This window comes from Pseudomonas borbori, assembly GCF_900115555.1.
GTDB classification, from domain to species: domain Bacteria; phylum Pseudomonadota; class Gammaproteobacteria; order Pseudomonadales; family Pseudomonadaceae; genus Aquipseudomonas; species Aquipseudomonas borbori.
The window spans coordinates 57,672-105,693 of the sequence record NZ_FOWX01000018.1; the positions used below are offsets into that span (position 1 = coordinate 57,672).

43 protein-coding genes and 1 pseudogene (1 of these 44 running past the window's edge) are annotated in these 48,022 nt (G+C 64.6%); 19 read left to right on the forward strand and 25 right to left on the reverse strand.

Annotation, left to right across the window (positions count from 1 at the left end; all coding sequences use genetic code 11):
* On the reverse strand, positions 1–408 hold the 5' end (the start) of the coding sequence (ribF, locus tag BM315_RS14455; RefSeq protein ID WP_090502162.1) for a bifunctional riboflavin kinase/FAD synthetase. The gene continues 552 nt to the left of window position 1, outside the view; the window shows 408 of its 960 coding nt (coding positions 1–408); the start codon lies at positions 406–408; its stop codon lies off the left edge, out of view.
* Positions 409–490: 82 nt separating this feature from the next.
* Positions 491–2,035 (reverse strand): murein biosynthesis integral membrane protein MurJ, encoded by a 1,545-nt coding sequence (murJ, locus tag BM315_RS14460; protein ID WP_090502164.1) that lies wholly within the window; start codon positions 2,033–2,035, stop codon positions 491–493.
* 201 nt (positions 2,036–2,236) lie between these two features.
* Between murJ and rpsT the strand changes: the two genes are divergently transcribed.
* Positions 2,237–2,515, forward strand: a complete 279-nt coding sequence (rpsT, locus tag BM315_RS14465; protein WP_090502167.1) for a 30S ribosomal protein S20 — start codon at positions 2,237–2,239, stop codon at positions 2,513–2,515.
* Between the two features lie 273 nt (positions 2,516–2,788).
* Here the strand turns inward: rpsT and BM315_RS14470 are convergent, their stop codons facing one another.
* Positions 2,789–4,285 (reverse strand): CoA-acylating methylmalonate-semialdehyde dehydrogenase, encoded by a 1,497-nt coding sequence (locus tag BM315_RS14470; protein ID WP_090502171.1) that lies wholly within the window; start codon positions 4,283–4,285, stop codon positions 2,789–2,791.
* 157 nt (positions 4,286–4,442) lie between these two features.
* A complete protein-coding gene (gene aptA / locus BM315_RS14475; protein WP_090502173.1) occupies positions 4,443–5,789 on the reverse strand; it encodes an omega-aminotransferase AptA in 1,347 nt (448 codons plus the stop codon).
* A gap of 176 nt (positions 5,790–5,965) precedes the next feature.
* Here aptA and BM315_RS14480 point away from each other — a divergent pair, with 176 nt between their 5' ends.
* A complete protein-coding gene (locus BM315_RS14480; RefSeq protein ID WP_090502175.1) occupies positions 5,966–6,886 on the forward strand; it encodes a LysR family transcriptional regulator in 921 nt (306 codons plus the stop codon).
* A gap of 108 nt (positions 6,887–6,994) precedes the next feature.
* Here BM315_RS14480 and BM315_RS14485 read toward each other — a convergent pair whose 3' ends face one another.
* On the reverse strand, positions 6,995–7,636 hold the full coding sequence (locus tag BM315_RS14485) for a TetR family transcriptional regulator (RefSeq protein ID WP_090502177.1): 642 nt from the start codon (positions 7,634–7,636) through the stop codon (positions 6,995–6,997).
* A 326-nt stretch (positions 7,637–7,962) separates the two neighbouring features.
* Here BM315_RS14485 and BM315_RS14490 point away from each other — a divergent pair, with 326 nt between their 5' ends.
* The 3 genes from BM315_RS14490 (at position 7,963) to BM315_RS14500 (ending at position 13,577) form a co-directional block, all read left to right on the forward strand.
* Positions 7,963–9,123: an efflux RND transporter periplasmic adaptor subunit gene (locus BM315_RS14490; protein ID WP_090502179.1), complete on the forward strand. Its 1,161-nt coding sequence runs from the start codon at positions 7,963–7,965 to the stop codon at positions 9,121–9,123.
* Positions 9,124–9,134: 11 nt separating this feature from the next.
* Positions 9,135–12,263: an efflux RND transporter permease subunit gene (locus BM315_RS14495; RefSeq protein WP_090502181.1), complete on the forward strand. Its 3,129-nt coding sequence runs from the start codon at positions 9,135–9,137 to the stop codon at positions 12,261–12,263.
* Between the two features lie 123 nt (positions 12,264–12,386).
* A complete protein-coding gene (locus BM315_RS14500) occupies positions 12,387–13,577 on the forward strand; it encodes a Bcr/CflA family multidrug efflux MFS transporter (protein ID WP_090502183.1) in 1,191 nt (396 codons plus the stop codon).
* A 227-nt stretch (positions 13,578–13,804) separates the two neighbouring features.
* Here BM315_RS14500 and BM315_RS14505 read toward each other — a convergent pair whose 3' ends face one another.
* The 3 genes from BM315_RS14505 to BM315_RS14515 all read right to left on the reverse strand — a co-directional run bounded on the left by BM315_RS14505 (position 13,805) and on the right by BM315_RS14515 (position 16,454).
* Positions 13,805–13,984, reverse strand: a complete 180-nt coding sequence (locus tag BM315_RS14505; protein ID WP_090502185.1) for a hypothetical protein — start codon at positions 13,982–13,984, stop codon at positions 13,805–13,807.
* Positions 13,985–14,091: 107 nt separating this feature from the next.
* A complete protein-coding gene (locus tag BM315_RS14510) occupies positions 14,092–15,924 on the reverse strand; it encodes a PAS domain S-box protein (protein WP_090502187.1) in 1,833 nt (610 codons plus the stop codon).
* Positions 15,925–16,184: 260 nt separating this feature from the next.
* Positions 16,185–16,454 (reverse strand): DUF2790 domain-containing protein, encoded by a 270-nt coding sequence (locus BM315_RS14515; RefSeq protein WP_090502189.1) that lies wholly within the window; start codon positions 16,452–16,454, stop codon positions 16,185–16,187.
* A 176-nt stretch (positions 16,455–16,630) separates the two neighbouring features.
* Between BM315_RS14515 and BM315_RS14520 the strand changes: the two genes are divergently transcribed.
* The gene (locus BM315_RS14520) at positions 16,631–17,014 is read left to right on the forward strand and encodes a DUF2946 domain-containing protein (RefSeq protein WP_090502191.1); all 384 of its coding nucleotides are present in this window, start codon (positions 16,631–16,633) and stop codon (positions 17,012–17,014) included.
* Between the two features lie 160 nt (positions 17,015–17,174).
* On the forward strand, positions 17,175–17,657 hold the full coding sequence (locus BM315_RS14525) for a copper chaperone PCu(A)C (RefSeq protein ID WP_090502193.1): 483 nt from the start codon (positions 17,175–17,177) through the stop codon (positions 17,655–17,657).
* A gap of 137 nt (positions 17,658–17,794) precedes the next feature.
* Here BM315_RS14525 and BM315_RS14530 read toward each other — a convergent pair whose 3' ends face one another.
* The 5 genes from BM315_RS14530 to BM315_RS14550 form a co-directional block, all read right to left on the reverse strand.
* On the reverse strand, positions 17,795–18,742 hold the full coding sequence (locus tag BM315_RS14530) for an adenosine deaminase (RefSeq protein WP_090502197.1): 948 nt from the start codon (positions 18,740–18,742) through the stop codon (positions 17,795–17,797).
* A gap of 170 nt (positions 18,743–18,912) precedes the next feature.
* Positions 18,913–20,268 (reverse strand): 8-oxoguanine deaminase, encoded by a 1,356-nt coding sequence (locus BM315_RS14535; RefSeq protein ID WP_090502199.1) that lies wholly within the window; start codon positions 20,266–20,268, stop codon positions 18,913–18,915.
* Between the two features lie 205 nt (positions 20,269–20,473).
* Positions 20,474–21,058: an IMPACT family protein gene (locus tag BM315_RS14540; RefSeq protein WP_090502201.1), complete on the reverse strand. Its 585-nt coding sequence runs from the start codon at positions 21,056–21,058 to the stop codon at positions 20,474–20,476.
* 4 nt (positions 21,059–21,062) lie between these two features.
* Positions 21,063–21,728 carry a TetR/AcrR family transcriptional regulator gene (locus BM315_RS14545; protein ID WP_090502203.1) on the reverse strand — a complete coding sequence of 222 codons (666 nt, stop codon included), beginning with the start codon at positions 21,726–21,728 and terminating at the stop codon, positions 21,063–21,065.
* 105 nt (positions 21,729–21,833) lie between these two features.
* Entirely contained in the window at positions 21,834–22,688 is an 855-nt protein-coding gene (locus BM315_RS14550; RefSeq protein ID WP_090502253.1) for a LysR family transcriptional regulator, read from the reverse strand.
* A gap of 96 nt (positions 22,689–22,784) precedes the next feature.
* Here BM315_RS14550 and BM315_RS14555 point away from each other — a divergent pair, with 96 nt between their 5' ends.
* A complete protein-coding gene (locus tag BM315_RS14555; protein WP_090502205.1) occupies positions 22,785–23,252 on the forward strand; it encodes a multidrug/biocide efflux PACE transporter in 468 nt (155 codons plus the stop codon).
* A gap of 180 nt (positions 23,253–23,432) precedes the next feature.
* On the opposite strand, the gene BM315_RS14560 is transcribed toward BM315_RS14555, so the two are convergent.
* The 3 genes from BM315_RS14560 to BM315_RS14570 form a co-directional block, all read right to left on the reverse strand.
* Complete coding sequence (locus BM315_RS14560) at positions 23,433–24,734, reverse strand: NTP/NDP exchange transporter (protein ID WP_090502207.1); 1,302 nt, start codon at positions 24,732–24,734, stop codon at positions 23,433–23,435.
* A 209-nt stretch (positions 24,735–24,943) separates the two neighbouring features.
* Positions 24,944–25,864 (reverse strand): aldo/keto reductase, encoded by a 921-nt coding sequence (locus BM315_RS14565; RefSeq protein ID WP_090502209.1) that lies wholly within the window; start codon positions 25,862–25,864, stop codon positions 24,944–24,946.
* Positions 25,865–26,273: 409 nt separating this feature from the next.
* Positions 26,274–26,471: a heavy-metal-associated domain-containing protein gene (locus tag BM315_RS14570; RefSeq protein ID WP_090502256.1), complete on the reverse strand. Its 198-nt coding sequence runs from the start codon at positions 26,469–26,471 to the stop codon at positions 26,274–26,276.
* Positions 26,472–26,637: 166 nt separating this feature from the next.
* Between BM315_RS14570 and BM315_RS14575 the strand changes: the two genes are divergently transcribed.
* On the forward strand, positions 26,638–29,025 hold the full coding sequence (locus BM315_RS14575) for a heavy metal translocating P-type ATPase (protein ID WP_090502211.1): 2,388 nt from the start codon (positions 26,638–26,640) through the stop codon (positions 29,023–29,025).
* 120 nt (positions 29,026–29,145) lie between these two features.
* Positions 29,146–29,550, forward strand: coding sequence for a Cu(I)-responsive transcriptional regulator (gene cueR / locus BM315_RS14580; protein ID WP_090502213.1), 405 nt, complete (start codon positions 29,146–29,148; stop codon positions 29,548–29,550).
* Positions 29,551–29,676: 126 nt separating this feature from the next.
* Here cueR and BM315_RS14585 read toward each other — a convergent pair whose 3' ends face one another.
* Genes BM315_RS14585 through BM315_RS14595 form a run of 3 tightly spaced genes read right to left on the reverse strand, consistent with a single transcriptional unit; the run spans position 29,677 to position 32,752 of the window.
* A complete protein-coding gene (locus tag BM315_RS14585; RefSeq protein WP_090502215.1) occupies positions 29,677–30,264 on the reverse strand; it encodes an HAD family hydrolase in 588 nt (195 codons plus the stop codon).
* Entirely contained in the window at positions 30,261–31,130 is an 870-nt protein-coding gene (tesB, locus tag BM315_RS14590) for an acyl-CoA thioesterase II (RefSeq protein WP_090502217.1), read from the reverse strand. The genes BM315_RS14585 and tesB overlap by 4 nt, the downstream gene beginning before the upstream one ends.
* Entirely contained in the window at positions 31,127–32,752 is a 1,626-nt protein-coding gene (locus tag BM315_RS14595; protein ID WP_090502219.1) for a SagB/ThcOx family dehydrogenase, read from the reverse strand. The genes tesB and BM315_RS14595 overlap by 4 nt, the downstream gene beginning before the upstream one ends.
* 69 nt (positions 32,753–32,821) lie before the next feature.
* Between BM315_RS14595 and BM315_RS14600 the strand changes: the two genes are divergently transcribed.
* Positions 32,822–33,751 carry a histone deacetylase family protein gene (locus BM315_RS14600; RefSeq protein ID WP_090502220.1) on the forward strand — a complete coding sequence of 310 codons (930 nt, stop codon included), beginning with the start codon at positions 32,822–32,824 and terminating at the stop codon, positions 33,749–33,751.
* Between the two features lie 112 nt (positions 33,752–33,863).
* On the opposite strand, the gene BM315_RS14605 is transcribed toward BM315_RS14600, so the two are convergent.
* Positions 33,864–34,796 carry a LysR family transcriptional regulator gene (locus BM315_RS14605; protein ID WP_090502222.1) on the reverse strand — a complete coding sequence of 311 codons (933 nt, stop codon included), beginning with the start codon at positions 34,794–34,796 and terminating at the stop codon, positions 33,864–33,866.
* A 222-nt stretch (positions 34,797–35,018) separates the two neighbouring features.
* Here BM315_RS14605 and BM315_RS14610 point away from each other — a divergent pair, with 222 nt between their 5' ends.
* From BM315_RS14610 to BM315_RS14640, 7 genes are all read left to right on the forward strand, one after another.
* Positions 35,019–36,086 carry a 4-oxalomesaconate tautomerase gene (locus BM315_RS14610; protein ID WP_090502224.1) on the forward strand — a complete coding sequence of 356 codons (1,068 nt, stop codon included), beginning with the start codon at positions 35,019–35,021 and terminating at the stop codon, positions 36,084–36,086.
* 96 nt (positions 36,087–36,182) lie between these two features.
* Positions 36,183–37,508 (forward strand): OprD family outer membrane porin, encoded by a 1,326-nt coding sequence (locus BM315_RS14615; RefSeq protein WP_090502226.1) that lies wholly within the window; start codon positions 36,183–36,185, stop codon positions 37,506–37,508.
* Positions 37,509–37,637: 129 nt separating this feature from the next.
* Positions 37,638–38,621, forward strand: a complete 984-nt coding sequence (locus tag BM315_RS14620; RefSeq protein ID WP_090502228.1) for a Bug family tripartite tricarboxylate transporter substrate binding protein — start codon at positions 37,638–37,640, stop codon at positions 38,619–38,621.
* A gap of 53 nt (positions 38,622–38,674) precedes the next feature.
* Positions 38,675–39,130 carry a tripartite tricarboxylate transporter TctB family protein gene (locus BM315_RS14625; RefSeq protein ID WP_090502230.1) on the forward strand — a complete coding sequence of 152 codons (456 nt, stop codon included), beginning with the start codon at positions 38,675–38,677 and terminating at the stop codon, positions 39,128–39,130.
* A gap of 3 nt (positions 39,131–39,133) precedes the next feature.
* On the forward strand, positions 39,134–40,645 hold the full coding sequence (locus BM315_RS14630; protein ID WP_090502231.1) for a tripartite tricarboxylate transporter permease: 1,512 nt from the start codon (positions 39,134–39,136) through the stop codon (positions 40,643–40,645).
* A gap of 51 nt (positions 40,646–40,696) precedes the next feature.
* Positions 40,697–41,683, forward strand: coding sequence for a D-2-hydroxyacid dehydrogenase family protein (locus BM315_RS14635; RefSeq protein WP_090502233.1), 987 nt, complete (start codon positions 40,697–40,699; stop codon positions 41,681–41,683).
* Between the two features lie 264 nt (positions 41,684–41,947).
* Positions 41,948–42,433, forward strand: coding sequence for an adenosine-specific kinase (locus BM315_RS14640; protein WP_090502235.1), 486 nt, complete (start codon positions 41,948–41,950; stop codon positions 42,431–42,433).
* A gap of 19 nt (positions 42,434–42,452) precedes the next feature.
* Here BM315_RS14640 and BM315_RS14645 read toward each other — a convergent pair whose 3' ends face one another.
* From BM315_RS14645 to BM315_RS14665, 5 genes and pseudogenes are all read right to left on the reverse strand, one after another.
* Entirely contained in the window at positions 42,453–44,441 is a 1,989-nt protein-coding gene (locus tag BM315_RS14645) for a DEAD/DEAH box helicase (RefSeq protein WP_090502237.1), read from the reverse strand.
* A gap of 290 nt (positions 44,442–44,731) precedes the next feature.
* Positions 44,732–45,533, reverse strand: a pseudogene (locus BM315_RS14650) (SIR2 family protein).
* Positions 45,530–46,090: a non-canonical purine NTP pyrophosphatase gene (locus BM315_RS14655; RefSeq protein ID WP_090502239.1), complete on the reverse strand. Its 561-nt coding sequence runs from the start codon at positions 46,088–46,090 to the stop codon at positions 45,530–45,532. Before BM315_RS14655 ends, BM315_RS14650 begins: the two are co-directional and overlap by 4 nt.
* A complete protein-coding gene (locus tag BM315_RS14660) occupies positions 46,087–47,136 on the reverse strand; it encodes an adenosine deaminase family protein (protein WP_244527306.1) in 1,050 nt (349 codons plus the stop codon). The genes BM315_RS14655 and BM315_RS14660 overlap by 4 nt, the downstream gene beginning before the upstream one ends.
* 168 nt (positions 47,137–47,304) lie before the next feature.
* A complete protein-coding gene (locus BM315_RS14665) occupies positions 47,305–47,688 on the reverse strand; it encodes a hypothetical protein (RefSeq protein ID WP_212632961.1) in 384 nt (127 codons plus the stop codon).
* An 81-nt stretch (positions 47,689–47,769) separates the two neighbouring features.
* Here BM315_RS14665 and BM315_RS14670 point away from each other — a divergent pair.
* On the forward strand, positions 47,770–48,022 hold a 253-nt coding region (locus tag BM315_RS14670), incomplete at its 3' end, for a transposase (RefSeq protein ID WP_141123951.1).

Sequence of the window (48,022 nt, forward strand, 5' to 3'; positions counted from 1 at the left end):
GAAGTCGCCGACCCGGTCGCAGCCGAAGCGGAAGTCGTCACCGACCTCCAGATGGCGCACATCCAGACCCTCGACCAGAACTGCCCGCACGAACTCGGCGGCGCTCAGCTCGCGCAAATGCGGGTTGAAGCTCAGGCACAGCACCCGATCGACGCCTTCGGCGGCGAGTAACGCGAGCTTGTCGCGCAGACGCGTCAGACGCGCCGGTGCCGTCTCGGGGCCAAAGAACTCGCGCGGCTGCGGCTCGAAAATCACCACGCAACTGGGCAGCGCCAACTCGGCCGCGCGCTCACGCAAACGCGCCAGAATGGCCTGATGGCCACGATGGACGCCGTCGAAATTGCCAATAGTGGCGACACAGCCCCGATGCTGGGGCCGCAGGTTGTGTAGGCCTCGAACCAGCTGCATAACGCGCTTCTTGCTCATAAAGTGGCCGATTATACCTGTAGCGAGCGGCAAGCTACAGGCAAAAGCACAGCAGTAAACGCACTCAATGGCGCAGATGACGCATGCGCAGCCCCAGCGCCAGCAAGGCGCCGACAAACGCCAGCAGCCCGCCGCCGACCAGCAGGCCCAGCCAGAGTACGCGCTGCTGCCAGCCCCAGACGAACCACTCGCTCGGCGCCACATTCAACCACCAGACCAGCGCCACCATGGCCGCACAGGCGCCGAGCAGGCGCAGGCCGTACAGACCCCAGCCCGGCGCCGGCCGATACACGCCGATCTTGTACAGGCCCCAGAACAGCAGCGCGGTATTGAGCAGCGACGACAGCGAGGTTGCCAGCGCCAGGCCGACGTGCTTCAAGGGCCAGATCAGGATCAGATTGAACACCATGTTCGCCACCATGCAGATGATCGCGATGCGTACCGGGGTTTTCAGGTCCTGACGGGCGAAGAAGGCCGGCGCCAGCACCTTGATCAGCATGAAAGCCAGCACCCCGAGCGAATAGGCGCGCAGCGCGGCAGCCGACTGCAGCACGTCACGCTCGGTCATCGCGCCGTAGTGGAACAAGGTGGCGATCAACGGCTCGGCGAGGATCGCCAGGGCCAGCGCCGCCGGCACCCCGACCAGCAACACCATGCGCAGGGCCCAGTCGATGGTGGCCGAAAACGCCTTGGGATCGTCGCCGGCGTGCTGGCGCGACAGGCTCGGCAGGATCACCGTGCCGATGGCGATGCCGAACGCGCCCAGGGGCAACTCGGACAGGCGGTCGGCGTAATACAGCCAGGACACGCTGCCGGTCTGCAGCAGCGAAGCGAGCACGGTATCGAGCAGCAGATTGATCTGGCTGACCGAGACGCCGAACAACGCCGGCACCATCAGCAGCATGATCCGCCGCACGCCCTCGTCGCGCCGCACCCTGGGCGTGGGCAGCAACCTGAGCCGCGCCAGGAACGGCAACTGGAACAGCAACTGGGCCACCCCGGCGATCAGCACGCCCCAGGCCAGGGCCATGATCGGCTGCTCGAAATACGGGGTCAGGTAGATGGCCGCGCCGATCATGCAGACATTCAGCAGCACCGGGGTAAACGAGGGCACGGCGAAACGCCCGTAGGCGTTGAGGATGCCGCCACAGAAGGCCGTCAGCGAGATCAGCAGCAGGTAGGGAAAGGTGATCTGCAGCAGCTCACCCGCCAGCGCCATCTTCGCCGGGTCGCTGTGAAAGCCGGGGGCGAACAGCATGATCAGGTAGGGCGAGCCGACCACGCCGAGGGCGGTCAGGGCGGTCAGGGTCAAGCCCAGGTAGCCCGCGGTGCGGTCGACCAGCTGCTTGACCTCGGCCAGGCTGCGCTGCGTGCGGTATTCCGACAGGACCGGGACGAACGCCTGGGCGAAGGCGCCCTCGGCAAACAGGCGGCGCAGAAAGTTGGGAATCTTGAAGGCGATGAAGAATGCGTCGGCCGCCGGCCCCGAACCGAAATAGGCGGCCACCACCATATCGCGTACCATGCCCAGCACACGCGACAACAGGGTCATTACACTGACCACCGCGCTGGAACGTAACAAGCCGCCCTTCCCTGCTCGCTCGGACATAGGTAACCCCTTGGAAAAGGTCGCCGAGTTTACCGACCCGCATGGATACTGGGTAGGGCGAGCAGCATGTCGCCGCTTGCCGACAATGGGCAGACGGACAGCAGCTAGAACCAAGCCAACGGGCTTGACAATGAACGCCGGCCTCGGCATGATTCGCGGCCTTATTTGTTTGTATCCCCCCAGATTTCGAGGAGCTTGACGGTGGCCAATACACCTTCTGCCAAAAAACGCGCAAAACAGGCTGAGAAGCGTCGTAGCCAAAACGCCAGCCAGCGCTCCATGGTCCGTACCTACATCAAGAACGTGGTCAAGGCTATCGAAGCCAAAGATCTTGAAGTAGCCAAAACCGCTTACACCCTGGCTGTGCCGATCATCGACCGCATGGCCGACAAAGGCATCATCCACAAGAACAAAGCAGCGCGTCATAAAAGCCGCCTGAATGGCCACATCAAGGCCCTCAGCGAAGCTGCAGCCGCTTAATAAGCGACTCACGCTTTACTGCTGCCAGTTGTTAAAAAACCGACCTCAGGGTCGGTTTTTTATTGCCTGCTCGCACCACGAGCCGGTCAACCTCACGGACGCGACGCCTGGGAACCCCGGACAAGCGTCAGCGCCAGACCTCTGCGGATCCGATTGGGCTAAAAAAAATGCCGCCCACCTGGTTTAAGTGAGCGGCATCATGAGGGTGTGAAAAAATTCCCGCCTGCAGCGACCGCCCCAAACGCCCGCCGCGGCGTTTACCGCCCTACCCGCTTAGCCGTTGCTGGGGAAGGCGAACTGCGCCGCCTCGTGGCTGGCGCGCTGCGGCCAGCGCTGGGTGATGGCCTTCTTGCGGGTGTAGAAGCGCACGCCGTCCGGACCATAGGCGTGCAGGTCGCCGAACAGCGAGCGCTTCCAGCCGCCGAAGCTGTGGTAGCTCACCGGCACCGGCAGGGGCACGTTGACCCCAACCATGCCGACTTCGATCTCATCGCAGAACAGCCGCGCCGCTTCACCGTCGCGGGTGAAGATGCAGGTGCCGTTACCGTATTCGTGATCGTTGATCAACTGCATGGCCGCTTCCAGGCTGCCGACGCGGACGATGCACAGCACCGGGCCGAAGATTTCGTCGCTGTAGATGCTCATCTCCGGGGTCACCTTGTCGAACAGGGTGCCGCCGACGAAGTAGCCGTTCTCATGACCGGCCACCACCAGGTCGCGGCCGTCGACCACCAGGCTCGCGCCCTGGGCAACGCCGGCGTCGATATAGCCCTTGACCTTGTCCCGCGCCGCTGCGGTAACCAGCGGCCCCATGTCGAGGCCGCAGACCGTGCCGGCACCGATTTTCAGGCCCTGGATCTGCGGCACCAGCTTCTCGACCAGGGCATCGGCGATCTGCTCGCCCACGCACACGGCCACCGAGATGGCCATACAGCGCTCGCCGCAGGAACCGTAGGCGGCGCCCATCAGCGCGCTGACCGCGTTGTCCAGGTCGGCGTCGGGCATCAGCACGGCGTGGTTCTTCGCCCCGCCGAGAGCCTGCACGCGCTTACCGCGCTTGGTGCCTTCGCTGTAGATGTATTCGGCAATCGGCGTCGAGCCAACGAAGCTCAGGGCCTTGACTTCCGGGGCTTCGATCAGCGCATCCACCGCAGCCTTGTCGCCGTGGACCACACTCATCACGCCCTTGGGCAGGCCGGCTTCGATCAGCAGTTCGGCGATATACAGGGTGGAACTCGGGTCGCGCTCGGACGGCTTCAAGATGAAGCAGTTGCCGCAGACGATGGCCAGCGGGTACATCCACAGCGGCACCATGGCCGGGAAGTTGAACGGGGTGATGCCTGCCACCACACCGATAGGCTGCAGGTCGCTCCAGGCGTCGATGTTCGGGCCGACGTTGCGGTTGTACTCACCCTTGAGAATCTGCGGCGCGCCACAGGCGAACTCGACGTTCTCGATGCCGCGCTTGAGTTCGCCGGTGGCGTCCTCGAGGGTCTTGCCGTGCTCCTGGCTGATCAGTTGGGCGATGGCGCCTTCGTGCTGTTCGAGCAGTTGCTTGAAGCGGAACATGATCTGTGCGCGCTTGGCCGGCGGGGTGTTGCGCCAGGCCGGGAAGGCGGTCTTGGCGGCGTCGATGGCCTGCTGCACGGTGGCGCGGTCGGCCAGGGCGACCTGGTGGATCACCTCGCCGGTGGCGGGGTTGAACACGTCGGCGGTGCGGCCGGTGCCGGCAATGCGCTGGCCGTTGATCAGGTGCGGGATATGGCTCATGAAAATCTCCGTAATCGAATTCTGTAGGGTGGATGAAGGTTGCGGCATCCAGCCAAATAGTTGTGCTGTTGTAGGAGCGGAGGGGGACGCCCAGCCCCATGCCCGCGAATCGCGGTGTTCGCGGGCATGGCCCGCTCCTACAGGGGTTGTCGTTGCCTCAGTCCAGGCGGTTCAGGGCGTCGCCGACGGCGCCGAACATGCGCTCGAGGTCTTCCATCTTGGCGTTGAAGGTCGGGCCGAACTGCAGGGTGTCGCCGCCGAAGCGCACGTAGAAGCCGGCCTGCCACAGGGCCATGCCGGCCTCGAACGGGCGGATCACCGGGTCGCCGTCGCGCGGGGCGATCTGGATCGCGCCGGCCAGGCCGCAGTTGCGGATGTCGATAACATGCTTGCTGCCCTTGAGGCCGTGCAAGGCGGCGGCGAACTTGGGCGCCAGCTCGGCGGACTGCTGCAGCAGGTTCTCCCGCTTGAGCAGCTCCAGCGAAGCCAGGCCGGCGGCGCAGGCCACCGGGTGGGCCGAGTAAGTGTAGCCGTGGGTGAACTCGACCATGTGCTCGGGCGTGGCCTGCTGCATGAAGGTGTTGTAGATCTCGCTGCTGGCGATCACCGCGCCCAGGGGGATGGCGCCGTTGGTGATCTGCTTGGCGGCGTTGATGATGTCCGGGGTTACGCCGAAGTACTCGGCGCCGCTCCACTTGCCCAAACGGCCGAAGGCGGTGATCACCTCGTCGAAGATCAGCAGGATGTTGTGCTGCGTACAGATTTCGCGCAGACGCTGCAGGTAACCGGTGGGCGGCACCAGCACCCCGGCCGAGCCGGACATAGGCTCGACTATCACCGCGGCGATGTTCGAGGCGTCGTGCAGTTCGATCAGCTTGAGCAATTCGTTGGCCAGTTCGACACCGCCGGTCGCGGCCATGCCCTGGGTGAAGGCCATGCCCGGCTGCAGGGTGTGCGGCAGGTGGTCGACGTCCATCAACTGGCCGTACATCTTGCGGTTGCCGCCGATGCCGCCGAGGCTGGTGCCGGCGATGTTGACGCCGTGGTAACCACGGGCGCGGCCGATGAACCTGGTCTTGGCCGGCTGGCCCTTCAGGCGCCAGTAGGCCTTGGCCATCTTCACTGCGGTATCGGCGCATTCGGAGCCGGAACCGGTGAAGAACACGTGATTGAGCTCGCCCGGCATCAGATCGGCGATCTGCTCGGCCAGTTGGAAGGACAAGGCATGGCCGTACTGAAAGCCCGGCGAGTAGTCGAGGGTGCCGAGCTGCCTGGCCACCGCTTCCTGGATTTCCTGGCGCGAGTGACCGGCGCCGCAGGTCCACAGACCGGACAGGCTGTCGTAAACCTGGCGGCCCTGATCGTCGGTCAGCCAGCTGCCTTGCGCGCCGACGATCAGGCGTGGGTCGCGCTGGAACTGGCGGTTGGCGGTAAACGGCATCCAGTGGGCGTCCAGCTTGAGCTGGCTGGCCAGTGACGGGGTGGTGGTCTGTGGCAGGTTCATGGCGGCCTCGCAAGGAAGGGCGGTATTTTTCTCTCCGTAGGAGCGGGCCATGCCCGCGAAAGACACGGGTCGCGGGCATGGCCCGCTCCTACGGAGTCATTGCCAGCCAAGGTGCCACGGGCATACAGTCCGTAAAACCATACTCTTCTTATCTTTAGTTAACTGGTTACTAAACAATGAGTACACGCCGCCCCGATCCCCTGGCCCAGGTCAGCGACTTCGATATCCGCCTGCTCAAGCTGTTTCGCAGCGTGGTCGAATGCGGCGGTTTTTCCGCCGCCGAGAGCGTGCTGGGGATCGGCCGTTCCGCGATCAGCCAGCAGATGAGCGACCTCGAACAGCGCCTCGGCCTGCGCCTGTGCCAGCGCGGTCGCGCCGGCTTCGCCCTGACCGCGGAAGGCCGCGAGGTGTACCAGTCGACCCAGCAACTGCTGGCTGCGCTGGAGAGCTTTCGCACCGAGGTCAACGGCCTCCATCGGCACCTGCGCGGCGAGCTGAACATCGGCCTCACCGACAACCTGGTGACGGTGCCGCACATGCGCATCACCAATGCCCTGGCGCGGCTCAAGGAGCGCGGCCCGGACGTGCGCATCCATATCCGCATGACCCCGCCGAGCGAGGTCGAGCAAGGCGTGCTCGACGGCCGCCTGCATATCGGCGTGGTGCCGCAGACCGGCGCCCTGTCCGGGCTGGACTACCAGGCGCTGTACGACGAGCGCTCGCTGCTGTACTGCGCGGTTGGCCATCCGCTGTTCTATGTCGACGACCAGCAGCTTGAGGATCAGCGGCTGAATGCTCAGGACGCCATCGCGCCGACCTTCCGCCTGCCGCCCGAGGTGCAGAGCCACTACCAGGCGCTCAACTGCAGCGCCAGCGCCTCGGACCGCGAGGGCATGGCCTTCCTGATCCTCACCGGACGCTTCATCGGCTACCTGCCCGACCACTATGCCGCCGCCTGGGTACAGCAGGGCCGCCTGCGCGCGCTCAAGGCGGACTCGCGCTTCTACGACCTCAGCCTGGCCGCGGTGACGCGCAAGGGGCGCCGCCCGCACCTGGTGCTGGAGAGTTTTCTCGAGGGCCTGGCGGCGAGCGCCTGAGCGGCGCCTGCCGGCCTCGCCGATTCGGAGCAGCGGCCGGGCGGCGTTGCGCTTCAGCCGCGCATGCGGTCGTCCCGGCGAACAGGGGCGCATCCGGGCGAGCAAGCGTCATCCATCCGCTGCCGATCCCTGCCGCCAGTCGCGCACCAGGCCGCGAAAGCAGGCATCGATCATGGGTGCGGCGTCGCTCAAGGGCTCGAACAGCGTCGGGTCGCGTAGCCAGTCGTGGAACAGACCGACGATCAGCGCGTGCAGGGTGCGGGCGGCGAGACGTGGACTCATGCCCGGCTGCAGACGCGGCCTGACGCCAGGCTGGTCGAACTGCTGTTCGCCCAGGGCGATGAATTGAGTGATGAAGGCGGCGTGGCGCTGCTCCGCCTCGCGCAGCTCGTCGGTGAATTCGCAGCGGCGCAGGAGGATGGTGAAGATGCGCTGCTTCTGCTGGTTGCGGGCCAGGTTTTCGATCGCTTCGATACACAGCTCGCGCAGCGCCAGCAAGGGATCGCGCCCGGCACAGGCGCTCAAACGCTCGGCCATTTGCTCGGGCGGCAGGCGCACCTGGCTGAGCAACTCGTGAAACAGGTGGGCCTTGTTCTCGAAGTGCCAATACACCGCGCCACGGGTGACCCCGGCGTGGCGGGCGATATGTTCCAGGCTGGTGTGGGCCACGCCTTTTTCCAGAAACAATGCCTCGGCGGCGGTCAGGATGGCGCAGCGGGTTTGTTCGGCTTGTTCTTTGGTTCGGCGCATAGCGGTAAAGGGGATGCTTTCCAGGTTCCGGTTTGGGCCGCAGAGTCTAATGACTTTAACCGCAAGGTTCTATTTACAAACAGTGTTGGATGTAACTAGCATCGTCGCCTCAGAGGTTGTGAAAATATCGAGCACCGTAGCGAGACCGTCTCCAGGCGTTCGCGGCAAGGCGCGCTACGTGAAAAGTAGGGGAGTTTAGTGAGCTAAATGACCCTGCTTTTCACGTAGCGCAACGCCGCAGCGGACGTTTGGAGGCGGTCGCAGTAGGCGAGAGTTTTTTCACAAGCTCCCAATGCTGCGCGCATGCCGTTGTTCCGGAGAATCCTATGTTTTTTGTCCGTCACCTCCCTCTCGTCCTGGGGCTTCTGGCCTATGCCGCACTGACGCCGGTGCTGCAGGCCGCCGATGCGCGCCCCGTACCCGAAGTGCTGGTGGAGACCGCCAGCGCGGCAGCGCTGCCGCTGGTATTCGAGTATTCCGGACGCACCGCGGGTTTTCGCGAGGTGCAGGTGCGTGCCCAGGTCAGTGGCATCCTGCGGGAGCGCACCTACCTGGAAGGCAGCCGGGTCAGCAAAGGTCAGGTGATGTTCCACATCGACTCGCGCACCTATCAGGCCGCCCTGGCCCGTGCCAAGGGCGCGCTGGCCCAGGAGCAGGCACGCTACCGGCAGACCGAACGCGACCTCAAACGCATCCGCGAGCTGCAGAAGAAGGGCTTCGCCAGCGAGAGCGAGCTGGATAACGCGATCTCCAATTTCGAGCAGAGCAAGGCCAATATCCAGGCCGCCGAGGCCGACGTGCAGTCCAGGCAGATCGACCTCGACTACTGCACGGTGACGGCGCCGATTTCCGGCATGACCAGCAAGGAAACCGTGTCCGAAGGCAGCCTGATGGTGGCCGGCGACCCGAACGCCAGCCTGCTGACCCATATCACCCAGCTCGATCCGATCTACGTCAACTTCGCCTACCCGGACACCGAGGCCGAACGTCTGCGCCAGGGCGTGCAGGCTGGCCGCATGCTGTTGCCGGAAGGCGGCAAGCTGAATGTCGAGATCAGGTTCGGCAATGGCGACAGTTACCCCTTGGCGGGCGACGTGGATTTCACCGACAGCCTGATCGACCGGGGTACCGGCACCATCAGCGCCCGCGCCGTGGTGCCCAACCCCGGGCAGGAATTGTTGCCCGGGCAGTTCGTGCGGGTGCTGGTCAAGGGCATCAGCCTGCCCAACGCCATTACCGTGCCTGAGCGCGCGGTGGCCCAGGGGCCGCGCGGCACCTTCGTCTATGTGGTGGACGAGGACGGTATCGCGCGCATGCGTCAGATCAGTACCGGGCACACGGTCGATGGTCGCTGGGTGGTCGAGTCGGGCATCGGTGTCGGCGACCGGGTGATCGTCGAAGGGCTGGCCAAGGTACGCCCGGATACGCCGGTGAAAGTTGCCGAAGCAGCCGCGCCCGTTAGCCCATCAGCGACCAAGCAACCCTAGGAGCGGCGCCGGTGATCTCACGCTTCTTTATCGACCGCCCGGTGTTCGCCGCGGTCATCTCCATCGTCATCATTCTCGCCGGCCTGATGGCCATGCGTGCGCTGCCGATCGCCCAGTACCCGCAGATCCTGCCGCCGCAGGTATCGGTCAGCGCCACTTACTCCGGCGCCAGTGCCCAGGTCATCGCCGAAACCGTGGCGGCACCGCTGGAACAGTCGATCAATGGCGTCGAGGGGATGATCTACCAGCAGTCCAACTCCGGCGGCAACGCCATGAGCCTGTCGATCTACTTCCAGGTCGGCACCGACCCGGACCAGGCCACCATCGACGTCAACAACCGGGTCCAGGCCGCCCTGGCCAAGTTGCCGGAGGAGGTGCGCCGGCAGGGGGTGAGGGTGGAGAAGAAATCCTCCGACATCCTCCAGGTGGTCACGTTGTTTTCCCCGGACGGCTCGCGCGATCCGGTGTATATCAGCAACTACGCGCTGATCAACGTGATCGACGAGCTCAAGCGCCTGCCCGGCGTCGGCGATGCCCGCCAGTTCGGCTCCAAGGACTATTCCATGCGCATCTGGCTGCGCCCGGACAAGCTGGCGCAGTACAACCTCACGCCAACCGACGTGGTCAGCGCGATCCGCGAGCAGAACTCGCAGTTCGCCGCCGGCAGCTTCGGCCAGCAACCGCTGCAGCAGGAGCAGGATTTCACCTACACGGTGACCACCCAGGGCCGTTTCACCGATCCGGCGGAGTTCGAGAACGTCATTCTGCGCAGCGACGCGACCGGTGCCAGCCTGTTGCTCAAGGATGTGGCGCGGATCGAACTGGGCGCCCAGGACTACTCGCTGATGACCTCGCTCAACGGCCAGCAGAATGCCGCCTTCGGCATCTACCTGCAGCCGGGGGCCAATGCCCTGGACACCGCCGATGCCGTGAGCAGTACCCTGGCGCGCCTGTCGCAGCGCTTTCCCGAGGGCATGACCTACAAGATTCCCTACGACACCACCAAGTTCGTCCGGGTGTCGATCGAGGAGGTGATCCACACCTTCTTCGAGGCCCTGGTGCTGGTGGTACTGGTGGTCTTCCTGTTCCTGCAGAACTGGCGCGCCACCCTGATCCCGCTGCTGGCGATTCCGGTGTCGTTGATCGGCACCTTCGCCGGCATGTACCTGCTCGGTTTCTCGATCAATCTGCTGACCCTGTTCGGCATGGTGCTGGCCATCGGCATCGTGGTCGACGACGCCATTGTGGTGATCGAGAACGTCGAACGGGTGATGAACAGCGACAAGATCGGCCCGCGCGAGGCGACCATCAAGGCCATGCAAGAGGTCACCGGGCCGATCGTCGCCATCGTCCTGGTGCTCTGCGCGGTGTTCGTGCCGGTGGGCTTCCTCGGCGGCCTGGCCGGGGAGATGTACAAACAGTTCGCCATCACCATCGCCGTGTCGGTGGTGATCTCCGGCATAGTCGCGCTGACCCTGAGCCCGGCGTTGTGCGCCCTGCTGCTCAAGCCCGGCCATCACGAGCCGGCCGCGCCGTTCCGCTGGTTCAACCGCCTGTTCGACCGGCTGACCGCCGGCTACACCAGCGGCGTGCGCTTCTTCCTCAAGCGCTCGGCGGTGGGCCTGCTGCTGTTCGGCCTGATGATCGCGCTGCTGGCCGTGCTGTTCGGCCGAGTGCCCAGCTCGCTGGTGCCCAACGAAGATCAGGGCTACGTGATCAATGCCTACTTCCTGCCGCCGGCTGCCTCGCTGACCCGTACCGAGAAGCTCACCAGCGAGGTGACCCGGCAGCTGATGGCGCACCCGGCGGTCGAGGACGTGGTGACCTTCGCCGGCTTCGACGTGCTTACCTTCGGTACCCGCAGCAATGCCGGGGTGTCCTTCGTGCCGCTCAAGGACTGGAGCGAGCGGACCACGGCGGAACTGGATGCGCGCAACCTGACCCGCGAATTCATGGCCATGGGCGCGCAGCAGAAGGACGGCCTGGTGATGACCTTCAACCCGCCACCGATCACCGGCATGAGTACCACCGGCGGCTTCGAGGGCTATATCCAGGACCGCAGCGGCGCCGGCACCCGGGAATTGGCGGCCAGAGTCGCGGACTTCCTCGAGGCCGCGGGCCAGCGCCCGGAACTGGCCGGGGTGCAGAGCACCTTCAGCGCCAACGTGCCGCAGTACTACATCGACCTCGACCGCACCAAGGCCCGCGCCCTCGGCGTGTCGGTCAGCGACGTGTTCACCGCCATGCAGGCGACCTTCGGCAGCTACTACGTCAACGACTTCAGCCTGTACGGGCGCACCTTCCAGGTCAGCCTGCAATCGGAGTCGGAGTTCAGGCGCAAGCCGGAAGACCTGTCCCAGGTCTATGTGCGCTCGGCCGGCGGCGAGCTGGTGCCCTTGTCGACCCTGGTCAAGGTCGAGCGCATCCTCGGCCCGGACAGCTATGCGCGCTTCAACGTCTATCCGGCGGCGAAGATCCTCGGCGGCCCGGCCCCCGGCTACAGTTCCGGCCAGGCCCTGACGGCGGTGCAGGAGGTGGCCGACGAGGTGCTCGGCAGCGACTACAGCATCGGCTGGACCGGCTCCGCGTTCCAGGAAATGGCCACCCAGGGCTCCGGCGGCACGGCCTTCGTCTTCGGCCTGATCATGGTGTTCCTGATTCTCGCCGCCCAGTACGAGCGCTGGACCCTGCCGCTGGTGGTGGTCACCGCGGTGCCCTTCGCGGTGTTCGGCGCGATCCTCGCGGTGTGGTTGCGCGGCATCGAGAACGATGTCTACTTCCAGGTCGGTCTGATCACCCTGATCGGCCTGGCGGCGAAGAACGCCATCCTCATCGTCGAGTTCGCCGTGCTCTGCCGGGCCCAGGGCATGAGCATCTTCGACTCGGCCCTGCAAGCCTCGCGCCTGCGCTTCCGCCCGATCATCATGACCTCGCTGGCCTTCATCCTCGGCGTGGTGCCGCTGGCCATCAGCAGCGGCGCCGGCTCGGCCAGTCGCCATTCGATCGGCACCGGGGTGATCGGCGGCATGCTCGCGGCGACCGTGCTGGCGATTTTCCTGATCCCGATGTTCTACCTGCTGGTGGAATCCTGGGCGGAAAAGCTCGGCAAGGGGCGCAAGAAGGTCGTCACACCGGTTTGATTCCCGGAGCCGTGCAGAGCGTAGTCCGGATGCAATCCGGGAGCGGTTTAGCGGACGCCGGATTTCCCCGGATTGCATCCGGGCTACAACGGCCCCTGCGTGCCCTTCCTTATCTGGAGTCCCATGCCGCTACGCCTTCTGCTGATCCTCGGCGCCTTGAGCGCCTTCGGCCCCCTGGCCATCGACTTCTACCTGCCGAGTTTCCCGACCCTGGCGCGGGTCTTCGCCACCGACGTCGAGCATGTGCAGTTGTCGTTGGCCGCCTACTTCATCGGCCTGGCGCTGGGGCAACTGGTCTACGGGCCGTTGGCCGACCGTTTCGGCCGGCGCAAGCCGCTGCTCGCCGGGGTGCTGCTGTTCAGTCTGGCCTCGCTGGCCTGCGCCCTGGCACCGAGCCTGGAATGGCTGATAGTCGCGCGTTTCGTCCAGGCCCTCGGCGGCTGCGCCGGCATGGTGGTGAATCGCGCCGTGGTGCGCGACCTGTGCGATCCGATCGCCTCGGCCAAGGTATTTTCCCAGCTGATGCTGATCATGGGCCTGGCGCCGATCCTCGCGCCGCTGGCCGGTGGCGCGCTCCTGGGCTGGCTCGGCTGGCAGTCGATCTTCGCCTGCCTGTTCGCCTTCGGCGTGCTCAGTTGGCTCGGTGTGGCGCTGTGGCTGCCGGAAACCCTGGCGGCCGACTCGCCCAACGCGCCCTTGCGCGGCGCGCTGGGCGAATACCGGCGGCTGCTCGGCGATTGGCCGTTTCTCGGTCATGCGCTGACCGGCGGCCTGGCCGTCGCCGGGATGTTCGCCTACATCGCCGGCTCGCCCTTCGTCTTCATCGAGTTGTACGGCGTACCGGCCGAGCACTACGGCTGGCTGTTCGGCAGCAATGCCCTGGGTTTCATCCTGGTGGCGCAACTCAATGCCTGGCTGGTGGCGCGGCATGGGCCGGGCTACTGGTTGCGCCGTACGGTGTGGTTCTACCTGGCCTGCGGCCTGTTGTTACTGGCGATCGCGACCGCGCGCCCGGCGCACCTGTGGCCGCTGCTGATCCCCCTGTTCGGCTGCATCGCCTGCCTCGGCATTCTCCTGCCCAACGCCTCGGCCTGCGCCATGGCTGGCCAGGGCACGCACGCCGGCAGCGCCTCGGCCCTGCTCGGCAGCCTGCAGTTCGGCATAGCCGCCGGCGCCGCGGCGCTGGTCGCGGCCCTGCACGACGGCAGTGCCTGGCCGATGGCTCTGGTGATCTGCGCTTGCGCGGCGCTGGCCGTACTCTGCTCGCGCCTCACGCGCTGGGCGGAACGGCGTAGCGGGCACCCGGGTTGGTAGGCGGTTGTGAAAAAACTCCCGTCGCCTAGTGTCGCGTCACAGATCATTTGTCGTGGAGTCTCATGCGCCCTTAGCCATCGGATTGTAGGAGCGGCTGGGCGGCACTCCGCCATGCCGGCGATTCGCACGCAAGGCGTGCTCCTACACCTTTGCGACATTTGAACCGTGTCATGACCCTGGCTCGTGGGTGCGACACATATCCGGGCTGTCGCTTCGCGCCGAACGGATCAACTGGCGGCGCGCTGCGCCTGACTCGGCCATTGATGGGGGGCTTGCAGGCGCGCTTCGAGGGTGGCGACGAACTGGCGGGCCTCGGCTTCGCTGCGGAAAGTCACGCTATGGCTGGCGAAACGTACTTGCCAGCAGGCGCCTTCGGCTTTGTGCAGTGGCTCAATGCTGATGTTCATGCGCGACACCTCCGCTGGTTAGGCAGACCAGTCTAGTCCTGGCAAATGGACTTTTCCTGACATGGATCATGCGCACGACTGGCGGTCGTCGGCGCGCGTGCCGTTCATCATTGTTGCAGCTGTTGCACGGCCAGGCTGGCCAGGCGAGTGAACTCGCTGACCATGGCGATATCGGCCTGACTCGGCCGTCTGGGCTGGTCGTAGTAGATGCCGAAGGTGCCGAGTACCCGGGCATTGTCGTCCTTGAACGGCAGCGACCAGCAGGCATGCAGGCCGGCGTCCAGGGCCTGGGTGCGAAACGCCTGCCAGTAGGGGTGGGTAGCGAGGTTTTCGGCGATCACCAGTTCGCCACTGCACGCGGCGTGGCCACACGAACCGAGCTCGAGCTGCGCCTGCAGGCCGTCGATGGCCTGCAGATAAGGCTCGGGCAGGCTCGGCGCGGCGGCCAGATGCAAGCACTGCTGCGCATCCAGCAGCATGATCGACACCTGCATGTGCGGGTTGAGGTCCTGCAAATGCCGGCTGATGTTGTCGAGAATCTGCGCCAAGGGGCGACGGGCGAGCAGATCATCGAGTAGCGCATTGCGCGCTTGCTGCAGTTGCTGGCCCTGATGGCGTTCATGGATGTCATGCAGGCTGCCGGTAAGCATGTCGTTCGACGGGCTGCGGTTCAGTTGAATGTCCACCCAGCGCAGTTGACCCTGGCGGGTGAGCAGGCGAAATTCGCCGCGCACGCCGGTTTGCTGGCCCTTGCCGACGGCACTGATCTGCTGGATGAAGCGCGCCGCGTCGGCGCTGTCGAGAAACTGCGTCAGTGGTCGACCGAGGCATTCATAACAGGCATAGCCGCTGAGTCTTTCCCAGGCCGGGTTGAGAAAACCCAAGTGACCGCTGGCGTCCGTCAGCACGATGACATCGTTCAACTGCTCGACCAATTCGCGATAACGCGCCTCGCTGGCCTGCAGCTCGAGGTTGATCTGTTTCTGTTCGCTGAGATCGATGTCGATGCAGTACAGCTCCGGCTGATCGCGGCTGTCGTGCAGCATCGAATGGGTCGAGTAGACCCACACCTGACTGCCGTCCTTGCGCTGCAACGGCAGCTCTGCGGCGGCAATCGCCGGACCGCCGAGCAGCCAGTGATTGATCGCACTGATCACCTGGGTGCGCGCGGCCGGCGGGATGATCAGCTCTTCCAGGCGCCGGCCCATGGCCTCCTGCAGGCTATAGCCATAGAGCTGGACGCTGGCCTGGTTCCAATAGATCACCCGGCGTTCGCGGTCGTAACCCTGCACGGCGATCCGCGGGGTTTGCTCGAACAGGTGGCGGAAGCGCTGCTCGCTTTCGCGCAGGGCGTTTTCGTCGCGCTTCTGGCTGCTGATGTCCTGCACGGTGCCGAGGATCTGGCCGTTGGCGTCCGCCTCGCCGCGCAGCATCAGCCAGGTAGCCTGTTGCTGCTGCGGTTGATGCAGGCGCGCACTGATCGCCATCGGCTTGCGTTGTTCGAGCAGGGCCTGCCAGGCGCGCTGCAGGGCTGGTCGCTCGGCGGGGTAGAGCCAGCTGAGCAATTGTTCGGCGTTACTGCATTCACTGCCGGGGTCGCGGCCGAGCAATTGCAGGGCCTCGGGGCTCCAGTGCAGGCGCCCGTCATACTCCCAGATGCCGAGGGCGGCGGTGCGCTGGGCTTGTTGCAGCAGGCGGGCGTTGTGCGTCAGGGCGTCGAGCAGCTCGCGCTGGGCGCGGCGGTCACGGTAGTTGAGGGAGAAGATCAGCAGGCTGCTGAGCAGTACGAAGAGCATGCCCTTGACGGTTTGCAGCCGGTCGATCAGGCCTCTGTCGTTGACCACGGCCAGCAGCAGGGAGTCGCTGGCAAAAATCCACAGGCTGCTGAACAGGATGTAGGCGCCGGCCAGGCGCAACGGGACTGTCAGATCGGAACGCATCCTTACCTCCGATGATTCGCGGGTTCGCTAGAGGCCGCGGAGCACACCGCAGCCTGCGGGGCATGCCCTGAGAGGGTGCGAAAAGACCCTCGCCTGCTGCGTCGCTTGATTCTTTCACAAGCTCCGAGCGTAGTTGCAGTCTAGTCGGCTGCCGGCCGCTTGTAGGGGAAATGGCTGCCAGACAACGCTGGCAGCCCATATGAAGCCCGGCAACAGGCGCCTGCACTGCTCTGCCAGGCGCCAGGGGGGGAATCGCGGGTTCAGTCACCGCTGTCGTAGCGACCCAGTTCCAGGTAGTTGACCTTGTGCAACTTGCCGTTGCTATCGAGGAAGATGATGGTCGCCGGTACCACGCCGACCTTGTCCGAGTTGTCGGTGATATGGATGACTTTCTGCACATCCAGGGACATGCCGTAGTGATAGTCCACCGCTTGCACTTCTTCAGCTTCTTGGCTGGGATACGATTGTGCCCAGGCTGTGCCCGCGATGCCAAGGGTCGCGGCGAGCGTGAGGGGAATGAGACGTTTCATGATGCTGACCTCGTAAGGATGCGTCACCTCTCAATAGACCGATCAACCGCCATGAGGTTACGCCCACGACCTACCGTTGATCGGCGCACGACGGCGACTATTTTCCCAACCGCTGATTGTGCACCCGTCTAAACTGCGCTAATCGACCACGGGGCGTGGCCTCCTAGAATCGTCCGATGAAACTGACCCGCACCGACCGCTCGTTGCTCGCCTGGACGCTCTATTGCTGCGTCCTGTTCACTGCGTTCGCCTGCAGCATCGGCCATGGCCAGATGGCCGGCTTGCAGCTCAGCGGTGTCGATGGGTTGTACTGCTCGGCCGCGGGCAATCCTGATCCGACTGCCGACTTTGCCGTTTCGCCCACGCTCAACCCAGCCAGCGGTTTCGCTTGTGCGCTGTGTTCAACCTTCCCGGGCTTGACCTTGGCGGCCCTCTTCGGTCTGTTGGGCTGGCTGTCCCGGCGCCAGGCGACACCAGGCAGTTTGCCTGCCTTGCTGGGCCGGCCCGTCCGCTACCTGTGGCCATCGGCCAATCCCCGCGCCTCGCCGCTGCTTGCCTGACTCCTGCAAACCTCACACTTGAATGCTGCACCGCGCGGCCATTCAAGCCGTTTCAGCCTGTTGGCGCCGAGCCTTCGAGCTGCAGGCCAATCGACGAATGCGTTATCGTGTGCCGCCGCAGATGGCTGGGCGCCACACCCCGACGAGTTGGAGAATCCGCATGTTGAACAAATCCCTGCTCATGGCCGCACTGCTGGGTACCAGCCTGCTTGCCGGCGCGCACGACTACACAGTGGGCGAGTTACAGATCGAACACCCCTGGTCGCGTGCAATGCCGCCGGTGGCGCCGACCGCCGCCGCCTACTTCGTGGTGCACAACCAGGGCCAGGAGGCCGACCGCCTGCTCGGCGTACAGACCCCACATGCCGGCAAGGCCGAACTGCATGAACACGTGCACGCCGATGGCGTGATGAAGATGCAGCAGGTGCAGGACGTTGTCGTGCCTGCCGGTGGCGAGGTCAGGTTCGAGCCCATGGGCTACCACGTCATGCTGTTCAACGTGCCGCAGCAGGCCAAGGACGGCGAGCGCTTCCCCCTGACCCTGACCTTCGAGAAGGCCGGCGCTATCGAGGTGGAGGTCGCGGTGCAAAGCGAGGCGCCGGTGACCGATGCAGGCCATGGCCCCGAGCATCACGAGCGCTGAGCCTGTGGGGGCTCGGCCGCGTAGCGGACAGTCCCCCCGGATCAGCACTCTGGCTACTGCGCCATGTCGCGGCTAAAGCCCCTCCCACAGCACTCGGAACCTTTGTCGGAGGGGCTTTAGCCGCGACGCTTTGGGTCTCAAACCAGGCGCGCCTCCAGGCTGTTCTGCGCCAGGCGCCGGGCCTGCGCCTCGGTCATGCCCAAGCTGTCGTGCAGGGCGGCGAAGTTCTCGCTGACGTAACCACCGAAGTAAGCCGGATCGTCCGAGTTGACCGTGACCTTCACCCCGCGCTCGAGCATCTGCAGGATGTTGTGCTGGCGCATGTCATCGAACACCCGCAGCTTGATGTTGGACAGCGGGCAGACGGTCAGCGGGATCTGTTCGTCGATGATCCGCTGCATCAGCCGCTCGTCCTCGATGGCGCGCACGCCGTGGTCGATGCGCTCGATCTTGAGCAGGTCCAGGGCCTGCCAGATGTACTCGGGCGGGCCTTCCTCGCCGGCGTGGGCGACGCATCGCAGGCCCTCGCTGCGCGCCTTGGCGAACACCCGCTGGAACTTGCTAGGCGGGTGACCCAGCTCCGAGCTGTCCAGGCCGACGGCGATGAAGGCGTCGCGAAACGGCATGGCCTGCTCCAGGGTCTCGAACGCCTGCTCCTCGGACAGGTGACGCAGGAAGCTGAGGATCAGGCCGTGGCTGATGCCCAGCTGCTTCTCGCCATCGACCAGCGCCTGCCTGATCCCGCGCAGCACCACCTCGAAGGGGATGCCGCGGTCGGTGTGGGTCTGCGGGTCGAAGAAGGGTTCGGTGTGGATGACGTTCTGCGCCTGGCACTTGAGCAGGTAGGCCCAGGTCAGGTCGTAGAAGTCCTGCTCGGTGCGCAGCACGTCGGCGCCCTGGTAATAGAGGTCGAGGAACTCCTGCAGGTTGTTGAAGGCGTAGGCGCCGCGCAGTGCCTCGACGTCGTTCCAGGGCAGCTTGATTTTGTTGCGCTCGGCCAGGGCGAACAGCAGCTCGGGTTCCAGCGAACCCTCCAGGTGCAGGTGCAGTTCGGCCTTGGGCAGGGCGTTGAGCCAGTCGTACATGGTCGGGTCTCGCTATCGGGCTTGGTCGCTGATGAGTTTAACCCCGTAGGGCGGGTGAAACCCGCCGGAGTCGTAGGATGGGTTGAGCACAGCGATACCCATCAAGATCGAGGAAAGCGATGGGTATCGCAGGCTCAACCCATCCTACGGTCTGCTATCTGCGCTAATGCCTATCCGCCAATCAATTCCCTGGCCGCCTGACGGTGATCGGCGATCAGTTGGGCCACATCCAGGCCCTCGACCTGGCCGTCGATCACCCGCCAGGTGCCGCCGATCATCATCCGGTCGGCGCGGTCGGCGCCGCACAGCAACAGGGCCGAGAGCGGGTCGTGGCTGCCGGAGAAGCGCAGTTCGTCGAGTTTGAACAGCGCGAGATCCGCCTGCTTGCCGACCGCCAGCTCGCCGATGTCCGTGCGTCCGAGCAGGCGCGCCGAGCCCTGGGTGGCCCAGCCCAGCACCAGCTCGGGGGTGATTTTTTCGGCGCCGTAGCGCAGACGTTGCAGGTACAGGGCCTGGCGCGCCTCGAGGATCAGGTTGGAGGCGTCGTTGGAGGCCGAGCCGTCCACGCCCAGGCCGATCGGCGCGCCGGCCGCAGCAAGGTCCAGGGTCGGGCAGATGCCCGAGGCCAGGCGCATGTTCGAGCTGGGGCAGTGGCAGATGCCGGTGCCGGCGGCGCCGAGGCGGGCGATCTCATCCGGATTGAAGTGGATGCCGTGGGCCAGCCAGGTGCGCGGCCCGAGCCAGCCGACGCTGTCCAGGTAGTCCACGGTGCGCAGGCCGAAGCGCTGCAGACAGAAATCTTCTTCGTCCAGGGTCTCGGCCAGGTGGGTGTGCAGGCGCACGTCCAGCGCCTCGGCCAGCTCGGCACTCTGGCGCATGATCTCCTGGGTCACCGAGAACGGCGAACAGGGCGCCAGGGCGATCTGGATCTGCGCGCCCGCGCCACGCTCATGGTACTGCTCGATCAGGCGCCGGCTGTCGGCCAGGATCACCTCGCCCTGCTGCACCGTCTGCTGCGGCGGCAGGCCGCCGTCGGCCTGGCCCAGGCTCATGGAACCGCGGGTGAGCATGGCGCGCATGCCCAGCTCGCGCACCGCCTCGACCTGCACGTCGATGGCCTGCTCCAGGCCGCCGGGGAACAGGTAGTGGTGATCCGCCGCGGTGCTGCAGCCGGACAGCAGCAGCTCGGCCAGGGCCACCTTGCTCGCCAGGGCGAGTTTCTCCGGCGTCAGGCGCGCCCACACCGGGTACAGGGTGGTCAGCCAGGGGAACAGCGGCTGGTTGACCACCGGCGCCCAGGCGCGGGTCAGGGTCTGGTAGAAGTGGTGGTGAGTGTTGATCAGCCCCGGCAGCAGCACGTGCTCGCGGGCGTCGAAGACCTGGTCGCAGGGCCGCGAGGGCTGCTGGCCGGCGCCGAGCAGTTCCTCGATGCGGCCGTCCTCGATGACCAGGCCGCCGGCGGCGTCCAACTCGCCCCCGGTGAAAACGGCCAGGGGGTTCTTGATCCAGATACGGGTAGCTGCCATGAGCAGGCTCCTCTGAGGGTGAGTTCAGGTTAGCCAGCTCAGTGTTGACCCTGTCTGCTGATCCAGGTGCGCCGAATGGCGTGGGCCGAAAGATACCTGTCTTGGTGGTCAGGAGCAACGGCAGTCGCTGCTAAAGCCCCTCCCATGAGGTTCCAGTGACTCTGTGGGAGGGGCCGGGCGGCGATCCGTTTTAGCCGCGACGGAGTTAGCGCTTCTTCAACTCGCTCCGCCCGCGGCTGATATCCGCCAGCAGCCGCTGCAGTTCGGCGAAACGTGCTTCGGGCACTGCCAGCTGCAGTTCGGCGCCGCTGGCATCGAAGGTCTCGCTGTCCAGCACGGCGTCCAGTTCGGCCAGGCGCGCCTTGAGCAGCGGCAGTTCGGCGAAAAGGCAATGGCAGCAGTAATGCTCGCGGGTCACTAGCTCGGTGCGCTGACCGCCCTGCAAACACTTGCTGGCGCTGCCGCCGTAGGCGCGGGCCAGGCCGCCGGTGCCGAGCTGGATGCCGCCGTACCAGCGGATCACCAGCAGCGCCACCTGGTCGCAGTCCTGAGCCTCGATGGCGGCCAGGATCGGCCGGCCGGCGGTGCCGCCCGGTTCGCCGTCGTCGCTGAAACGGTACTGCTGGCCGACCTTCCAGGCCCAGCAGTTGTGCGAGGCGCCGGGGTCGCTGGCGGCGGCGATAAACGCCTGCGCCTCGGCCGCGCTGGCGACCGGCACGGCGCGGGCGAGAAAGCGGCTCTTGCGGATCTCCTCGCGGTACTCGCAAGGGCCGAGCAGGGTGAAGGGCATGGGTTCAGGAGGCCGGCGGAGTCAGGCCGCAGCCCTTGAGGATGATGCGCACCAGGTTGTCGCCGGCCGCCTCGAAATCCGCCTTGGTCAGGCGCGTGCGGCCGGTGACCCGGCAGATCTGCGAGGCGAAGTCGGCGTAATGCTGGGTGCTGCCCCACAGCAGGAAGATCAGGTGCATCGGGTCGACCGGGTCCATCTTGCCGGCGGCGATCCAGGCCTGGAATACCGCGGCGCGGCCGCGGAACCAGCTCTGGTAGTCCTGGTTGAAGAACTCCGACAGGCATTCGCCGCCGCTGATCACCTCCATGGCGAAGATCCGCGAGGCCTTGGGGTAGCGCCGCGAGAACTCCAGCTTGGCACGGATGTAGCGGGCCAGCGCCTCGGCCGGGTCGTCGTCGACGCTCAGGGTGTTGAAGGTGCTGTCCCAGAGTTCGAGGATGTCGCCCAGCACCGCCAGGTACAGGCCCAGCTTGTTGCTGAAGTAGTAGTGCAGGTTGGCCTTGGGCAGGCCGACGGTCTGGGCGATGGTGTTCATGCTGGTGCCCTTGAAGCCGTGGCGGGCGAATTCCTCCTCGGCGGCGGCAAGGATCGCTTCTTCGTTTTTCTGGCGTATGCGCCCGGCCGGTTTGCCGGCGGCGTGGGCGCTGTGCGCGGGGACTTCGACGGTCATGGGGCGGTTCCGCAGTGGTCAGGTTTTCAGACGCCTGCACTGATAACCCACTGTCGCCGGGGTGACAAGTGCGGACTGCATAAAGCCACTGGCGCTGGCGGCTCGCTAACCGAGCATCTTCTCCAGGAACCAGCTGCCGGCCGGGCCCAGCGGGCGGAATCTGCACCAGACCGCATCGACGACTATCTGTCTGGGCCAACCGTGCACCTTGAGCTCGTGCAGCGCGGCGGAGCCGAAGCGGCTCACCAGGCTGCGGGGGATAGGCGCCCAGCCGAATCCGCGTTCGGCCATCTCCAGCAACATCAGGTAACTCGGGGCTGACCAGGAGCGCCCGCGCACGCTGGCACCGGCGCTGTTGAGCACGGTGCCCAGGCGCAGCTGGCGGTGCGCTTGTAGGGCCTCCTCGCTGACGTGGCCGAGGGCGGCGAGTGGGTGGCTATTGCAGACGAACAGTCCCATTTCAGAGGGTTCGGCGACCGCGGCAACGCTGATTTCGGGTGGGTAGAGCGCTTGCGACTCGACGAAGCCCATGTGCGCCCGACCTTGCTGAACCACGGCGAGCAGGTCGTCGCACTCGGCGATCAAACACTCGAACTCCAGATCCGGGTAACGTTGCTGGAATTCGCCGAGTACCTCCTCGAAGCGCTCGGACTGATAGGTATCCGACAGCACTATGCTCAGCCTGGACTCCAGTCCCTGCGCCAGCTCCTGCGCGGTGCGGGCTAACTGGCTATTGGCCGCCAACACCGCTTCGGCCCGATGCAGAAGCACTCGGCCGTGTTCGGTCAGGCTCGGTTTGCGGCTGCTGCGATCGAACAGTATCAGGCCCAGATCCGCTTCTAGGTTGGCGATTGCCGCACTGATGGTCGACTGGCTCTTGCCCAGCCGGCGTGCCGCCGCTGAGAAGGAGCCTTGGGACGCGGCCTGGACGAAAGCCTGCAAGGTCTCGGAGGAGGGCATCATCTATCGTCTTTGTCGATGGTAACTAGCTTTGAAGTATCCGGAGCTTCGGTGAAGATGACAACCGCCTCGTCAGTAACAGGAATGAAGTCAGTCATGAGCGCCGAGAAAAACCTGAATGAGCGAATCTTCCAGGCCCTGGGTTTTGAAATCCTGGCAATTGTCCTGTGCACTCCCCTACTAGCCTGGCTGATGGAGGCTGATTGGCAAACCATGGGCGTCGTCACCCTGGCCAACTGCTTGATCGCCTTGGCCTGGAACGTGCTGTTCAACCGGCTGTTCGACCGTCTGCGACGGCGCCGGGGGATCGCGCTGAGTGTGCCGGTGCGAATAACCCACGCCATGCTGTTCGAAGGGGGCTTGCTCGTGCTCTGCGTGCCCTTTGCTGCCTGGTGGCTGGGAATCGGGCTGTTTGCCGCCTTCATGCTGGATGTCGGGCTGCTGCTGTTCTTCCTACCCTACACTTACCTCTATCACTGGGCCTATGACGCCCTGCGCGAACCGGCGCAGCGTTGGTATGGCCGTCGTCGCTCGCGACGCTGGCCAAGTAGCAAGGGCTGCTGACTCCGCGCGAACTTGTTAGCCGGTGGCGTCCGGCGCCTCGGAGAAAATCATCTCGGAGAAAATGCTCTCCAGCGCCGCCGTTGCAGGGTTACGACTGGCTCCCGAAACCCTGATCGTGCTGGCAGCCTGCCGCATCCGCGCTGTCATTGCCTTGGATTGCATCCGGGTAGGGCTGCGGCCTCAGCCATGCAGCTTGGTAGCAGCCGGTGGCGTGTTCTGCTCCTGGCGCCCGCCCAGGTACCAGCCCAGCGCACCCCACGCGGCGGCCAAGGCGGCGCCGACCAGGGCGGCGAGCAATACGCCCTGACTGAGCATGTCGAGCAGGGCCTTGGCCCAGGCGCTGACGGCGTCGCCGCCGCGGTAGACCAGGGTGTCGATGAAGTTCTTGGCCTTGTACTTGGTCAGGGCATCGAGCGGGGCGAAGAGCATTTCCCGACCGGGGCGGACGAAGGCGTACTCGCCGACCCGGCGCACTATCATCAGCGCCGCGAGCATGGCGAAGGTCGGCGCCAGGGCCAGACCGAGAAAGCCCAGGCAGACCAGCAGCGGCACCCCGGCCAGCAGCGCGCGCAGGCCGAATTTCTCCGCCACCCGCCCGGTGACGAACAGCTGGGCCAGCAGCGACAGGGCCTGCACGCTAAAGTCGATCAGGCCGAACACGCGGATCTGCTGGTTGCGTTCCGGGAAGGTCAGCGCCACCAGGCGTGCCTGTTCGAAGTAGAGGAAGGTGCTGGCGGTGGCCAGGAGGATGACGAAGGCGCTGATGCCCAGCAGGTAGGGCGAGGCCAGCACCCGGCTGATGCCGCTGAACGGATTGCCCGTCACCGGCTCGCGCGGGTGCTCGCTGGGCGGTGCGCCGGGCCGGCCGGCGCCGCCGCGGGCGCGCCAGGCCATCAGGTAGTGCTTGGCCAGCACCGCCACGCCAAGCAGCAGGGCGGCGCAGAGGATCAGGCCGCTCTGGCCGATGGCACCGACCAGCAGCGCGCCCAGCGCCGGCCCGGCCAAACCGCCGCAACTGGCGCCGGCGGCGATAAAGGCGAACAAGCGCTTGGCCTGGGTCGCATCGAACACGTCGGCCATCAGGCTCCAGGCCACCGAGACCACGAACAGGTTGTAGACCGAGATCCACACGTAGAACACCCGCGCCGCCCAGATATCGTCCGCGGCCTGCTGGAACAGCGCGGCGAAGGCCAGCAGGTTGAGGATGAAGAAGCCGTACACCCAGTCGATATAGCGCGCCCGCGGCACCCGCGAATTGAGCCAGGCGAACAGCGGCACGGCGGCGAGCATGACCAGAAAGGTCGCGCTGAACAGCCATTGCAGGTTCTCCACGCCGCCGCGAATGCCCATCGCCTCGCGGATCGGCCGCAGCATGAAATAGCCGCTGAACAGGCAGAGAAACAGGCCGAAGCCGCACAGCGCGGCGAGCAGTTCGGCCGGTCTGGCGTTGATCGCCGTGGCCAGGCGTTCGACTGGAGTCATCGATCTTTCCTTTCTGCGGCCCGGATGGACGAGTCAGGCCGCACCTCTACAGATGATCCGCCATCTTGTAGCAGCGGATTCGGCCGTGGTAGCGATGAACTCGCGGCTAAAGCCCCTCCCCCATTTTCCTGCGTACGCGGGAGGGGCTTTAGCCGCGAGCTTGTGCGGTGCATCGAAGATTCACGGCGCGAAACCGCGCTCCAGGCGAGTCAGCCGAACGCCCGCACGATCCGCTGGCGCAGCGCCGCATCCGGCAGGCGGCCATGGCCGGCCATGAGGTTGTCGGCCATGTAGCGCGCCTTGGAAGTGGCCGGGATCACCACGGTCACCGCCGGGTGGGCGAGGATGAACTTGAGCAGCAACTGCGCCCAGGAGGTGGCGTCGACCTCGATCGCCCAGTCCGGCAGCGGCTTGTCCCTGACCCGGCTGAACAACTGGCCGCGCTGGAACGGCCGGTTGATCAGGGTGGCGATGCCGCGGTCGGCGCAGTAAGGCAGCAGGCGCTGCTCGGCGTTGCGCTCGGCCACCGAATAGTTGAACTGGACGAAGTCCACCGGCTCCTTGGCCAGCACCGCGAGCAGGTCGTCGTGGGCCGAGTCGCGGTAATGGGTGATGCCGATGTAGCGCACCCTGCCCTGCTCCTTCAGCTCGCGCAGCAAAGCCAGCTGGGTGCGGGTGTCCTGCAGGTTGTGCACCTGCAGCAGATCGAGCCGGTCGGTTTGCAGGGCGCGCAGGCTGGCTTCGACCTGGGCCATGCCGCGCTCGCGGCCGCTGGCGGACACCTTGGTGGCGAGAAACGCCTTATCCCGGGTACTGGTGCGCCTGAGCAACTCGCCGCTGACCGCCTCGGCGTTACCATAGCTGGGCGCGGTGTCGATCAGGGTGCCGCCGCCGTTGATGAAGGTGCGCATCACCTCGTCCAGCGGGCCGAGGCTGGCATCGTCGAGGCTGACGTGGAAGGTGCGTGAGGTGCCCAGGCCGATCACCGGCAGAAGTTCGTCGCTGCCGGGAATGCGCCGCTGCAGCAGTTGTCCGGGGTCCAGGGCGAAGGCACGACGCGCCGGCCAGGGCACGGCTGCGAGGCCGAGCAGGGTGGCGCTGCGCTGAATGAAGTGACGACGGCTAGGCATGAAATCCTCCGTGGTGGCACTGCATGGGTATCGAGCATAGTTGTGTGACCGCCACGCACGCCACCTGCGCCCGCCCAGTTGTTACCTGGTATGTCGCGAGCGCGGTGGGCTAGCAGGCTGTTGAAAAACTACCTGCGTTGCCATCGCTGCGTTAAAAACAGGCTCAAAATGCTCATTTACAACACGTAAACTCCGCTTTTTCGCCTGTTTTTGCCTTGCGCTGGCTGCCTCGCCTACGTTTTTCAACGGCCTGCTAGTGGCCTGCAGAATTAACCGCTGAGGATGACGCCTGTTTCATCCGCCCTGCTCGCAGGGCCGGATGCCCCCCCGGAAAAGGGCAAGGCCGAAGCGACTGCCCCGGATTGCCCTTGCTGCAGTCGGCCATTGCGGCGATGCACGGAAGCAATAGTTACGCCAGACCCACCCCGTAGCCCGCCTCGGCAATCGCGATGATCAGTTCGTCGCTCGACAGGCTGCTGCTCACCCGCACTTCGCCTCCTTGCAACTTCACCTTCACATCGGCCGCCGGATCGCGCGCCAGCAGGGCTTCTCTAACCGTTTTGACGCAATGCTCGCAGGTCATGCCTTCGACCCTGAATGTGTGAATCTTTGTCGTCTGCATCTGCAACCTCCTGATTGAATGTCGGCCCCTTTTTACGGGAGGCACACAGTGTCAGGCTTGCCCCATGGGTAAGGTCAAGGCATAAAACAGCACTTGACCTTACCCATGGGTCAAGGTTGATCCTGTAGCGGAACTCAACGGAGGCTCCTGCATGTCCGATCTGACCACTTTCGACCTGCCGATCAATGGCATGACCTGCGCCAGTTGCGCCGGCCGGGTCGAGCGCGCCTTGCGCAAAGTGCCCAACGTCGCCAGCGCCACGGTCAACCTGGCCAGCGAACAGGCGCGCATCGAAGCGCCGTCGGACAGCCTGGAGCAGTTGCTCGCCGCCGTTGCCGGCGCCGGCTATCAGGTGCCCAGCGAACGCCTGGAACTGGCCATCGCCGGCATGACCTGCGCCAGTTGCGTCGGCCGCGTCGAGCGCGCCCTGGCGCAGCTGCCGGGCGTGCTCAGGGTCAGCGTCAACCTGGCCACCGAACAGGCGCTGCTGCAGGTCACCCCGGGTCTCGACGTGCAAGGCCTGCTGCAGGCGGTCGCCAAGGCCGGTTACACGGCCACCCCGGTGGATCTCGAAAAGCCCGCCCAGCCGGCCGCCGAGCGTCACTTGCAACGCGAACGCCGGGCCCTGACGCTGGCCCTGCTGCTCACCGCGCCGCTGCTGATCCCGATGCTGGCGCAACCCTTCGGCGCGCACTGGATGCTGCCGGCCTGGCTGCAGTTCGCCCTGGCCACGCCGGTGCAGTTCGTCTTCGGTGCGCGCTTCTACCGCGCCGCCTGGCTGGCCCTGCGCGCCGGTGCCGGCAACATGGATCAACTGGTCGCCCTGGGCACCAGCGCCGCCTATGGCCTGAGCCTCTATCAATGGGCGATCACCCCGAGCGACGCGATGCCGCACCTGTACTTCGAGGCCTCGGCGGTGATCATCAGCCTGATCCTGCTCGGCAAATACCTGGAAAGCCGCGCCAAACGGCAGACCACCAGCGCCATCCGCGCCTTGCAGGCCCTGCGCCCGGATCAGGCCCTGCGCCTGCGCGATGGCGTCGAGCAGTGGGTGGCGCTGAGCGCCCTGATCCTGGGCGATCAGGTGCTGGTCAAGCCCGGCGAGCGCTTCCCGGTCGACGGCCAGGTGCTGCAAGGCCAGAGCCATGCCGACGAAGCCTTGATCAGCGGCGAGAGCCTGCCACAACCCAAGCAACCGGGCGATAAGGTCACCGCCGGGGCGATCAACGGCGAAGGCCGCCTGCTGATCGAGACCACCGCCCTGGGGGCGGAAACCGTGCTGGCCACGATCATCCGCCTGGTCGAGGACGCCCAGGCCGCCAAGGCGCCAATCCAGAAGCTGGTGGACAAGGTCAGTCAGGTCTTCGTGCCGACCGTGCTGCTGCTCGCCCTGGCCACCCTGCTGGGCTGGCTGCTGTTCGGCGCCACGCTGCAAACCGCGCTGCTGAATGCCGTGGCGGTACTGGTGATCGCCTGCCCCTGCGCCCTCGGCCTGGCCACGCCGACGGCGATCATGGCCGGCACCGGGGTGGCCGCGCGCCACGGCATTCTGATCAAGGACGCCGAAGCCCTGGAAGTGGCCCATGGGGTCACGGCCGTGGCGTTCGACAAGACCGGCACCCTGACCTCGGGCACGCCGCGGATCGCTCACATGACGGCACTCGACGGCGACACCGCGACCCTGCTGCAACTGGCCGGCGCCCTGCAACGCGGCAGCGAACACCCGCTGGCCAAGGCGGTGCTGGACGAATGCACTGCCCGCCAGTTGCCGCTGGCCGAGGTGGTCGACAGCCAGGCCCTGGCCGGGCGCGGGATTGCCGGGCAGATCGGCGAGCGGCAACTGGCCCTGGGCAACAAACGCCTGCTCGAAGAGGGCTGGCTGCACAACCAGAGCCTGGCCGCCGAGGCCCTGGCCTGGGAAGCCGAGGGTCGCACCCTGTCCTGGCTGATCGAACAGGCACCGACGCCGCAGGTGCTGGGGCTGTTCGCCTTCGGCGATACGCTCAAGGCCGGAGCCGCCGAGGCCATCGCCCAGCTCAAGGCGCAGGGCATCAGCAGCCACCTGATCAGCGGCGACAACCGCGGCAGCGTCCATGCGGTGGCCAGCGCCCTGGGCATCGATGCCATGCACGCCGAGGTGCTGCCGGCCGACAAGGCGACGATCATCGGTGAGCTGAGAAATACCGGGGTGGTGGCGATGGTCGGCGACGGCATCAACGACGCCCCGGCGCTGGCCGCCGCGGATGTCGGCATCGCCATGGGCAGCGGCACCGATGTGGCCATGCATGCCGCCGGCATCACCCTGATGCGCGGCGACCCGCGCCTGGTGCCGGCGGCGCTGGACATCAGCCGGCGCACCTACAACAAGATCCGCCAGAACCTGTTCTGGGCCTTCGTCTACAACCTGGTCGGCATCCCCCTGGCCGCGGCCGGCCTGCTCAACCCGATGCTCGCTGGCGCCGCCATGGCCCTGTCCAGTCTCAGCGTGGTGAGCAATGCGCTGCTACTGAAGACCTGGAAGCCGAAAGAGCGCGAATAGCCCCAATCGCGGCCATGGACCGCTCCTACACGACGACGAGCGAGTCCACGACAACCCCGTAGGAGCGGGCCATGCCCGCGATCACGCTTTCACGGACAGCACGCAGAATGGGAGACAACCATGAATATCGGCCAAGCCGCGCAGAAAACCGGCCTCAGCGCCAAGATGATCCGCTACTACGAGTCGATCGAGCTGCTGCCGGCCGCCGGGCGCAGCGACAGCGGCTACCGCCAGTACGGCGCCCAGGACCTGCATCGCCTGGCCTTTATCAAGCGCGCGCGGGATCTGGGCTTCTCCCTGGCCGAGGTGGCCCAACTGCTGGCGCTGTGGCAGGACCGCCAGCGCGCCAGTGCCGACGTCAAGGCCCTGGCCGCCGGACATATCGCCGAGCTCAACCACAAGATCGCCGAACTCAGCGGCCTGCGCGACACCCTGCAGGAGCTGATGCAACACTGCCAGGGCGACGAGCGCCCCGACTGCCCGATCCTCAAGGACCTGGCGTCCGGCGGCTGCGCAAACGCGTAAATCCGTGGTGCGCACGGCGCAGCCTACGACAAGTGCTCCGCCGCCTAGGGTGCGCCGCGCGCACCGGAATGCTGATATGTCTGAGGGTGGCCATTTCTGCTTGCCCGGCAAATTCGCGGAATCCGGCTAGATCACCCGCTGCAGCGCCGCGCAATCCACCGCGAAGTGATCGGTCAACTGCGGCCAGGGGTTGTCCGGCAGATTGACCAGCACGCCCCAGGCGCCCGCGGCGCGGGCGCATTCCAGGTCGAAGCGGTAGTCGCCGACCATCACCAGTTCGCCCGGCGTCACCTGCCAGCGCTCGGCCAGGTGCAGCAAACCGCCGGGATGCGGCTTGGGCGGCGCCTCGTCGCGGCCGAGAATGTCGCCGCTGGCGAAGCAGTCGCCCAGGCCGATCGCCTGCAGCGTCACCAGCGCCAGCTCGTGGGCGTTGCGGGTGAGGATGCCGAGCCGGCAGCCGCGTCCGTGCAACCCGCGCACCAGCTCGATGGCCCCCGGCGCCGGTTTGGCGCTCAGCGCCAGCTCACGCTCATGCTCCAGCAGCCAGGCGTACTTGGCCGCCGCAACCTCATCGGGCAAGGCCGCCAGGTGGTGGAGGATGTCGTGCTCCAGGGGGATGTCCAGCGACCGCTTGATCGCCTCGAAGTCATGCACCGCCAGGGTCAGGGTGCCGTCCATGTCGAACACCCAGTGGCGCGCTGCGCTTAGCTTCATTTCCAGTCCTCACGCACCCGGGTCAGGCCTTCCTGGGCGACCGAGGCGACCAGCTGGCCCTGACGGTTGAAGATGCTGCCGCGGGAGAAGCCACGGGCATTGCCGGACCAGGGGCTGTCCATGGCGTACAGCAGCCAGTCGTCCATGCGCAGGTTGCCGTGGAACCACAGCGAATGGTCGAGGCTGGCGACCTGCATGAACTTCTGCCAGACCGACACGCCATGGGGCAGCATCGAGGTGGTCAGCAGGTTGAAATCGCTGGCGTAGGCCAGCAGGTACTTGTGCAGTTGCGGGTCGTCCGGCAACTCACCGGCGGCGCGGAACCACACATGCTTGACCGGCTCGCTCGGCTCGGGGGCGAAGGGGTTGCCGACCGTCACCGGGCGGATCTCGATCGGCTTGTCGATCACCGCGCGCTCGCGTATACCCTCGGGCAGCGAGTCGGCGATCAGTCGGGCCAGCTCGGTCTCCGACTTGAGACCCTCCGGCCCCGGCACGTCGGGCATCCCGGTCTGGTGCTGGAAGCCTTCCTCGTCGTACTGGAAGGAGGCGCTGCAGAAGAAAATCGGCTTGCCCTTCTGCACCGCCACCACGCGGCGGGTGCTGAAGCTACCGCCGTCGCGGATGCGCTCCACCTGATAGACCACCGGCAGCGCCGCGTCGCCGGGACGCAGAAAGTAGCCGTGCATGGAATGCACATGACGGTCGGCCTCGACCGTCTGGCTGGCCGCCGACACGCACTGACCGAGCACCTGGCCGCCGAACAACTGACGGAACCCCAGATCCTGACTGACGCCTCGAAAGAGGTTCTCCTCGATGGCCTCCAGGCTCAACAGGGCGACCAACTCGTCCAGTACCTGACTCATGCTTGTTCTCCAATGACTGCCCCAGTGGGCGGCAAACGTAATTCCGAATAGGCCGGTAGCGAACTGAGGCGCTCATCCCACACCGCCCGACCCAGGGTGAAATGGTAAAGACTTTGCCAGCGGCTGTCGGCAAGCCCGAGCAATTCATGCACCGAATCGTCGAAATAACAGCCAATCCCGGTGGCGGACAGCCCCGCCGCCTCGGCTTCCAGATAGAGCAACTGGCCGATCTGCCCGCACTCCCAGTACAGCCGCGGGTAACGCCAGGCGCCGGCCTCGAGGGCCGTGTCGAAGCGACTGAGCATGGCCAGGGCCACGCAGCCATCGCTGGCGATGTCCTGGCCGCAGGAGAGAAACTCCGCCAGGCCGCGGGCGTCGCCGGCGAGCAGGCGGTACAGCGGCAATTCGGCGTGCACCCGCTGCCAGAGAAAATCCTCGCGCAGGCCGTGTTGCGCCTGCCCGTCGACCCGCGCCAGCCAGTACAGGCCGGGGTCCAGGCCCTGCACACGGTGGACGAACAGCAGCAGGTCGACCTGCGCCGCCTCCCCGGTCAGGGCGAAAGGCACCGGCGAGTTGGCCGGCATCAGCCGCTGCAGCCAGGCGAACAGCAGCTCGGCGTGAATCCCGCTCTTGCCGTCCATGGCTTGCGCGCTGCGCCGGCGATGCAGGATCGGCCGCAGCGCCAGACCGGGATTGTCCGCCTGCACGCGACCGGCTTCCGCCAGCCAGGGCTGCGCGGGCAAGGCTGGGGCGCGACAGAGCGCCTGCACCCGGGCCAGTTCCGGCCAGTCGCGCTGCTGAGGCGACAGGCGATTGGGCGCGCCACTCAGTTCCAGCGCGGCCAGGCCATGCAGCAAGCTGTCTTGCAGGGCGAACTCGCTGGCCTGGGCCGGGCCGACCCAGAGCAGGCAGTCGACATGCTCGGCCTCGGCAAAGCCCGCGCGATCCAGGCCGAACACGCCGTCCAGGCGCGCCTCGGCCACCCCGCGCAGCAGGCGCACCTGCCAGCCCAGCGCGCTGGCGGCGATGGCCAGGCCAGCCAGGGCATGGCCGAGGTCATGCTGGCAGTAGCGATAGGCCCGCTCGCCGTATTTCCACGCCTCGCGCCAGGCAATGCTGGTCAGCGCCAGCAGGCAGCCGCCCGCCGGCAACTCCTGGGACAACTGGGCGGCCAGTGGCGCCGGCAGTTCGCCACGCACCTCCAGGGCATGGGCGTCGGCCGTGTAATGGGCCAGCAAGGCCTCGTCTTGCAGACTGCCGGCCGGCAGCAGCAGATAGGCCTCGGTCGGGTGCAGATTGCCCGACGACGGATTGACCCGCAGCGCCCAGCGGCTGCCGCCGGCCTCCTTCCAGGCCGACAGCGCCAGGCTGTCATACAGCAGCTGCGACAGGCTGGCCCGATCCAGCGGCGCCGGCGCGCCCAGCGGCGCGGCGAACACCGCGTCGTAGTCGGGCGACTCCTGCAGCGGCCGGTGCCACAACTCGATCAGGCGCGCACCGGCGTAACGGCGAAAGGCGGCGGGCTGGGTCGCCCACTCCAGCTGCCCGGGTCCGGGGGCGAAGCGTTGCGGCTGGTGCTTGCTCAGCTGGTGATAGGCGCGCACGGCGTCCTGCTCGGTCATTGGTGTCCCACTTGAGTCGGCCCAGGCAGCGCCGCCATACTCAGGCGCTGCATTGAAGAGTGCCATTGTATGCGCCTGCCGCTGGTCTATCACGACGACTACAGCCCGCCCTTCCCGGCCGGCCATCGTTTCCCCATGGAAAAATTCCGCCTGCTGCGCGGTCACCTGGTGGCCAGCGGTCTGACCAGCGACGCCGAGTTGCTGCGCCCCGCGCTGTGCCCGCCGGAGGTGCTGGCCCTGGCCCACTGCCCGGCCTATATCGAGCGCTACATGAGCGGCGAACTGCCCCACGACGACCAGCGCCGCCTCGGCCTGCCCTGGAGCGCGGCCCTGGCCCGGCGCACCCTGCGCGCGGTGGGCGGCTCGCTGTTGGCTGCCGAGCAGGCCTTGCAGCATGGCCTGGCCTGTCACCTGGCCGGCGGCACCCATCATGCCCATTACGATCACCCGTCCGGTTTCTGCATCTTCAACGACCTGGCGGTGATCGCCCGCTACCTGCTCGAAGCCGGCAAGGCGCAACGGGTGCTGATCTTCGACTGCGACGTGCACCAGGGCGACGGTAGCGCCCGCCTGCTGGCCGATATCCCGGAAGCGATCACCGTCTCCCTGCACTGCGAAAAGAACTTCCCCGCGCGCAAGGCCGCCAGCGACTGGGACATCCCCCTGCCGATGGGCATGGGCGATAGCGCTTACCTGAAGGTGGTGGACGACGCGCTGAATTACCTGCTGCCGTTGTACCAGCCGGACATCGTGCTGTACGACGCCGGGGTCGACGTACACCGGGACGACGCCCTCGGCTACCTGCAACTGACCGACGCCGGCATCGCCGCCCGCGACCGGGCGGTACTCGAGCACTGCCTGGGCCGCGACATCCCGGTGGTCGGCCTGATCGGCGGCGGCTACGACCAAGACCGCCACGCCCTGGCCCGCCGCCACGGGATCCTCCATCACAGCGCCAGCAAGGTCTGGGTCAGCCGTGGGTTAGCTGGAGCCTCGTAGGCCGAGTTCCGCGAAGCCCAAGATTTAGATCCCGACGTGACCACAGCCCGGACTCACTCAGGGCAAGCCGAAATCCATTGCACCTGGCACGGACCGGCCCCGTAGGGATGACCTAAGAAAGATTCGCCAGTTTGCCGCTGGAACCTAGCGAGGTGTAGCCAGGCCATTGCCGCAGCAAGGTATCGACGAACTGCTCGGCCGCAGGCGACAGCGACGAGCCATGCCGACGCACCAACCCCAGGGTGCGGCTGATGACCGGGTCAACCAGGGGGCGCTGGATCAGAATTGGATGATCGTCCGCCGGCATCGCCAGGCTGGGCAATGCCGCCACTCCCAGCCCGGCCTCGACCATGCCCAGCGAAGTGGATAGGTGCTGCACCTCGTAGAACCAACTGGGCCGCCAATCCAGATGGGCCAGGCCGTGGTCGAGCAGTACCCGGTTGCCACTCAAGCGACCGACGCCGATCAGGCGGTAATCGCTGAGTTCGCGCCAGGCCACCTGAGGCTGTGCGGCCAGAGGATGGTCACGGCGGCAAGCGAGCACGAAAGGTTCCTCAACCAATGGGGTGAAGTCGATCTCCGCGCTCTGACCGCTGAGCATGTTGATGCCGAAATCGGCCTCACCACGTAGCACCGCCTCCAGCCCTTCATGGGCACTCAGGTCGAGGATGCGGATGCGGATCTTCGGATACTGCAGGTTGAATTCGCGGATCACAGTCGGCAGGAAGTAGAACGCCGCCGTGGGAATGCAGGCCAGGGTCACCTGGCCTGACTGGCGCTCGGCCAGTTCGCGAATGCAGAGGATTGACCGCTCGAAATCGTCCAGCAAGCGCCTGGCCTTGGGCAAGAAGTCGCGGCCCACCGCGGTCAGGCTGACGCGACGCGTGGTTCTGTCAAGCAACTGGGTGCCCAGCCCCTCCTCGAGCTTCTGCATGCGCCGGGTCAATGCCGGCTGTGACAGGTGGATCGCGTTGGCGGCTTCGTGAAAATTACCGAATTCGGCAATTTTTACGAAGGCCCGGAGGTCCTGCAGTTCGTAATTCATGCGTGACACCTATTAATCGGCGTGATTTTTACGATTCACAAATCGAATGCAGTCGACCAATCCCGCGACGCGCCTGTTGCGACCCTGTGAATGGGGTTGTGCGGCCTGCATTAATGCGTGAAATCTATTAATAGAGCAAATATATGCAATGTACAAATCAAACAGAATCGCCCAATAATTATTCCACGCAACAATAAACCTATTTATTGCACCGGAGACATCATGCAGGCGATACCTTGTGTCCTTATGCGCGGCGGCACGTCCCGAGGCCCGGTTTTCCTGGCCAACCACCTGCCCAGCAATCCTGCTCTGCGCGACGAGTTGCTGCTCAAGCTGATGGGCTCGGGGCATGAGTTGGAAATCGATGGTATCGGCGGTGGCAGCCCGCAGACCAGCAAGGTGGCGATTGTCAGCGCTTCCAGTCATCCGGACGCCGATGTCGATTACCTGTTCGTGCAAGTGATGGTGGCACAGCGCCGGGTCGATACGGCCCCCAACTGCGGCAATATGCTCTGTGCCATTGGGCCTTTCGCCATCGAGCATGGCCTGGTCAACGCCGCTACACCGGTCACCCGGGTGCGCATTCGCAACGTCAACACCAATACCCTGATCGACTCCGAAGTGCTGACCCCCAACGGCCGCGTGCGCTATGAAGGCGATACCAGCATCGATGGCGTACCCGGCACCGCGGCGCCGATCAAGCTCACCTTCCTCGATGCCGCCGGCGCCAAGACCGGCCGCTTGCTGCCCACCGGCCAGGTACGCGATCGCTTCGATGGCGTTGAGGTCACCTGCATCGACATGGCCATGCCGATGGTGCTGATGCATGCCGCCGCGCTGGGCAAGACCGGCTACGAAAGCCCCGCCGAACTGGATGCCGACAGCGAGTTGCTGGCGCGTCTGGAGAGCATTCGCTTGCAGGCCGGACGAGCTATGGGGCTTGGCGATGTGTCGCAGATGGTCATTCCCAAGCCGGTGCTGTTGTCCTCGCCGCGTAACGGCGGCGCGCTCAACACCCGCTACTTCATGCCGCACAACTGCCACCGCTCCCTGGCCGCCACGGGGGCCATCGGCCTGGCCAGTGCCTGTGCGCTGCCGGGAAGCGTGGCCCACGACCTGGCACCGGTCAACGGCCCCACTCTGGTCAAGCTCGAGCACGCCGGTGGGCAAATCGAGGTATCGCTGGAGCCGGCCGCAGGTGACTCGCCAGAAGCTATGCGTGCCTCGCTGATCCGCACCGCGCGCCGCCTGTTCACCGGCGACGTGTACGTACCCAGCTCACGTCGGTAAACGCGAGCCATTCAAAGGCGGCTGCTGACGCCTGACCTGGTTACCACAGACTCGACCCGGCTTTGGCGGGGTCATTACCTGCAACGGAGAGTATCGATGCGTTCCAATAAGAATAAGATCAGCTTCGGACAGACTGCGGCGTTTACCGCCAGCCTGATCCTGCCGCTCAGCGCCATGGCCCTGGACACCAGCGGTCACTCCCTGGAGTTGAAGACGCGTGGTGTTCACTTCGATCGCGATTTCGAAACCGACAGCAACGACCGCACGCAGTCGGCGCTGGGCTTGCAGCTCAACTACGAGTCGCCCTATTTCGCCGACGTGATCGGCGTCGGTATCTCCGGTTACAGCGTCAACAAGCTGGATAACAGCGGCAAGAATACCTCCGACGTGCTTTCGGTCGACAACAACGGCGAGCTGCACGACTCCTTCGGGCAGGTCGCCCAGGCCTTCGTCAAGCTCAAGTACCAAGATCTGGCCAGCGCCAAGCTTGGCCGCCAGTTGCACAAGTCCATGCTGCTTTCCAGCTCGGGTAGCCGCGCCGTGCCGAACACCTTCTCGGGCGGCAGTCTCCAGCTCATGCCGCTCAAAGGCCTAAGCCTGTACGGGGCGCGCTATAACGAATGGTCGTCGCGCTCGGACAGTTCCTTCGAGGAATTCAAGACCGACAACTCCGCCGATGGCGCCATCGATTACATCGACAGCCTGGGCGCCAGCTATGTGGCCGGCCCCTTCAGCCTCAACCTGGAACACCTGCGGGCCCAGGACTTCCTGAAGAAGACCGGCCTGGTCGCCTCGTACAACTTTACGCTGGGCAACCAGTCCAGCCTCAAGCTGACCGGCGGCATCCACACCTCCAGCGATGACGGCAAGCTCTTCGTCACCGGCTCCGAAAGCGCCGAACTGGACGACGAGGATCTGCCGGGAGCGATCAACGGCGTGACCGACAGCGACAACGATGGCCAAGGCATTTATCTTGCCGCCAACTGGAAGCTGGGCAACGTGGAGCTGGGCGCAGCAGTGACGAAGTTCGACGGCGCCTGGATCGAGGACAACTTCGCCGGCGATCACGGTACCAACCCCTTCCCCACCGGCGGGGTGCTGGCCGACTTCAGCAACAACGACGAAAAAGTCTGGATGCTCTCCGCCGGCTACGACTGGCAAGACCATGTGAAAGGCCTGAAGACCGTCGTCAGCTACAAGGACGGCAGCGATGCCAAGAACAGCGCCAACGCCGCCCTCGGCGAAGCGGACGAGAACGAACTCGCCTTCGACCTGACCTATCAGGTCCCCGTGATCAAGGGTCTGGCGGTTCGTTACATCTATCTCGACTACCACTCGGCCAAGACCGGCCGCCTGGATGGCGTGAAGGAAGACGAAACCGACCACCGCTTCTACGTCGACTACACCTATCGCTTCTTTTGATCGAGACCGCCTGGAACCAGGCTCCCGGCTGGGAGCCGACGAAAGTCACTTGACTCCCAGCCCAATCGTGGCGTGCTGGTAACACGGCGCCCAACTCCTGCAAACAAATCCAAAAACAGGAACGCAACCATGAAAACAGTCACCCTCAGCAAACTCCTGCCCCTCGCCTGCGCCTTGATCCTGGGCAGCGTTTACGCTCAAGCAGGCGAGCCGTCGCGTCCCGAGTGCATCGCCCCGAGCAAGCCCGGCGGTGGTTTCGACATGACCTGCAAGCTGGCCCAGGCCGGCCTCAAGGATCACCACCTGCTCGACTCGCCGATGCGCGTCACCTACATGCCCGGCGGCATCGGTGCGGTGGCCTATAACGCCATCGCGGCCAATCGCCGTGACGAGTCCGGCACCCTGATCGCCTTCTCCGGCGCCTCGCTGCTCAACCTGGCCCTGGGCAAGTACGGTCGCTACGACGAAAACGCGGTGCAGTGGCTGACCACCATCGGCACCGACTACGGCACCCTGGCAGTGCGCGAGGATTCGCCGTTCAAGAGCCTCGAAGATGTGATCCAGGCGCTGAAGAAAGACCCCAAGAGCATTACCGTCGGTGGCGGTGGCAGCATCGGAGGCCAGGGCTGGGCCAAGATTGCCCTGCTGGCCAAGGCCGCCGGCGTCAATCCCCGCGAACTGCGCTATGCGGCCTTCGAAGGTGGCTCCGAGCATTACATGGCATTGATGGGCAAGCACGTCGACCTGGTGACCGGCAGTGCCAGTGAAATCCGCGCGCAACGCGGCAACAAGATCCGCGCGCTGGTGGTCTACAGCGAGGAACGCCTGCCGGGCGAACTGGCAGACGTCCCCACCGCCAAAGAACAAGGCTATGACATTCAATGGCCGCTGATCCGTGGCTATTACATGGGCCCTGAGGTCAAGCAGGAAGACCTCGACTGGTGGAAAGCTGCGTTTGCCAAATTGCAAAGTTCGCAAGAGTTCCAGCAGTACCTGCAAGATCGCGATGTGCTCCCGCTGAATGTCACTGGCCAAGCGTTGAACGACCTGGTGAAAAAGCAGGTTGAGGATTATCGCAAGCTGGGCGAAGAGTTTGGCCTGGTCGCCGAGTAAATCCATCGACGGTGTGGGTTACCCATGTGGGCAGCCCAGCCAGGAGCAGAATGATGCACGATCGTATTTTTGCAGGCGTTAACCTGCTGATTTATGTGGCTTTGATAGCGTTGGCCTGGGGCTATCAGTCCCCCTTCGCTTACGAGCCCGTGGGGCCACGTGCCTATCCCTTGCTGTTGTTATCACTGCTGGTACTGGGTGCGCTTTACCAAGTGTTAAAGCCAGCCAAACAGACCGAGCCCAGGGAAGAGCCGCCGCTGAATCGTCAGGTAATCCGCAAGATCGCGCTCTGTATCGCGGCGATGGTGGCCTACGCGGCTTTGTTCGATGTGCTCGGTTTCATCCTCAGCAGCGCACTGTTCGCGGTCGCCATGGCTTATCTGTATGACGCAACCCGCGTACAGAGCGCTGTCGGCGGCATAGTGATCGCCGTTGGGCTCTATCTGCTGTTCGACTATGGCCTCGATGTGCCTCTGCCACTCGGCATGCTCGCGAAACTGGGGAGCTGACCTATGGACACTATTCATTATCTGGGCCTCGGCTTCGGCGTGGCCCTGACACCCTACAACCTGATTACGGCTTTTTGCGGCACCCTGATTGGTACCATCGTCGGCCTGCTGCCTGGTTTAGGGCCGGTCAACGGCGTCGCCCTATTGATCCCGATTGCCTTCGCCCTCGGCCTGCCGCCGGAAACCGCCTTGATTCTGCTCGCGGCGGTCTATCTGGGCTGCGAATATGGCGGACGAATTTCCTCGATCCTGCTGAATATTCCCGGCGAAGCCTCGGCGGTGATGACCACCCTCGATGGCTACCCTCTGGCCCAACAGGGCAAGGCCGGTATCGCCCTGTCGCTGTCGGCCTGGAGCTCGTTTATCGGCGGCACCATCGCGACTATCGGCGTGGTGCTGTTCGCGCCCCTGCTGGCTAAATGGGCCGTGGCCTTTGGGCCGGCGGAGTATTTCGTGTTGATGGTGTTCGCGATTACCTGCCTGGCCGGCATGGCCGACAACAAACCGCTGAAAACCGCCATGGCTGCGTTCATCGGCCTGGCCCTGTCCTGTGTCGGCATCGATGCCAACAGCGGCGTGTATCGCTTCACCTTCGGCAGCCTGGGGTTGGCCGACGGCATTCAGTTCATCGTCCTGGTGCTCGGGTTGTTCAGCATCAGCGAAATCCTGGTGCTGCTGGAAAGAACCCACCATGGCCACAAGGCGGCCAAAGCCACCGGACGCATGCTGTTCAACTTCAAGGAAGGGGCCTTCGTACTGGCCACCAACCTGCGCAGTGGTGTGGTCGGTTTCGTCCTGGGCGTGCTGCCTGGCGCCGGGGCGACCCTGGCCAGCGCAGTGGCTTACATGTCCGAGAAGCGCATGGCGAGCAAGGACAACCAGTTCGGCAAGGGTGACCTGCGCGGCCTGGCCGCCCCGGAGACCGCCAACAGCGGCGCGGCCTGTGGCTCCATGGTGCCGATGCTGACCCTCGGCGTACCCGGCTCCGGCACCACCGCGGTGATGCTCGGCGCGCTGACGCTGTACAACATCACGCCGGGACCAATGCTGTTTCAGAACCAGCCCGAAGTGGTCTGGGGCCTGATCGCCTCGTTGTTCGTCGCCAACATCATGCTGCTGGTGATGAACGTGCCGATGGTGCGCATCTTCACCCGCATCCTCGCAGTGCCGACCTGGGCGCTGGTACCAGCAATTGCCATCATCACCTCGATTGGCGTGTATGCGGTGCATTCGACCACCTTCGATCTGTTCCTGATGATCGGCATCGGAGTGTGCGGTTACATCCTGCGCAAGCTGGACTACTCGCTATCTGCAGTGCTGCTGGGCTTCATTCTCGGCGGCATGATGGAAGACAACCTGCGTCGAGCGCTTTCGCTGTCCAATGGCGAGCTGGGTATCCTGTGGGGCAGCCCAATTACAGTCGCTGTATGGGCGCTGGTTGCCGTGATGGTGGCCTTGCCGATATTGCGCGCCTGGCGCGGGCGCAAACCAGCACCCCTTGCAGTCACTGACTGATCGATCATCGAAGCGGCGTGGAGGGCGTTGTGCGCTCCAGGAGATCTGCACTTGAATATCGTGATTCCCGATGACTACCAGCATGCCGTCCGCTCGCTCGACTGCTTCGCGCAGTTGAGCGGGCATGAGGTCAGCCTGTATCACGATGCGCAGAAAGACCCCAGAGTACTGGCGCAACGCTTCGCCGATGCCGACGCGCTGGTGCTGACCCGCGAGCGCAGCGTGATCGACGAGACCCTGCTGGCGCAGTTGCCCAGGCTCAAGTTGATCAGCCAGACCGGCAGGGTCGGTCCCCACTTGGATCTGGATGCCTGTAGCCGTCATGGCGTAGCGGTGGTGGAAGGTCGGGGCTCGCCGATTGCCGCCGCCGAACTGACCTGGACCCTGATTCTCAATGCCCGCCGGCAACTGCGTACGGCGATAGATGGGCTCTACGCCGGGCACTGGCAGGTCAATCTTGGCGAGCGCTTATGCGGCCAGACGCTGGGCATCTGGGGCTACGGCAAGATCGGCCAGCGGCTGGCGCGCTATGCCCAGGCTTTCGAGATGCCGGTACTGGTGTGGGGCAGCGCGGTTTCACGCCAGGCGGCGCAGCGTGATGGCCATCGTGCGGCCGAGTCGCGTCAGGCGTTCTTCAGCGAAGCCGATGTGCTCAGCCTGCATCTGCGCCTACTCGACAGCACGCGCCACGCGGTAACCCTGGAAGATCTGCTGTGGATGAAACCCAGTGCCTTGCTGGTCAATACCAGCCGCGCCGAGCTGATTGCCCCCGAGGCCCTGCTGACGGCCATGAGCCAAGGACGGCCAGGCTTTGCCGCCCTCGATGTATTCGAGGACGAGCCGCTGCTGGATCAGGCGCACCCGTTGCTGAACCACCCCAGAATTCTCTGCACCCCGCATCTCGGCTATGTCGAGCGGCACAGCTATGAGCTGTATTTCGGCGATGCCTTCGCCAACCTGCTGGCGTATTTCAATGGGGACAGTTGCACCCTGGTCAATCCCGAGGTGCGTCAGGGCGATGCAGCGCTGTCTGACTGAGCGGAACCCAGGCGAGCCGGACACCACAATGTGGGCCGGGTGGCGATTCGCTTAAGCCCAGCGGCTGCCCGGGTAATTCACCTTGATGATCTGAATTTGATCACCATGCTGCGCAGACCAGAGGCAATGAATCGCAGGTCGCCATAAACAGACCGCCGACAGAATCCCAGCGTCCATGACTATGCTTATCCCAGTGCCGAAAGCGTTTCCCAGCCAGGGATCAGCCAGGCTGTCGCCCCCCCCTCGACCCAGGAGATAGCTGCCATGCAACTGCTCACGGTGAACATCGACAAGCCGGAGGAGATCAACTTCATCTTCGGCCAGACCCACTTCATCAAGTCCGTCGAGGACATCCACGAAGCGCTGGTCGCGGCCGTGCCGGGGATCAAGTTCGGCCTGGCCTTCTGCGAGGCCTCGGGCAAGTGCCTGGTGCGCTGGTCGGGCACCGATGACGCGATGATCGAGCTGGCCCAGCGCAATGCCCAGGCGATTGGCGCCGGCCATTGCTTCATCGTCTTCCTCGGTGCGGGCGTCTACCCGCTCAGCGTGTTGAACAGCATCAAGCTGGTGGCCGAGGTCTGCCGGATTTTCTGCGCCACCGCCAATCCGACCGAAGTGGTACTCGCCGAAACCGCGCAGGGCCGCGCCGTGCTCGGCGTGGTCGACGGCTACTGCGCCCGTGACCTCGAAGGCGACGACGACATCCTCTGGCGCAAGAACCTGTTGCGCCAGATCGGCTACAAGCTCTGAGTGGCCAGACTAATCGCCCTCAGCCCCCGCCCCCGTGCCGGCCGGCGCGCGCCGCCAACACCCGGGTCGCGCCCTGGGTCTTGTTGGTGAACCAGAGCACCCGGCTCACGCCCCGGGTGATCGCCACATAGGCCAGGCGCAGGCCTTCATCGCTCATCGCCTGGTCGTAGCTGTTGCGGAAGAAGCCCGAGTAGGCATAGAGCGCATTGCGCAGCGGGTGCGGCTGCGCCGGCGCGCAATCGTCGACGATGATCGCCACCTCGGCCTGCAGGCCCTTGGCGCGGTGGATGCTGTAGGCCTTGACCGGCAGCCGCTTGTCCAACTTGGCCTGAATCGCCCGCAAGGGCTCGTTGCGCCGGCTCAGCAGCAGCACCGCGCTGCGGTCGGCCATGCGGCGGCTGGCGACGTGGGCGCACTGGGCCTCGATCGCCGCCAGCAGCTCCGGCATGCGCGCCTTGCTATCGAAGCCCTGCACCAGCTTGACCCCGTGATCGCCCGGCTGCATGGCCTTGAACGCCTTGCTGGTCTTGGCTTGCTTGCAGGCGACGCCGGCCAGCACCGCCTCGCCGTCGCGGATCACCGGCTCGATGCAGCGGTAGTTGGTGGCCAACATCAGCAGCGCGCTGCTCTTCGCCTTGCCCTTGCCCGGGAAGTGCCGGTCGAAGTCCATGAACAGCTCCGGGGAGCTGCCGCGCCAGCCATAGATCGACTGCCAGTCGTCGCCGATCGCCATCAGGCTGACCGCCGTACCCTGGCGCGCCAGAGCGCGGTGCACGGCCTGCAGCCACTGCACGATCTGCGGCGAGATGTCCTGGAACTCGTCGATCAACAGGTGATTGAACGGCGCCAGCGCCTCGGCCGAGATTCCCGCCGCGTCGCCGCCCAGGCGTTCGCCGAGGGCCTGGAAGGCGCCGTCGAAGGTCATCAGGCCCTGCTCCTGCAGGCAGCCCTCGAAAGCCTTGCAGAACAGCACCAGGGCCTCGATAAAACTGCGCTCGCGGGCGGAGCAGGACAGCGCCTGGGCATCTATCCGCTCGGGACGGAGGCCGATGCTCTGGATAAAGCCGGCCTGCACATAGAAGGCCTCGTACAGCGGCAAGGCAGTGAACTCCCCCGCCAGCTTGAAACCATCCAGCGGCGCCTTGGCCGCCCGTGGCCGCTTGCCCGCTGATGTTTCCGCCGGCGCCGGCAGCCCCAGCAGGCTGTGCACCAACTGGCGAAACACCGGCTCCTGGGCGTAGCACTGCTGGTAGGCCTGCTTGAGCAGGCGCTGCTGAGCCGGACGCAGGCGCGCGGCGGTCAGCGGGTTATCCAGTTCGCGGGGCGCGCCGGGCGCATCGTCCAGCTGCTCGAACCAGCGCGGGCTGTTCAGCGCCTGCCTGGCCAGCACGCCCATGGCCGAATGGAAGGTGCGCACGCACTGGCGGGCCTGGTCGGCATCGAAGGGGTACTGCCAGAACCCCAGCACCCTGAGCAGTTGCTCGCGCAACTCGGCGCAGGAGGCGTTGGTGAAGGAAATCACCGTCAGCCGCCCCGGCTCGATGCCCAGATGACAGAGCATGAACACCACCCGCAGCACCAGAGTGGTGGACTTGCCCGACCCCGCCCCGGCGAAGATCCGCGTGAGCGGATGACGACCGAGGATCATCGCCCACTGCTCGTCCGACGGCGCACTGATCACCCCCGCCGCCACCGCCTGGGCGACCCGCGCGCGCATGGCCTCGACCTGTGCCGCATCGACCGTCAGCAAGGCCGGGCCGTAGATCGCCGTGCTGGCCGACTGGCCCGACTTGGCTCGCGGTCTGGCAGGCTTTTTCCCAGCGCCCGCCTTGCTCTTGCCCGCTGCGCTCTTGCCCGCCGCAGCCCCTGCCTGCTTCGCCCGAGCCCGCGGCTTCTGCTGCGCCAACCCCGCCTCGCGCTCGGCGCGCAGATAGGCCGTGGTGCGCGGAAAATAACGCGCCAAGGCACCGGAGAGGAGCAACTTGTAGCGCTCGACAGCAGACGACATTCGACGATTCCCACCCTGAGCATGATGTATATGGCTGAATGATAAGTGTTTTTTGCCGGGGACTGGCAAGCGTTGGGCAACGGCACCAATAGTCGAGGGGTGGGCCTGCGGGCCGGAGCGGTGGATCTTATCCGTGGCTTTGTGCAAGGTCGCCGAGAGTCGGATGGGAGCGGGGCCAACCGGCGGTAACCGGCGGTAACCGGCCAGAAGCGGCCACCCAGCACCGCCTACACATTCTGGGTCGATTCAATCCTTAAAGGAAATAGCCACCTAATCGCGACCAGCTTTACTTAGCTCACCAGTTCCTTAAGGAAATCGGTGAGCGCTTTCTTCGGGTCGTCCTCCTCCGAAACAATCATCTCGATTCCCCATTGGCCATTGGCCCAAAACCTCCTGTGCAACCGGGTTTGGTCGGTTCGTGAACACGTAGGACTTGGGTCTTGCAGCCGAGATGGCGGAGCGGCCCCACATCTCTGTCAGTCGATAGAAAAGGAGTCGGATATTGATGTCGGATAGGCTGTATCCGATGAAGAGGACTGAGTTCCCCAGGACATCGTTGCTGAGCTTGATGTCCAATGGCGAGTCATAATTTAACCTCTGGAAATAGCTGGTCTCATCCAGGACGATTGATGCGTCGTCATCGAAGTCCCCATGGAACTTCACAATCTGGCGACGGCCGTCTGTGACGGAGACTAGGTCGGCTACGCTTGCGACTTTATCGTAGGGGACGCCGAATTTGTCATGGGCGATTTCCAGCCACCGGTCATAGTTGGTTGTGTAGATCCGCGAGAATTTTCCAAGGGTGATCAGCCGATGAATCTCGGACTGAGTGATGTCTGTGCCGGGCTTGTGCCATTCACGGTCCATCCAGCTACGCAGCGGACCCAGACTTCCCTTTTTCTTTTTATAGAACTCCGCAAGCGCTAGCGCGGTGCCATATGTAGAGAAAATCTTAGGGTCATAACCCAGTTCCGTTGCGATGTGCGCTGTCAGCTGGCTCCAGGTTGGCAGGTTGAGATTGGCAGACACTCCGGCGCCTACAAAAAGCATCAGCTTGTTGGTGCGGTGCGCATGAAGTAATTCAGCGTTCATTTCACGCCTCCCACGGAATTGAGGTATGCCGCGAACTGGTCAAGGGCTTTACGTCGCATAGAAATTTCGTCCTTGGCCTCACCCATTTCAGCGAAGGTTTGGGGGTGTCCATTCGGAACGAAGACGCAGTCCCATTGGAAGCCCCTTGGGCCTGCCGGCGCGGGTGGCACTGTTCCCTCAATGGAGCCTTCGAACAGGTGAATCTCACGCCCATCACAATAGCCGAGTACCGTCTTCGCCATCACAGTCGCATCTCCGAGCCCCGCAACTAGGTTGACGAAGCGATCCGCCTCCAACTTGTCCCAGAAGATCTGAGTCAATCCTGCAGGTAAGTCGTTGAGACCTCTCAAGTACAAGCCTGTGTGCTCTACGAAAAGAGGACGACCGATAACCTCAAATGCCTTAATCAGCTTGTCCCGTACTAGGCGATCGACATCTTCGGTCTGCAGCTCCTCAATCTTCCTCGACACCGGCACTATTTCCACGCCAGCCGGTGCCAAGATCCGTTGCACCTCGGCGACCTTGTGCGCATTTCCAGACATGAATCGAATTTTCAATCTAGATCCCTTATGAATGAGTAGCGCTTAGCTGCTTCGTACTGCTGGTCCAGGTCGCTGGCGGTAAGCCCCTCAGCAATCGCGATCGTTTGGTCATCCGCAAGACCGCGTTGATGGATTGCAGGGTTGTCTGAGCAGATAACAAACGGAACCCCAAAGCGCCGAAATTCTTGAAGTGGATGGGCCTCATCGAAAGGTACTGCGCCGGTGAGTCTGTTGCTAATCGGGCATACTTCGATGCAGATGTCCTGCGTTACCAATTTGTCTAGCAGGTGAGGATCCTTACCTGCAGCTGTCCCATGGCCAATACGGTCGGCGCCAAATAACTCCACAGCAGCCTGAACGTTTTCCACGCGACCTGTTTCGCCGGCATGTATGGTGACCCCGAGTCCGAATCGATCTTTTGCCTTTCGGAAAAGTGACGGCAACTCCGATGGATATGCGATTTCCTCATCACCCGCAAGATCGAGCCCCACCACATCGTTCGGCTCTCCGAGGTCTTGATAGGCCTGTAGTAGTGTGGAAAGACAAACCGCACCGTAGTCGCCGCGCGTCACTGTAAGAATCAGACCGCGACGAATGCCGTGACGATGCGCGGCGTTCCTGGTTGATTCGATCAGATGTTCTAGCGCTTGGGTGGGCGAGCAATTCTGCAGATGGGCGAGGTACAAGACGCTGCTTCGTAGTTCGACAAAGCGTACTCCGTTCTCCACGAGGCTAGCGAAGACTGCATTGGAAATGCGATCCAGGTTCTCGCGCTTCTTGGGAAATAGCCTCAGTGCCTGCCACGGAGTTAAGTACGACGCCAAGGAATGGCAGGGTGTGTTTCGAAGCAGGTCGCGCTCAATCAGAAACCCGGGCGGCAGTTCCGTTGATTCGTCGGCCAGTATCTCTCGAATTATTGGTGCCGGAATCGCTCCGTTGAGGTGCACGTGGAGCTCTCCTCGGTCGCGCACACCGGCCATCTTCGCCTTGCCTTGTTGTACCTCGTTGCCCCTGCTGACATCGCCCTGCATCCCAGGTAAATAAGATTGGCTCTGGTTCAATCACTTTCCTTATTTGCTCGTCGAGCGTAATGCGTGGGTATAGGGTTGGGCGGTTACGCACTAGATGCTGCCTTGGCCAGAAACAGCCATAGGAGTCAATGGCCACCCGCGTGCCGCCGCAACACTGAGGCGAGCACAATCGGCCATGCACGCCATCTATACAGCGAGTCAGCGATGATAAATACCGTCCTCCAACGGGGGGCCATCAGCAATGACCCCGCTGATAGGATCTCTTAGCTCAAAGATGGATCCTCCAAATATCGCGTCGAACTCTGCTTCTACGTCCGCCAGGTATTTCAATATGATCTCTAGCAATCCTCGGAACGTGTCGCAATGCCATTCGATGTGAGGAGTAATTTGTGCGAGTACCCCGGTCTTAAATTCATCCAGACTCTTTGGGAGGTCGAGCAAGGTGCCCGTGTTTAACACTGGAGACAGGACCAAGTTATTGAACATCGACAAGAACATAAGCGATCCACCGTTCTCTCTTCTTAGCCGATCAAATTTTTCTTGATCTTCGCGACTAAGCTTTTCGTAAGCGCTGTCTCGCACGGTGTTGAACTCCTCTGTGTAGTGGTCTACTGATTCCGGACACCCATTTAGGCGAGAATGCTCGCCAGATCGAGGTGTCAGATGACCAAACAACGCCGTTCCTTTTCTGCTGAATTCAAACGCGAGGCTGCCGATCTCGTGCTCAAGCAAGATTACAGCTACATCGAAGCCAGCCGTTCACTCGGCATTGGTGAGTCAGCACTACGCCGCTGGGTCAGCCAGGTGCAGCAGGAGTGCCAAGGCGTTACCCCGCAGAGCAAAGCGCTGACACCGGAACAGCAGAAAATCCAGGAGTTGGAAGCCCGGATTACCCGCCTTGAACGGGAAAAATCGA

Excerpts from the sequence above, each read along its gene's own strand:
- murJ (WP_090502164.1), bottom strand. The coding sequence starts at position 2,035 with ATGTCCGAGCGAGCAGGGAAGGGCGGCTTGTTACGTTCCAGCGCGGTG.
- BM315_RS14470 (WP_090502171.1), bottom strand. The coding sequence starts at position 4,285 with ATGAGCCATATCCCGCACCTGATCAACGGCCAGCGCATTGCCGGCACC.
- aptA (WP_090502173.1), bottom strand. The coding sequence starts at position 5,789 with ATGAACCTGCCACAGACCACCACCCCGTCACTGGCCAGCCAGCTCAAG.
- BM315_RS14480 (WP_090502175.1), top strand. The coding sequence starts at position 5,966 with ATGAGTACACGCCGCCCCGATCCCCTGGCCCAGGTCAGCGACTTCGAT.
- BM315_RS14485 (WP_090502177.1), bottom strand. The coding sequence starts at position 7,636 with ATGCGCCGAACCAAAGAACAAGCCGAACAAACCCGCTGCGCCATCCTG.
- BM315_RS14490 (WP_090502179.1), top strand. The coding sequence starts at position 7,963 with ATGTTTTTTGTCCGTCACCTCCCTCTCGTCCTGGGGCTTCTGGCCTAT.
- BM315_RS14500 (WP_090502183.1), top strand. The coding sequence starts at position 12,387 with ATGCCGCTACGCCTTCTGCTGATCCTCGGCGCCTTGAGCGCCTTCGGC.
- BM315_RS14505 (WP_090502185.1), bottom strand. The coding sequence starts at position 13,984 with ATGAACATCAGCATTGAGCCACTGCACAAAGCCGAAGGCGCCTGCTGG.
- BM315_RS14510 (WP_090502187.1), bottom strand. The coding sequence starts at position 15,924 with ATGCGTTCCGATCTGACAGTCCCGTTGCGCCTGGCCGGCGCCTACATC.
- BM315_RS14515 (WP_090502189.1), bottom strand. The coding sequence starts at position 16,454 with ATGAAACGTCTCATTCCCCTCACGCTCGCCGCGACCCTTGGCATCGCG.
- BM315_RS14520 (WP_090502191.1), top strand. The coding sequence starts at position 16,631 with ATGAAACTGACCCGCACCGACCGCTCGTTGCTCGCCTGGACGCTCTAT.
- BM315_RS14525 (WP_090502193.1), top strand. The coding sequence starts at position 17,175 with ATGTTGAACAAATCCCTGCTCATGGCCGCACTGCTGGGTACCAGCCTG.
- BM315_RS14530 (WP_090502197.1), bottom strand. The coding sequence starts at position 18,742 with ATGTACGACTGGCTCAACGCCCTGCCCAAGGCCGAACTGCACCTGCAC.
- BM315_RS14535 (WP_090502199.1), bottom strand. The coding sequence starts at position 20,268 with ATGGCAGCTACCCGTATCTGGATCAAGAACCCCCTGGCCGTTTTCACC.
- BM315_RS14540 (WP_090502201.1), bottom strand. The coding sequence starts at position 21,058 with ATGCCCTTCACCCTGCTCGGCCCTTGCGAGTACCGCGAGGAGATCCGC.
- BM315_RS14545 (WP_090502203.1), bottom strand. The coding sequence starts at position 21,728 with ATGACCGTCGAAGTCCCCGCGCACAGCGCCCACGCCGCCGGCAAACCG.
- BM315_RS14550 (WP_090502253.1), bottom strand. The coding sequence starts at position 22,688 with ATGCCCTCCTCCGAGACCTTGCAGGCTTTCGTCCAGGCCGCGTCCCAA.
- BM315_RS14555 (WP_090502205.1), top strand. The coding sequence starts at position 22,785 with ATGAGCGCCGAGAAAAACCTGAATGAGCGAATCTTCCAGGCCCTGGGT.
- BM315_RS14560 (WP_090502207.1), bottom strand. The coding sequence starts at position 24,734 with ATGACTCCAGTCGAACGCCTGGCCACGGCGATCAACGCCAGACCGGCC.
- BM315_RS14565 (WP_090502209.1), bottom strand. The coding sequence starts at position 25,864 with ATGCCTAGCCGTCGTCACTTCATTCAGCGCAGCGCCACCCTGCTCGGC.
- BM315_RS14575 (WP_090502211.1), top strand. The coding sequence starts at position 26,638 with ATGTCCGATCTGACCACTTTCGACCTGCCGATCAATGGCATGACCTGC.
- cueR (WP_090502213.1), top strand. The coding sequence starts at position 29,146 with ATGAATATCGGCCAAGCCGCGCAGAAAACCGGCCTCAGCGCCAAGATG.
- BM315_RS14585 (WP_090502215.1), bottom strand. The coding sequence starts at position 30,264 with ATGAAGCTAAGCGCAGCGCGCCACTGGGTGTTCGACATGGACGGCACC.
- tesB (WP_090502217.1), bottom strand. The coding sequence starts at position 31,130 with ATGAGTCAGGTACTGGACGAGTTGGTCGCCCTGTTGAGCCTGGAGGCC.
- BM315_RS14595 (WP_090502219.1), bottom strand. The coding sequence starts at position 32,752 with ATGACCGAGCAGGACGCCGTGCGCGCCTATCACCAGCTGAGCAAGCAC.
- BM315_RS14600 (WP_090502220.1), top strand. The coding sequence starts at position 32,822 with ATGCGCCTGCCGCTGGTCTATCACGACGACTACAGCCCGCCCTTCCCG.
- BM315_RS14605 (WP_090502222.1), bottom strand. The coding sequence starts at position 34,796 with ATGAATTACGAACTGCAGGACCTCCGGGCCTTCGTAAAAATTGCCGAA.
- BM315_RS14610 (WP_090502224.1), top strand. The coding sequence starts at position 35,019 with ATGCAGGCGATACCTTGTGTCCTTATGCGCGGCGGCACGTCCCGAGGC.
- BM315_RS14615 (WP_090502226.1), top strand. The coding sequence starts at position 36,183 with ATGCGTTCCAATAAGAATAAGATCAGCTTCGGACAGACTGCGGCGTTT.
- BM315_RS14620 (WP_090502228.1), top strand. The coding sequence starts at position 37,638 with ATGAAAACAGTCACCCTCAGCAAACTCCTGCCCCTCGCCTGCGCCTTG.
- BM315_RS14625 (WP_090502230.1), top strand. The coding sequence starts at position 38,675 with ATGCACGATCGTATTTTTGCAGGCGTTAACCTGCTGATTTATGTGGCT.
- BM315_RS14630 (WP_090502231.1), top strand. The coding sequence starts at position 39,134 with ATGGACACTATTCATTATCTGGGCCTCGGCTTCGGCGTGGCCCTGACA.
- BM315_RS14640 (WP_090502235.1), top strand. The coding sequence starts at position 41,948 with ATGCAACTGCTCACGGTGAACATCGACAAGCCGGAGGAGATCAACTTC.
- BM315_RS14645 (WP_090502237.1), bottom strand. The coding sequence starts at position 44,441 with ATGTCGTCTGCTGTCGAGCGCTACAAGTTGCTCCTCTCCGGTGCCTTG.